This is a genomic window from Novosphingobium sp. (assembly GCF_041905565.1).
Classification (GTDB): Bacteria; Pseudomonadota; Alphaproteobacteria; order Sphingomonadales; family Sphingomonadaceae; genus Novosphingobium.
Window position 1 is genome coordinate 1 of record NZ_JAYRKX010000021.1, and the last position, 47,390, is coordinate 47,390.

A 47,390-nucleotide genomic window follows, 5' to 3' on the forward strand; every position below is an offset into this window, starting at 1 on the left:
CCGGGGGGTCCCGCCCACCCGGCCTGCCCTTCCAACACCAGCCCGCTCCCCCGGCCCAACCACCCACAGGGTACCTTGAACGGGTGGTTGGGCCGGGGGAGCGGGCTGGTGTTGCAAGCCCTTCGCGGAGGCGAAGGGTGCACCTAACCAAAACAACCCAACCCACAAACAAAGGGCCGTTACGCCAAGGCGTAACGGCCCTTTGCTGGTTTGGGAGGTGCTGCCCCTGGCCCCACGGGCCGGGCCGCCGGGCTCAGGCGAGCGCGGCGGTGAACATCAGGCCGCTGATCCCAGCGGCGGCGATGATCGGCAGCATGATCGAGACGATGTTGCTGCGCATGTTTGTTCTCCAAGTGCGATTCGCGAAACGTTGTTCGCAGTTGCAACATAACTATTCCGGTAGAGATTACGAGTGCAAAGGATTTCACAACCGTTGCGCTTTTCGCAACTGCAGCATGAGCGGCCAGTCAAGCGCGCGACACAGCATGGGCTGGACAGGGGGCCTGTCGATCCGCAAGGATAGCCGCAAACAAACCAACCGCATTCTTGAGAGGAACGATCCATCCATGTCCGGCGATCCATCGGCCCTGCTTGACCAGCCCTTCGGTTCCTTTTCCGCGCTGGTTTCGGCCTGGGGCGAATGCAATGGCGATCAGCCGGCGCTCTATGATGGCCAGACTACCCTGTCGTGGCGCGACACGGCCGACCGGGTGGAACGGATCGCGGCGCGGCTTCAGGCTGACGGGTTGCAGCGCGGCCAGGCCGTGGCGATCCTCGGCACGTCCAGCGTCAACTATGCGCTGGTCTATATGGCGGCGATCCGCGCCGGTGGCTGCGCCGCGCCGCTGACCACCAGCGCCAGCCCCGACCAGCTGCGCGGCATGGCGGCGGATTCGGGCGCAATCCACCTGTTCATCGATCGTGCGAAGCTGACCGAACTGGGCGATTTCAAGTTGCCGATCAGCGGCCAGATCGTGCTGGACGAGGAACTGGACGCGTTCATGGCCGCCCCCGGCACCAAGGCGGCGGCGTTCGAGCCGGACGACAAGGACCCGTTCAACATCATCTATTCGTCGGGCACTACCGGCATTCCCAAGGGCATCGTTCACAGCCACGGGATGCGCTGGCGCCAGGTCACGTTCCGCGCCGCGCAGAATTATGGCCAGTCCAGCCGCGCGCTGCTGTCGACGCCGCTCTATTCCAACACCACTCTGGTTACGTTCCTGCCGACGATGTTCTCGGGCGGCTATGTCTCGATCATGGGCAAGTTCGACGCGCAGAAGTGGCTGGAGCGCGCACAGGCGGAACGGATCACCCATACCATGCTGGTCCCGGTGCAATACCGCCGCCTGATGCAGTTCCCGCAGTTCGATGACTATGACCTGTCATCGCTGCGCTACAAATTCTGTACCTCCGCCCCGTTCCCGGCGGACCTGAAGGCCGAAGTGCTGGCGCGGATGCCGGGCGGGCTGGTCGAATACTATGGCATGACCGAAGGCGGCGTTTCCTGCATCCTGATGGCGCACGAGCACCCTGACAAGCTCCACACCGTGGGCCAGCCGGCCCCCGGCCACGGGCTGAAAGTGATCGACGAAAACCTGAACGAGGTCGCGCCCGGCGTGGCGGGCGAACTGGTCGGGCGCAGCAACGTGATGATGCTGGGTTACAAGAACCAGCCCGAAAAGACCCGCGAGGGCTACTGGACCGATCCCACCGATGGCTCGATCTGGCAGCGCATGGGCGATGTCGGGCGGATCGACGCCGAAGGTTTCGTCGAACTGGTCGGGCGGACCAAGGACGTGATCATTTCGGGCGGCTTCAACATCTTCCCGATCGACCTTGAAACCGAGTTGGCCAAGGATGACCGCGTGGTCGAAGCCGCCGTGGTCGGCATTCCCAGCGATCAGTGGGGCGAAACCCCGGTCGGCTTCGTCGTGCTGAAGCCGGGCGTGGGCGAGGACGCGCTGGACGACATCCGCGCCGTTGCCAACAGCCGCCTGGGCAAGACCCAGCGCGTTTCCGCGCTCTACGCGATCGACGAGATGCCGCGCAGCCACATCGGCAAGCTGCTCAAGACCGACCTCAGGGAGATTGCACAGGCGAAATAGCGCGCAATCTTGCCAGTTCGGCCTGTCGCCCCTATCGGCCAGACATGACGATCCAGCCCTCCGATTCCATCCTCATTGTCGATTTCGGCAGCCAGGTCACCCAGCTGATTGCGCGCCGCGTGCGCGAAGCCGGGGTCTATTCCGAAATCGCCCCCTTCAGCAGCGCCGCCGCGGCCTTTGCCCGGATGCAGCCCAAGGGCATCATCCTGTCGGGCGGCCCGGCCTCGGTGCTGGATGAAGGCGGCCCGCGCATTCCGCAGGAAATCCTGGAAAGCGGGCTGCCGATCATGGCGATCTGCTATGGCCAGCAGGCGCTGATGCACCAGCTGGGCGGGCAGGTGCAGCCGGGCGAAAGCGGCGAATTCGGCCGCGCCTTCATCGAGATTTCCGACAGCTGCGTGCTGTTCGATGGTCTCTGGGCCGAAGGCGAAAAGCACCAGGTGTGGATGAGCCACGGCGACAAGGTGACCGCGCTGGCCCCCGGGTTCCGCCCGGTCGCATCCAGCCCGGGCGCGCCCTATGCGGTGATCGCCAACGATGAAAAGCGCATCTACGCGATGCAGTTCCACCCCGAAGTGGTCCACACGCCGGACGGCGGCAAGCTCTACAAGAACTTCGTGCGCCATGTCTGCGGCCTGGCCGGTGACTGGACCATGGCCGAATTCCGCAAGACCAAGATCGAGGAAATCCGCGCCCAGGTCGGCTCGGGCAAGGTGATCTGCGGTCTGTCGGGCGGGGTCGATTCGGCGGTGGCCGCCGTGCTGATCCACGAAGCGATCGGCGATCAGCTGACCTGCGTCTTCGTTGACCATGGCCTGATGCGGCTGGGCGAGGCGGAACAGGTCGTTTCGCTGTTCCGCGGCCACTACAACATCCCGCTGGTCCACAAGGACGTCAGCGCGCTGTTCCTCGGCGGCCTGGCCGGGGTGACCGACCCCGAAGCCAAGCGCAAGTTCATCGGCAAGACCTTCATCGACGTGTTCGAGGAAGAGGCCAAGCAGGTCGGCGGGGCGGACTTCCTGGCACAGGGCACGCTTTACCCGGACGTGATCGAAAGCGTTTCGTTCACCGGCGGGCCGAGCGTGACGATCAAGAGCCACCACAATGTCGGCGGCCTGCCCGAACGCATGAACATGCAGCTGGTCGAACCGCTGCGCGAACTGTTCAAGGACGAAGTGCGCGAACTCGGCCGTGAACTCGGCCTGCCCGAAGTGTTCGTTGGCCGCCACCCGTTCCCCGGGCCGGGCCTTGCCATCCGCATCCCCGGCGAAGTCACGCGCGAGCGCTGCGACATCCTGCGCAAGGCCGACGCGATCTATCTCGAGGAAATCCGCAACGCCGGCCTGTACGACGCGATCTGGCAGGCCTTCGCCGTGCTGCTCCCGGTCAAGACCGTGGGCGTGATGGGCGATGGCCGCACCTATGACAGCGTCTGCGCCCTGCGCGCGGTGACCAGCACTGATGGCATGACCGCGGATATCTACCCCTTCGACGCCGCCTTCCTGAGCCGCGTCGCGACCCGCATCATCAACGAGGTCAAGGGCATCAACCGCGTCGTCTACGACTACACCTCGAAGCCCCCGGGCACGATCGAGTGGGAGTAGAGTCCGTTTCTAAACAACTGATTTTAATGAGTTGTTTAGTTACGTAAAACTTCCGCGACGCAGGAAAACCGTTTATTTCCAGTAGCAGCGCTCTTGCTGTTGCACGCTGGCTTACACATTCGCGTCACTACTCCAAGACGTAGGCGACGGTGATGATTGGCGTCGCTTGGCTGGGAATGGCATTTGTCGCACCGTGCGAAGGACAGCCGTCTCGACCGTTGCCGCCAGCGGCCAAGAGGATCGCGGGGGGCACGAATGAGCGATTAGCTCACTGTCGCCAAACCGCCGTCGTCATGCGAGATTTTGTCGCGTTTACCATGCGAAGCGCCCGTGGGGACGTGATGAGAAATGGGCCAAATAAACTTTAAGCCTATAGGCAAAGATCGGGCATCAGCTATTTTTGCGTGTCTTTTTGTTGGGCAAAGAAATGCGCAACGTAAAGTTAATGCTGGCTGCGGGTTTGGCGTCGCTGGCGATTCATGGTTCGGCCCATGCGCAAACGACCTTTGATTTCAGTGTGACAGCTGGTGCTGGCGGGGGAACGCTTTTCAGCGGTACGCTTGCCAACTCGGATGCTGATGCAACTACGGAAGGCACGCATACCTTTACGGGCGTGTCTGGCCTCAGCGCCTTCAGTCCGAATGGATCTTCGCTCGGCACCTGGGGGTCGGGCACCACGAATTTGGACGGAACGTATACGGTCAGCTATACGGTGTCTGGCGGGGCCGTGACGTTTAACAATATCTCGTTCAATTTCGGAAGCTCGGGCGTATTCAATTACAGCTCCAGCACTGGCAAGGTTTACATCGCTGAAGATACGCTGCCTGGATCCTGGGCTTGCGACGTCGGCGCGGGATGTAAGTTCGCGGGAATTACAACGTCTGATTTTAGCACGGTTACCGCGTCAAATACGACGTTCACGCAGTCGATCAGTCCTGTGCCTGAAATTGATGGCTCGAAGCTGCCCATCGCCGGGTTCATTGTCGGGTCGTTCATGCTTTGGCTTGGGGTGAAGCGTCGGCGCAGTGATGCGCAGAATGAAGGCTTTGCGAATGCGGCCTTTGCATAACGCAGATCAGCTTCTGGAAGCATGATCTGATATAAGCTGGTTCCCATACAGCGCTTTGAGCATCTGATAAGCGCTGTATGGGTGATCGGCCTGAATCGTGACACGCATGAATGCGCCGAAATCGGCATTCACCAGTGCTCACTATGTCACACGATTGCACTTGGATCGCGTTCACAGCATTCGCCATCTGATTGCCGCGGATTTCGACATACAAAGCCGTAGGTTGAATTGAGCTGTGGCCGAGCAGGCGCGGTATCGTGCGCATCCCGATCCCCTTTGCTCTTTGCGCGCTCGCAAACTTGCGGTTTCCCGCATGACTTGATGTGTTGATCCCAGCGGCCAGATAGATCGCCTTGAGCCGCACGCTCAGCAACTAGCGCAGATCGTCACTGACGAACTTTCCCGCCGCGCGGTCTTTCCGCACTTTCAGGCCGTCGAACACTTCGCCGCTCATCGCGATGTAGACGCCGGGCGCGGCGACCTGGGCGCATGCGAAGGCCATGCCGAGGTTGAAGGGGGCGTCGGTTTCGGCAAAGCGGGCGGGCGATAGCGCGCCGGTCAGGACCACGGTCTTGCCGGGGACGGCCGCAGCCAGCACTTTTGCGGTGTCGGTCATCGTGTCGGTGCCGTGAGTGACGACGATGCGGCTTTCCGGCGCCTCGCGCGCGGCGGCGGCGATCAGCTCGCGGTCGGCGTCGGTCAAGTCCAGGCTGTCCTTGCGCATCAGTTCCACCACCCGGAACGGCAGCGCGACGCGCGCTTCCCTCAACAGCGCGGGGATGCCGCTTTCGACGATCTGGTATTCGCTCAGCGCGTCGAAATAGGACTTGTCGATGGTGCCGCCGGTGGTCAGCACAAGGATCGGTTGCTGCGTCATGCGCGCCCCATAGCGCGCCGTGGGGGCATCGTGCTAGCCTGCGGGCAGGCAACGGGGGAGAACGGGCATGGCGACTGTGGTGGAAGGGCCGCGCGCATCGGGGACGCGGCTGGCCTGGGTGGTCGGGCTGCTGGGGCTGTCGGTTCTGCTCAACTATGTCGATCGCGGCGCGATCGGGGTGGCCGCGCCCTTGATGAAGCAGGATCTGAACCTGACCGCTACCGGCTTTGGCACGGCGGTTTCGGCGTTCTTCTGGGTCTATGCCCCGCTCTGCGCATTCGTCGGCTGGCTGTGCGACCGATTCTGCGTTTACCGCATGTTCGCGCTGGGCATTGCGCTGTGGGCGCTGGCGACGCTGCTGACCGGCTGGGTCGGAGGCATCGCCTCGCTGATCGTGCTGCGCTTGGTGCTGGGGCTGGGCGAAAGCATTGCCTTTCCCGGCAGTTCCAAGATCTTTGCCGCCGAAGTGCCGGCCGCGCATCGCGGCACGGCCAATGCGGTGGTGGCCGCCGCGCTGGCGTTCGGCCCGGCGGTGGGCACGCTGACCGGGGGGATGATCCTGCAGGCGGCGGGGTGGCGGCCGATCTTCTGGATCTTTGGCGCAATCACCCTGCTGTGGCTGCTGCCCTGGCAGGTCACCAGCGCCCCCTTGCGCGCGAGGAACGTGGCGACCCCCGTGACCGCGCCGGTCAACTTTGCCGCGCTGCTGAAAGTGCCGGCGCTGTGGCAGATGGGCGCGGCCCATTTCATGTCGAACTATGGCTTCTACTTCCTGCTGACCTGGCTGCCGCTGTACCTGGTCAAGACCGTGGGCTGGTCGATCCCGCAGATGACCTTGCTGACCACGCTGGGCTTTGCCGTGCAGGGCGTGACCGCACTGGTCAGCGGCCGCTGGTCCGACCGCGCGGTGGCCGCCGGGGCGGACGAAGGGGCGCTGCGCCGCCGCGCGATGATCTGGGCCCAGGCGCTGAGCGGCGGGGCAATTGCGGCGCTGTGGTTTGCCGATGGGCTGCTCCAGGTCGGCCTGTGCCTGGTGGTTGCCGGGATCGGCTCGGGTTTGCTCGCGACCAACCTCTATGCCGTCGGCCAGATGTTTTCTGGCCCGCGCGCGGCGGGCAGCTGGATCGGGGTGCAGAACGCCTGCGGCAACTGCGCCGGGATCATCGGCCCGGTGGTGACCGGGGTGATCGTCGACCGGCTGGGCAGTTATGGCTGGGCCTTTGCCCTGGCGGCGGGGGTTTCGCTGCTGGGGACAGTGTGGTGGTGGAAGGCCGTGCCGGCGATCCGGCAGGCGGAGATCTGATCAGGCGGCCAGCGCGGCGTCCTCGATCGCGTCGATCGCGCTGTGCAGGCGGGCGGCGGCATCGCCGGTCAGGGCATGTTCGAACAGGGTCAGGTGGCGGCGCAGGGTGCGGCGGACCGTGCCCGATCCTTCGCCGGTCGGCTCGCCCAGCTCGCGGTAGTGTTCCAGGCCATAGCGCAGGATGATCGTGGCGTTGATCGCCAGGTCGCGCAGCCGCTGGCGCGGCCAGTCGAGCAGGCCGGCATCGACCAGCGCGGCGAGGTGCGCCTCGAGCTGGATGAAAGTGCGCTGCAGCCATTCCGGTGCGCGCTGGCCGACAACGTCGGCATGTTCGCCGTAACCGGCCTGATCGCGGTAGAGGAAACGGAAGCGACGAAATTCCGCCATCATCGCGCGCAGCAGGTCAACGTACGAGGCCAGCGGATCGGTGCCCGGGCGCATGTCCAGCCGATAGTCGATCGCGGCGGCAAAGCGTTCGCCCAGCACTTCCAGCAAGGCGCGCTTGGTCTTGAAATGATACCACAGGTTGCCTTCCGCCATGCCGAGGTGCGCGGCGAGCGCGGCGGTGGTGACCGCGCCATAGCCCTGTTCGTTGAACAGCAGCCGCGCGCCTTCGACAATGCGGTCCCGGGTTTTCATCAGTAGTGTGACAGTTCAACCATGACCCGCTTGTAGCCGTGGACGAAGCAGGTGGCGACCCGTTCCGGTTCCTCGACCACGTTGGCGCGCAGGCGGCGTTTCGCCATTTCCTCCAGCAGGGTGGTCAATTGCAGTTCGGCTACCCGCGCGCCGACGCAGCGGTGGATGCCATAGCCGAACGAGAGGTGGCGGCGGGCGTTCTCGCGGTCGATGATCACTTCGTCGGGGCGGTCGAACACGGTCTCGTCGCGGTTGGCGCTGATGTACCACAGCGCCACCTTGTCGCCCTTCTTCATCTGCGCCCCATCCAGTTCGGTGTCTTCCATCACCGTGCGGCGCATGTGCGCCAGCGGGGTCTGCCAGCGGATCAGTTCCTGCACCGCGTTGGGGATCAGCGCCGGGTCGGCTTCCAGCTTGGCGCGTTCCTGCGGGAACTGGTGCAGCCCCCAGGCAAAGGCCGACATCGAATTGCGGGTGGTGTCGTTGCCGCCGACGATCAGCAGGATCAGGTTGCCGATGAATTCTTCCTGGCTCATGTGGCTCATCGCATCGCTGCGCAGCATGACCGAGATCAGGTCCTTGCCCGGATTGGCGGCCTTGTGCTGCCACAGTTCGGCAAAGGCGGCGCCCATTTCGAACAGCGCGGCGTTGCGCCGGGCCATGCCGTCCGGATCCTTCATCAGCTCGACGTTGCCGCCCATGTCCGACCAGTAGGTCAGCTTGTGGCGCTGCTCCCAAGGGAAGTCGAACAGCTTGGCCAGCATCCCCGTGGTCAACTCGATCGAAACCCGGTCGGTCCAGTTGAAGGCTTCGCCGATCGGCAGGCTATCCAGCACTTCGGCGGTGCGCTGCTGCACTTCGCGCTTCATCGCCGCGACTTCGCTGGGGCCGAAGCTCGGCGCGATAGTGCGGCGCTGCGCGGTGTGCTGCGGCGGGTCCATCGCGATGAACATCGGGGTGCGCAGCTCGTTTTCCATCGGTTCGCCCACCGAACCGGGCAGCGCAATCCCGCCGTGTTCCCAGCTGGACGAGAAGATCCTGGGCAGCGCTTCGATATGGACGATCGGCTTGTGGGTGGTGACCGACCAATAGGGCCCGAAGGCGCTGTCGGGCACGTACTGGATCGGGCACTGCGCGCGCAGCTGGCGGAAGGGTTCCTGCCAGCCTTCGCCTTCGTACAATTCCGGGCGGCTGACATCGATCGGGGCCAGGGCGGCACCGGGCATGGCGGCGGCAATGTTCATGGGCTCTCTCTCCCTTCGCGCTTCGGCGATTCCCGTTCTAGGGTATATACCCTAGATCAGCCAATGCGCGGGAAGAGTCAAGCGCGCGGCGCCACAAACGCAAACCGCCGCCGGGACGCTGGGTCCGGGCGGCGGCCACTCGCTGTTCGGGTGGGGGCGGGGCGGGTCAGTTGCCCTTGGCGACCTTCTTGTACGGCACGAAATCGCCCAGGTTGATGAACCCGGTGGTGATCCCGCTGGTGCGGCTGACCGTGTGCATGATGTCCAGCCTGCACAGCTGGCTGCCGGTGGTGTGGGTGACCAGGATGTCGTCGTCGTCGAGCCGGCTGGCGTTGTCCGGGCGGTTGACCCACAGGGTCGAGCCGCTGCGGAAGACCAGCGCGGTCTTGTCCAGCACGGTCATGTCGCGGCTGTCCCAGCTGTTGATGCAGCTGGTCGGCTTCCCGGCCTCGCGCCCTTCGAGCATCTTGGCGAGACGTTGTTCGGGGGTCAGCCTGGGCTTGGCCTGGGCCGAAGTGCCCGCCAGCAGCATGGCCGCGGCGGCAAGTGCGGTGGCGATCCTGCGCATGGATGTTCTCCTTCTCTGCTGACCGGCCAAGGCTAGCACAGCTTCCTGAACCTAGGCTGTCCCGCCGACGGTCAAGCCTTCGACCAGCAGGGTCGGCTGGCCGACCCCGGCGGGCACGCTCTGCCCGCCCTTGCCGCATACGCCGACGCCTTCGTCAAGCGCCATGTCGTTGCCGATGCCGGTCACCCGGGTCAGCACGGTCGGGCCATCGCCGATCAGCGTCGCGCCCTTGATCGGCGCGCCCAGCTTGCCGTTCTCGATCTTGTAGGCCTCGGTGCAGGAAAACACGAACTTGCCCGACACGATGTCGACCTGCCCGCCGCCAAAGCTCTTAGCGAAGATGCCGTTCTTCACCCGGCTCAGCAGTTCGGCGGGATCGTCATTGCCGCCCTTCATGAAAGTGTTGGTCATGCGCGGCATCGGCGCATGGGCATAGCTTTCGCGCCGGCCGTTGCCGGTGGGGGCGACGCCCATCAGCCGGGCGTTGAGCCGGTCCTGCATGTAGCCCTTCAGGATCCCGTCCTCGATCAGCACGGTTTCGCTGGTGGGGGTGCCTTCATCGTCGATCGACAGCGACCCGCGCCGCCCGGCGATCGAGCCATCGTCCACCACCGTCACGCCCGGCGCGCCCACGCGCTCGCCGATGCGGCCGGAAAAGGCGCTGGTGCCCTTGCGGTTGAAATCGCCTTCGAGGCCGTGGCCGACCGCTTCGTGCAGCAGCACGCCGGGCCAGCCGGGACCAAGCAGCACGGTCATCTCGCCCGCCGGGGCGTCCTGGCTGTCAAGGTTGGTCAGCGCCTGGGCCAGCGCCTCGTCGATCGCGCGGTTCCAGCTCTCGGGCTTGAGCAGGTCGTCGTAAAGCCAGCGTCCGCCCATGCCGAAGCTGCCGGTTTCGCGCCGCCCGTTCGCTTCGGCCACGATCGAGACGTTGAGCCGCACCAGGGGGCGCACGTCAGTCGCCAGGAAGCCATCGGCGCGGACCACTTCGACCACCGACCACGATCCGGACAGGCTGGCCGAAACCTGCGCCACGCGCGGATCGCGGGCGCGGGCGGCCTGGTTGATCTCCTCCAGCAGCTTCACCTTGGTGGCAAACGGCACCAGGTCGAGCGGGGACTGGTCGGTATAGAGGTGGCGGTTGTTCTGGCGCGGGGGCGGGGCGGGCTGGCCCTTGGCCGGATCGAGCAGTTGCAGCGTTTCGCCGGCACGGCGGATCGCCGCTTCGCTGATCTCGTTGGCATGGGCAAAGCCGGTCATCTCGCCGGACACGCCGCGCAGGCCAAACCCGGCATCGCGCGAATAGTCGGCCGTTTTCAGGCGGCCATCATCGAACACGAAGCTTTCGCTGGCGATGAACTGCAGGAACAGTTCGCCATCGTCGCAGCGGGCCAGGGTGTCACGGGTGACGGCCAGCGCGGCTTCGGGGGTCAGCTGGCGATAGAGCAGCGAGCGGGGATCGGCAGTGGTCATGCCACCGGATATAAGCGCTCTGGCCGCGATGGCTAGAGCGGCAGGCGCGGGATCAGGCCGCCGCCTTGTCCGCCGGGCCGTCCTTCAGCACGAAGCGCTTGTCGCAATAGCCGCAGTCGACAAAGCCGCGCTCGTCGATTTCCAGGTAGACGCGCGGGTGGCCCAGCGCCGCGCCGCCACGAATGTCGCTGGCGCCGTCGCAGGATACGCGGGTGGAGGTGACGATCTGGGTTTCGGGCTGCGTGTTCATGGACAGCGCCCTTAGCAGCAGCGCGCCGCCATTTCCAGTCTACTGGTATTGCACCGTGATGCTGATCGAGCCGGTGTAGACCCCCGGTGCCTGGTTGGCGTTCACGTTGAGCCGTCCGCCGACGTAGAGCGAATAGATCCCGCTGTTCGTCGTGATGGAATAGCGCGCGCCATTGCCGCCTTTGGTCAGGCCTACGCCTTTGCCATTGGCATTGCTATTGCCCGTCAGGCTGATGGTCGAATTGGGGCCCAGGATCACGTTGTCGAGCACCATGGTCTGCCCCGGCCCGGTCAAGTCGACCACGCTGGTCAGGCTGATCCGGGCGTTCATGTTCTTGGTGCCCATACCGTCGAACCGGGCGAGGCGGCAGGTGCCCACCTGCATGATCGCCCCGGTCACCACGCAGCCGCCGGTGACCGTGTCGACGGTAACAGTGCCCGCCGTGGGGCGCGGCACGATCCGGCCGAAGTCGAGGTCCTGGACCTTGACGACCGACAGCGGGGACACGACCACGGCCTGGGTCTGGCCGGTCACGGTGACCCGTTCGGCCCGGGCCATGCCGGGCAGGGCGATACAGGCCAGCGCCGCCAGCAGCGCGCCCACGGCGCGGCTGGCACGGCGCGGGTCAGCCCCGCGGCAAGATAACCCCCAAGTCATCCTGCCCGATCTAGCGTGTTGCCCATGAAGGCATGCTGCAGGGATATGGTTAACAAGCGATTAGGCAGCGCTGGCCGCCGTACGGCTTGCGAGGGGCTTTACGCCGCGCGCTTCCTGCCGCAAAGCAGGCGGCATGAGCACCACCGAGTTGCCCCCCGCGATCCGCATCCGCGACCTGGTCAAGCGCTATGCCCCGGCGGGCAAGGCCCCGGCCAAGGAGGCGCTGAAAGGCGTCAGTTTCGATGTGCCCCAGGGGCAGATCTTCGGCCTGCTGGGCCCCAACGGCGCGGGCAAGTCGACCCTGATCAACATCCTGGCCGGGCTGGTCAACAAGACCGGCGGCAGCGCAGAAATCTGGGGTTTCGACATTGACGCCGATCCCCGCAACGCCAAGCGTTCGATCGGGATCGTGCCGCAGGAAATCGTGTTCGACCCGTTCTTCACCCCATTCGAGGTGCTGGAAAACCAGGCCGGTTTGTACGGCGTGCCGAAGGCGGCGCGGCGCAGCCTGGAACTGCTCGGCCAGGTCCACCTGGCGGACAAGGCCAACGCCTATGCCCGCACGCTGTCAGGGGGCATGAAGCGCCGCCTGTTGATCGCCAAGGCGATGGTCCATACGCCCCCGGTGCTGGTGCTGGATGAGCCGACCGCCGGGGTCGACGTGGAACTGCGCCGCCAGCTGTGGGAACTGGTCAGCGAGCTGAACCATCACGGGGTCACGGTGGTCCTGACCACCCATTACCTCGAGGAAGCCGAACAGCTGTGCAACCGCATCGCGATCATCAACCACGGTGAACTGATCGCCAACAAGCCGACCCGCGAACTGGTCGAAATGGCGCGCGAGAAGATCGTCGTCCTGACGCTCGACCGCGAAGTGACCGAGCTGCCCAGCCATCCCGCCTTCCTCAAATGCGCGAAGGTTGGCGATCACGGCCTGGAGGTGACCTTCGACAAGGACCGCACCAACGCGGGCGAGATCCTCTCGCAGATCCAGGGCCAGGGTTTCGGCATCGTCGACGTGACCACGCGCGAGGCGGACCTGGAGGACGTGTTCGTCCATCTCACCAGCAGTGCGGCGGCCTGACGCCAGGGAGGGCGCATGACCCACGACGTGATCATCGTCGGCTCCGGTGCGGCCGGGCTTACCGCGGCGCTGGCACTGGCCGAGCGGCTCAAGGTGCTGGTCCTGGCCAAGGGCGATCTCACCGGCGGATCGACCGCCTGGGCGCAGGGCGGGATTGCCGCCGTGCTGGATACCGGCGACACGTTCGAGGAACACATCCGCGACACAATGATCGCGGGCGGCGGCCTCAACCGGATCGAGACGGTCGAATTCGTGATCGAGCGCGCGCCCCATGCGATCGACCGGCTGGTCCAGTTGGGCGTGCCGTTCAACACCGAGGGCGAGCACCTGCACCTCACCCGCGAGGGCGGGCATTCGCACCGCCGCATCGTCCATGTGAACGACGCCACCGGCTGGGCGGTACAATCGGCGCTGCTGAAAGCCGCGCAGGATCATCCCAACATCACCCTGCTGCCGGGCCGCGCCTGCATCGACCTGATCACCGGGCGGCACGAGGCGGAACGCTATTCCGGCTCGGGCCGGGTCTGGGGCGTCTATGCGCTGGACGAGGCGAGCGGCACGGTCGAGGCGCACACGGCGCGCGCCACGATCCTTGCCACCGGCGGGGCGGGGCGCGTCTACCAGTTCTCCACCGCGCCGCGCGGCGCGACCGGGGACGGCATCGCGATGGCCTGGCGCGCGGGCGCGCGGGTTTCCAACATGGAAATGATGCAGTTCCACCCAACCTGCCTCTACAACCTCGACGTCAAGAACTTCCTGATCACCGAGGCGGTGCGCGGCGAAGGCGGTCACCTGCTCAACCCCAAGACCGGGCACCGCTACATGCCCGATTACGACGAGCGCGCCGAACTGGCGCCCCGCGACGTGGTCGCCCGCGCCAACGACAGCGAGATCAAACGCGACGGGCTCGATTACGTCCACCTCGACATCAGCCATCAGCCCGCCGACTTCGTGAAGCAGCACTTCCCGACGATTTACGAAAAGCTGCTGGGCCTGGGCATCGACATGACGAAGCAGCCGATCCCGGTGGTTCCGGCGCAGCATTACACCTGCGGCGGGATCCTGATAGACCTGGCCGGGCGGACCGACCTGCCCGGGCTTTATGCGGCGGGCGAATGCACTGAAAGCGGGCTGCACGGGGCCAACCGCCTGGCCAGCAATTCCCTGCTCGAATGCTTCGTGTTCGGCGATGCGGCGGCGGCCGACATCCTGGCGCGGTGGGACAGCTTCGATGCGCCGCCCGCCGTGCGCCCGTGGGATGAAAGCCGCGTCACCGACAGCGACGAGGAAGTCATCATCAAGCAGAACTGGACGGAAATCCGCCGGTTCATGTGGAACTATGTCGGCATCGTGCGGACCACCAAGCGGCTCGAACGCGCCATGCACCGCATCCAGATGCTGTCGGGCGAGGTCGAGGAATACTATGCCCACTTCCGCGTTTCGACCGACCTGATCGAACTGCGCAACCTCCTGCAATGCGCCGAACTGATCGTGCGTTCGGCGCTGGCCCGGCACGAAAGCCGCGGGCTGCACTTCACGCTCGACTATCCCAAGACGCTCAAGGTGGCGCGCGACACGGTGCTGGTGCCCTAGGGGCAGGACCCTGCGTTGCATTTCGCGCAACAGCGCGTGCAGCCTTCCCGTTTGACGCAGACCCGCCTTTGGCGGGACACTCCGGTCAATTCCCAGAGTCGGCTCCGCCCCGGTTTTCCGGGCTGCGGCGCTTACCAATCGGGAATGTTTACCTGCCATGATGGCGTAATGGCCGGGTGCGGTGCGCCCGGCGCGAATGGAGTGACTGCATGACTGCCAAGCGACCCGCCCGGACCCCTGCCGCCGCCAAGCCCGGCCTGCCGCCAGTGGTCGAGGAAAGCCTGGCCGACGAACGCGCCGAAGCCGCTTTCGAGGCCGAGGAAGCCGCGCTGGATGTGATCGCGGCAACCAGCGGCAGCGACGGGATCGAGGCGATCATTGCCGGGGCATCGCCCGATGATGCCGCGCGGATGCGCGAGCACCTGGGTCTGCCCAAGCCCCCGGGCAAGCCGCGCCGCACCCGCGACGACCTGGCCGATGATTGGCGCAAGGGCGGCTACCCCTACAAGTTCAAGATGCTGCGCAAGGATTACGAGCGCGAGAAGTTCATCCTCCAGACCGAGCTGCTCAAGCTGCAGCAATGGGCCAAGGATACCGGCCAGCGCGTGGTGATCCTGTTCGAAGGGCGCGATGCGGCCGGCAAGGGCGGGGCGATCAAGCGCTTCATGGAACACCTCAACCCGCGCGGCGCGCGCGTGGTCGCGCTCGAAAAGCCGAGCGAGGTGGAGCGCGGCCAGTGGTATTTCCAGCGCTATGTTGAACACCTGCCGACCAAGGGTGAAATCGTGCTGTTCGACCGTTCGTGGTACAACCGCGCCGGGGTGGAACGGGTGATGGGGTTCTGCAGCGACGATGAATACAAGGAATTCCTGCGCCAGGCCCCGGAATTCGAACGCAACCTGGTGCGGTCGGGCATCCACCTGATCAAGTTCTGGTTTTCGGTCAGCCAGGCCGAACAGCGCCGCCGCTTCAAGGAACGCAAGGTCCACCCATTGAAGCAGTGGAAGCTTTCGCCGGTCGATCTCGCCAGCCTCGACAAGTGGGACGATTACACCCGCGCCAAGGAAGCGATGTTCTTTGCCACCGACACCGCCGACAGTCCGTGGACCGTGATCAAGAGCGACGACAAGAAGCGCGCCCGGATCAATGCCATGCGCTATGTCCTCCATTCGTTGCCCTACCAGGACAAGGACGTGAAGCGGATCGGCCTGGTCGATGACCTGATCGTGGGCCGCGCCAACATCATCCACGAACGCGGCGAACACGGCTGGCGCAGCGGCAAGGACGATTGAGCGGGGCGCGGGGCGGGCAAGGCTTGCGCCGCCCCGCGCCTTGGCTATCCTCCCGGGCAAATCACAAACCCCGGGAGGACCCATGCCGCAGATCCAGGCCAACGGAATCGCCATCGAATACGAAGCCTATGGCGATCCCGCCCATCCCACCGTGCTCTTGGTGATGGGGCTGGGCGCGCAGCTGACCTTGTGGCCGATCGAACTGGTCGATGCGCTGGTGGCGCGCGGCTTTCACGTGGTGCGGCACGATAACCGCGACATCGGCCTGTCGCAGAAGTTCGAGGCGGGCGGCTCGCCCGACATGGCTGCCGTGGTCATGGCGGTGATGTCCGGGCAGGAACCGCCGATTGCCTATCGCCTGGCCGACATGGCCGCCGATGCCGCCGCCCTGCTGGACGCGCTGGGGATCGAGCGGGCCCACGTGGTCGGTGCCTCGATGGGCGGGATGATCGCCCAACTGATGGCGGTGCATCACGCCGACAAGCTGCACACCATGACCTCGATCATGTCGACCACCGGCAATCCCGCGCTGCCGCCCGCCCGGCCCGAGGCGATGGCCGTGCTGTTGGAGCGCCCCCCGGCCGATGCCACCCTCGATCAGGTCAAGGAGCTGGGCGTGCGCGTGGCGCGCGGGATCGGCAGCCCGGCCTATCCCGCCCCGGTCGAGCGGCTGCACCAGCGGATCGAGCGTGACTATGCCCGCAGTTTCTACCCTGCCGGCGCGCCGCGCCAGTTCGCCGCGATCGTCGCCGATGGCGACCGGCGCGAACGGCTGCAGGGCGTGACCACGCCGACGCTGGTGATCCACGGGGTCGACGACCCGCTGGTCCCGGTGGAAGGCGGACGCGACACCGCCGCCAGCATTCCCGGCGCCGCGCTGCTGGAAGTGCCCGGCATGGGCCACGATGTGCCGGTGGAACTGGTCGACCTGATTGCCGATGCCATCGCCGGGCATGCCCGCTGAGCGCAGTCGCGAATCGCCAAGACAGACCGCCCGAACCGCGCCAGATTGCCGCCCGGCCAGACCGGGTGGCCGGATGTGGGAGATTGCGGGAATGAAGATCGTTCGCCTGGTGCCGCTGGTCGGCCTGCCCCTCGTGCTTGGCGCGGCTGCCCCCGCGCCGACTCCGCCCGATGCCCAGCTGGTGCAGGTGCAGAAGCAGTACCAGACCTTTGTCCTGGCGCGCGACCAGATGCTGGCCTGCGGGCGCGATGCCCCGGGGATTGCCATGGGGCTGGTCGCGGCGCGTTGGGAAATCGGCGATCTGGTCAAGGCGCGGTACGGGCAGGCGCAGATGGACGCCTTGGGCAAGCTGCCCAAGCTGGCCGCCGTGCCCTGCGGCAGCGCGGATGACAATGCGCTGAAACTGGTCAGCCACGAACAGGCGCTGCAATACCAGTTCCGCCTGCTCGATACCTGGCAGGCCGGGCGGACGGCGGACTGGCATCGCTGGCTGGCTGACCTGCCTTTCCCGCCGGCTGGCCTGGCCAACCTGCAGCGGGAAATCTCGGCCAGCCTGGTCGCGGTGCGCGGCCAGGCGATGATCGGTGAAATGATGCTGAGCCTGCAGCAGCAGACCGAGCTGGACCTGACCATGGCGTGCGAGGCGCGCAAGACGGTGCGCAGCAGCGTGCCGCGCGCCTGCCCGGCGCTGAAGCCCGAACACGTGCCGCATCGCGCCATCGGCCTGGCGCGGGTCGAAACGGTCGAAGCGCTGGGCAAGTGGCTGGCCGACAATGGCGACAGTCCGTTCGGTCCCGCCTTTGCCTATCGCAGCGCCGCCGCCAATCCGGCGGCCTGGGCATCGCGCAGTATGGTGCCGTGCAGCGGTGCGGACCGGGCGGTGCATCCGGCCGATCCGCTGGCCCGCGTGGAAGGCGATGCGATGGTGCTGCCGGTCCGCTCGCTCAAGGATGGCGCAAGGGTGGGTGAATTCCGCGTCAAGCGCTCGGTCCTGGCCGGCTATCCCACGGCCATTCCCGCATCCGCCGCCGGAACCGAGGAATTCGCCCGCTGCCCGAACAAGACCGGGTGGTAGGGCCTGCGGTGCGGCCAAGGGGTCGCGGGTTCTAGATGTGCCAGCCCAGATGCCGCCCGGCATAGATCAGCGCCATCGCGCCCAGCACCGATGCCAGGCACCCGGCGCGGCTGACGCCGTCACCCTGGCCGCGCGTGGTCAGCAGGCTGGCGAGCAGCGAGCCGCCGACCCCCAGCAGGATCGTCATGCCCCAGCCCAGCGGCACGTCGCCCGGGTAGAGGAACCGGGCGAGCACCCCGACGAACAGGCCCGAGAACAGCGCACCGATCAGGTTGAGCATTGCCGGCAATCTCCACGCAGGTTGGGACGGGCAAGGTAAGGGGTGATTCCCGCCAGGCAAGACCTACCACCGGTGGTGTATGCCTGGCCTGCCACACCCCAAGCCGTTGCGCTTTCGGGGGCGGTTTGCGCAACAAGATTGCCGGCTCCGATTCTAACCTTGTCAACGCCCCGGAGCACCTGTCCCCGGGCAAAAATTTTTTCACAGATTCACTTTGACTCTTGCGCCGATGACGAAGCGCCGGATTTCCACGCGTCGCTGCAACGCGGCATCGGCTGGGCGGCGGTTCGGGGCCGCCAGGTGTGGTTATCCGGAGATTTACCCTCTTGCGCCGGACTCGGGTTCGGGCACTATGGATAGTGGTCCGGCATACGGGGGGACCTCTAGACCTAGTTAGACGCCAATTGCGCGGTTTGCGCCGCGGCGGCGGATTCGGTCCGGATGCAAGCCCCCCAAAGTGACTGACCGGGGGATGGAATGGGGATAAGTTTTTCTCCTTTCGTTCCCCCCGTTTGCTAGGATGGGCGCTTGCCCGCCGATTCGAACGGAAGTGGAACATTTGGCGCCACGCGCCGACTTGCGGAACGCTGCGGAATATTGGGGGCTGACAGGTGGATTTCAGGAACGGAGACGAGCCGACGATGGCCGAGCTGGATATTGCGGCGAGTGATGCGGCGGCGGATGGTGCGGCTGGAAAGGGCCCGGCAGTGAGCATGAATGACAAGACCGACGCGGGCTCTGCGGGGCTGGTCGAGCAGCTGGGCGCCGATGCGCTGGCCGGCGCGCTGGGCGAAGTGGCCAAGGCCGCTGCCGCGCCCATGACGGATTCCAAGGCGATCGCCGAGCGGCGCTTCACCATCGTCACCGATCCGTCGCGCGATGCGCTGCTGACCGATTTCGGCAAGGACACGCTGGACGACCGCTACCTGCTGCCCGGCGAAAAGTACCAGGACCTGTTCGCCCGCGTGGCCGATGCCTATTCGGACGATCAGGATCACGCCCAGCGGATCTACGACTACATCTCGAAGCTGTGGTTCATGCCGGCCACGCCGGTGCTGTCGAACGGCGGCACGGGGCGCGGCCTGCCGATCAGCTGCTACCTCAACTCGGTCGATGACAGCCTCGAAGGGATCGTCAACACCTGGAACGAGAACGTCTGGCTGGCTTCGCGCGGCGGCGGGATCGGCACCTACTGGGGCAACGTGCGCGGGATTGGCGAGCCGGTTGGCCTGAACGGCAAGACCAGCGGGATCATCCCCTTCGTCCGCGTGATGGACAGCCTGACCCTGGCGATTTCGCAAGGCTCGCTGCGGCGCGGTTCGGCCGCCTGCTATCTCGACGTGTCGCACCCGGAAATCGAGGAGTTCCTCGAAATCCGGAAACCCTCGGGCGATTTCAACCGCAAGGCGCTCAACCTGCACCACGGCGTGCTGCTGACCGACGAATTCATGGAAGCGGTGCGCGACGGCGCCGAATTCAACCTGCGCAGCCCCAAGGACGGATCGGTGCGCGGCACGGTCAATGCCCGCGCGCTGTTCCAGAAGCTGGTCGAAAACCGGCTGGCCACGGGCGAACCTTACATCGTCTTCTCGGACACGGTGAACCGGATGATGCCCAAGCATCACCGCGACCTCGGGCTCAAGGTCTCGACCTCGAACCTGTGCTCGGAAATCACCCTGCCCACGGGCCGCGACCACCTCGGCAACGATCGCACCGCGGTGTGCTGCCTGTCCTCGCTCAACCTCGAAACCTGGGACGAGTGGAACAAGGACAAGCTGTTCATCGAAGATGTGCTGCGCTTCCTCGACAACGTCCTGCAGGACTATATCGACCGCGCGCCGGACGAGATGGCCCGCGCCAAGTATTCCGCCGCGCGCGAACGCTCGGTCGGGATGGGCGTGATGGGCTTCCACTCCTACCTGCAGCAAAAGGGCATCGCCTTTGAAAGCGCGATGGCCAAGGCGATCAACCTCAAGATGTTCAAGCACGTCGCCGCCAAGGCGGACGAGGCGTCGATCCTGCTCGCGCAGGAACGCGGCGCCTGCCCCGATGCGGCGGACATGGGCGTGATGCAGCGCTTTTCGTGCAAGATGGCGATCGCGCCGACCGCGTCGATCAGCATCATCTGCGGCGGCACCAGCGCCTGCATCGAACCGATCCCGGCCAACATCTACACCCACAAGACCCTGTCGGGCAGCTTCGTGGTCAAGAACCCCTACCTGCAGAAGCTGCTGGCGGAAAAGAGCAAGGATTCGACCAACGTCTGGAACTCGATCCTCGAGCAGGGCGGTTCGGTCCAGCACCTCGACTTCCTCTCGCCTGAGGAAAAGGCGGTCTACAAGACCAGCTTCGAGATCGACCAGCGCTGGCTGCTCGAATTCGCGGCCGATCGCACCCCCTATATCGACCAGGCCCAGTCGCTGAACCTCTACATCCCGGCCGACGTGGAAAAGTGGGACCTGATGATGCTGCACTTCCAGGCCTGGGAGAAGGGCATCAAGAGCCTCTATTACCTGCGCTCCAAGTCGGTCCAGCGCGCCGGGTTCGCCGGCGGGGTGGAGGCCGATAACACGGCCAATGCCCCGGTCATGGAACTCGCCGCCGGCGGCCAGACCGACTACGAGGAATGCCTCGCCTGCCAGTAAGGCGGCGCGGCAGCAATGGCGGCGGAACGGCGCACATGCAAACGGGTGTTACATTTGGCGACCAAATGCGGCTTGCCGCAGGCGCGCACCAGGCCCTTGGGAGGGGCTCCATCCTCATCTCCCAGGGAGTAATCTGTTATGCGTAAATGGCACCGTTGGCTTTCCGTCCTGTTCGGCGTGTTCCTGCTGTGGATCGCGGTGACCGGCGTGCTCAGCCATGTCGCCGCGCTGTGGCCCGCCGATGCGCCCCGCGCGCAGCCGCCAGCCGGCTTCGTCTGCCCGGACACCATGGTCTGCCGGCCCAAGCCGACCGATACCGGGATCAAGTCGCTGACCGGCTGGTTCCACCACCTCCATTCGGGTGAGGAATTCGGCCCCGTCGGCACCGCCATCGCCTTCCTTTCGGGTCTGGCCATGGTGTTCTTCAGCTTTTCCGGCCTGTGGCTCTATGTCGCCATGTGGTCGAACCGCAAGAACCGCGGGGTCGGCCCCAAGTGGTTCTGGAAATGAGCGCCGCGCGCGCCAAGCCTTCCCGTGTGTCCCGCGCCATCACCGCGCGGGACGCCGCCCTTTAGATTAAACGCTGTCCGCCAGGAGTCCGTCCGATGCCCCTTCTCGAAGCCCGCAAGACCTACAAGCCCTTCGAATATCCCTGGGCCTATGACTTCTGGAAGCGCCAGCAGCAGGTCCACTGGATGCCCGAGGAAGTTCCCCTGGGCGAGGACTGCCGCGACTGGATGCAGAAGATCAGCGAAAGCGAACGCAACCTGCTGACGCAGATCTTCCGCTTCTTCACCCAGGCCGACGTGGAAGTGCAGGACTGCTACCACGAAAAGTACGGCCGCGTGTTCAAGCCGACCGAAGTGAAGATGATGCTGGCCGCCTTCTCCAACATGGAGACGATCCACATCGCGGCCTACAGCCACCTGCTTGACACCATCGGCATGCCCGAAACCGAATACTCGATGTTCCTCGAGTATGACGAAATGCGCGCCAAGCACGATTACCTGCAGCAGTTCGGCGTGGACAGCGACGAGGATATCGCCCGCACGCTCGCCATGTTCGGCGGCTTCACCGAAGGGCTGCAGCTGTTCGCCAGCTTCGCCATGCTGATGAACTTCCCGCGCTTCAACAAGATGAAGGGCATGGGCCAGATCGTCACCTGGTCGATCCGCGACGAATCGCTGCACTGCGAAGGGATCACCCGCCTGTTCCACGCCTTCGTGGCCGAACGCGGCTGCCTGACCAAGGCGGTCAAGGAAGACATCATCGACTGCTGCCAGAAGACCGTGCGGCTCGAAGACGCCTTCATCGACCTCGCCTTCGAACAGGGCCCGGTGCCGGGGATGAGCGCGAAGGAAATCAAGCGCTACATCCGCTACATCGCCGACTGGCGCCTGTCGCAGCTGGGCCTGCCCGCGATCTACATGATCGAGGACCACCCGCTGCCCTGGCTCGCCCCGCTGCTCAACGGCGTCGAACACGCCAACTTCTTCGAAACCCGCGCCACCGAATATTCGAAGGGCGCGACCAAGGGCAGCTGGCAGGACGTCTGGTCCAGCTTCGACAGCCGCCGCAAGCCCAAGGGCGAAGTCGCCGCCGCCAACGAAGCCGGCGACGCGGCAAGCGAGCCGGACATGTTCGGGGCGGCTGGGGTGGCTGCGGAGTAACCAATACGCAATCTTTGGTTGACATATATGTCACCGGCACTACTTGATGCGTTAGCTCGAAAGCAACTGGAAGCAATTCCGGTGGTGTTAGGGCCGCGCGACCAAAGGAACCGATCGGTCTTTTGGACCGTCGGTCTGCGCAATGCGTGTGAGGATCTGATTGGAGGTACTGTTCGGCACAGAAGTATCCTCAGTTACGCTGAGCAGCTCAACCAAATGGTAGTCGACTTTGTTTCAGGTCGACCACTTGCTGGCGGTTTGACTCGGTGTGATCCGCCGAAAGGTGAGGGCATTTGGAAGATTCACACCCCTGATTTACGCTTGTTTGGTTGGTGTGATTGTCCTCAAGTTTTGGTTCTCGCCGAGGTTGAGTTGAAAGCTAACCTAGCGAGGCCAGGAAGCCCCACATATCCTGAACTCGCTCGACGCGCGGCAGCGACAAGACGGCGCCTTGGATTTGGAGATTGGCATGTTGGAGACATTCGAACGGCCTTCCCAGCCTCTTGTTAGTCAGAGGCAGGCTGCATTTGGTCGGCTAGTGGCAAGTGTTGTTTCCACTCTCAATTTTGCCATTGAGGCTAGAAAGTCCGAAGGCCAGACTTCAAAAGAAATAGCCGAGAAAATAGGCTGTCATAAGTCAGCGCTTTCCCGAGTGTTGAATGGAACTACGCGAAACATCACCCTCAAGACGATATCAGATATTTTGTGGGCTACGGACTTTGAGCCCATTCCCTTCTCTGCGGAGAGACTGGAGGATATTTGTCCTAATAGTCCAACTTTCGAATCTGCTCGTGATATTAATGATATTTCGTCCGGAAATTTCGTAAATATGTACAGGGTAAGGACTAATTTGGACCCAGATATCCAAACCGTTAAGCCTTCGATTACGATTTTCAAGATTTCAGAGATGGTTAGTCATGGTGAATAACGCCTATGGGGTCACTATATTTTGTGACGATCTTAGAACTGAGAGCACCGGAAAGCACATCTATATCGGCGTATACGAAGATGGAATGGTTGTAGAGGAAAATTTTCCTATTACATTGCCTACATTTATTTTCGCAATTAGGCTTCTTGAGCCAATAAAAGAAAAAGGGCGTTCAGTAAATATAAAGGTGATCTTCGATAAGGACGGGGATGAATCCGTAATCATAGACTCAGACTTGCCAGATGATCGTTGGAATGTCCTTGACCGCCCGGATTTTGATAAAGGTTCCGAATTTATTGGTTCGGTTTTTATCGTGAAGGTTTCGCCACTGGTTATTGATTCTGAGGGTTATTTAAGGGTTAGAGCCTTCCGGGGTGATCAAGTGGTTAAGCTTGGAAGCATGAGCATAAAGAGCAGAAGTCGCCTAGGATTTACTGAGGCAAGGGCGTAGCTCGCTAAAGTCCCTTCGCGCCATGCTCCGCTATATTTTTACCTGAGGGCGGCAAGAAGTCAGGCGCCCCAGCGCTAATGGTCCATCCCTTAACGCCCCACATGCTCCCCCTCACCGACCACCTGATCGAAGCGCTCTGCGCCATCAACTTCGCGGCCTTTGCCGCCTTCGGGATCGACAAGGCGCGCGCCGAAAACGGCGGGTGGCGGATACGGGAATCGACCTTGTTGTGGCTCGCGTTCCTGGGCGGTTCGCCCGGGGCCTGGGCGGGGCGCGGGGTGTTTCGGCACAAGACGCGCAAGCAGCCGTTCAATGGCTGGCTGCTGGGCGTGACCGCGGCGCAGCTTGCCGCGCTGGGGCTGTGGCTGGGCTGGAGCCTGGGCTAGGGCGGGGGCTGACGGAAACAGGGCCGGGCCGGAACCGGGGCTGGGCCGAAAGCGGTGCGCGACTTGATCCAGGTCAGTGCGTGCGCGGGTGGGCGGGGCATGATACCTTGCGTTGCTACCCCCGTGAAAGGAGCCATGCCATGATCCGTTCCCGCCGTCCCGCCGCCGCTGCGCTGCTGGGTCTTGCCGTGCTGGCGCTGGGCGCCTGTTCGGGCGAAAAGGCCGAACAGCAGACCGCCGCTGCCGAACCGAGTGCCGCGTCGAGCGAATGGGTGGCCGAAAATCCGACCGAACCCGCCGTGCCGGTCGACCTGCCCAAGACGCCGATGACCAGCGCTCCGGTGGCCCCGGCCGCGTCCCCCAGCCCGGCGGCGCAATAAGGGTCAAACCCCGGCTCGGCGGGCCGGGCCGGGGCTGGTCCGGGCGATGACGGCGCCCCGCGGCGCGCTGCTGGACAGCGCCGCCGCCTTGCGCCAGACAGGGCGCGGACGCGCTGCCCGATCAACCGACCAAGGACCCATCGTCATGAATCTGCGCCTGTTTTCGCTCCGCCGCGCTGCTCCGCTTGCCTTGGCCGTGGTGCTGGGCGGCTGCTGGGAATCGACCACGCCGCTGATGCCCGCCTCGGTCCAGGACCCGTCGCCAATCAGGGGCAAGTACGCCTCGGTCCCCAGCGATCCGGCCAAGCCCGCCAGCTGGTACCGCGCCGATGTGCAGGGCAAGTCGGTCAAGCTCTATTCGCGCCTGTCCAAGGATGGCGAACCGGAGAACTGGAGCTTTGACCGGACGATGACCTTCGATGCCATCGCCAAGGACGTCTACCTGGTCCAGTCGGTCCCCAGGGACGAGAAGACGATCAATTACCTGCTGATGCGCGTGCGCGACAAGGGCCGCGAACTGGTGGTGGTGACCCCGTCGTGCAACGAGGCGCAGGCCCGCGCCTATGGGGCGACGCTGCGTTCGAACAATTGCGTGTTCGGCAAATACGATACCGTGGCCAAGGCCGCGCGCCGCGCCTATGCCACGGTTGAAGGCGGCGATGCGGCATCGGTGTCCTATGCCACCGATACCTACACCCAGGCGAAATAGCGCGGGAGGTCAGCCCGGCGCGTGCCGCCCCAGCAGCACGCGCCGCAGATCGCCTTTCTCAAGGTGCAGCAGCACCAGCAGGTAGGCCATCAGGAAGGCGCCGCCGAGGAAGAAGGCGCAGACCGCCAGCGCCCAGCCCGCCGCGTTCCAGCCATTGCGCCAGCCCGTCCACAGCGCGGACAGGGCCAGCATTGTCAGGAAATCGGCGTTGAACTGGCCCGGCCAGTGCCCATCGGCGATGGCGCCGAAGAACACCGGCAGCAGGTTCAGCCCGTCACGCCCGATGACGAAGGCGGTAAACGCGATCAGGGCCGTCCAGGCCAGGATCAGGTAGATGCGCAGCGCGGTCATGCCGTTACAGCTTGTCCGCCAGCAGGAATTCCGGCGCGTCAGCAAAGCCCATGAACTGGCCCATGATCCCCTGCACCGTATCGCCGGGCATGTCGGTGCCGGTGAAAGCGCCCAGATCGGCAATGTCGAACAGTTCGACATAGTCCGCCGTCGGCGCCCCTTCGCCCAGCAGCAGCCCGGTGACGCGGTAGGTATCGAAGGCCGCCACGCTCTTCAGCCCGCGCATGACCGGCTGGTCGGTGGTCTTGACCCAGGCTTCGAAATCCTCGCGGGTGACGCCGGGCTTCAACTTGTACTTGAGGATGATGGTGGCCATTGCAGCAGGTCCCTCCAGGGCGCGCGCCCATGGCGAGACTGCCGGGAAAGCCGCCCCTTGGCAAGAACGGCGCTATTTGCCCGCGAACAGGAAGCCCACTGCCGCCATGATGCAGGCAAAGGCGGCCAGGTGCCGCCAGGTCAGCGCCTCGCCCAGCACCACGACCATGAAGATGCCGAACACCACCAGCGCAATGGCTTCCTGCGCGATCTTGAGCTGGCCCGCGCTCCACCCGCTGGCATAGCCGATGCGGTTGGCCGGCACGGCCAGGCAGTATTCGATCAGCGCCAGCCCCCAGCTGACCGCGATCACCATGGCCAGCGGTCGCGCTTCGGCCACTTTCGGCCCGCCTTGCAGGTGCCAGTACCACGCCGTGGTCATGAACAGGTTGGACAGGATCAGCAGGACCAGCGTTTGCATGGCCCGCGCCCTAGCGCTTCAACCGGGCGGGAGCCAGTCCATCTGCTTGGCCACCAGCAGGCCCAGCATGGCGATCAGGACGGCGTAGACAAACGCCCACAGCCACGGGCGCGGCACCCGCGCCAGATCGGGGCGGCCATGGGGATAGGCCAGCTGCACCCAACTGCCGACCGGCGGGTGCGGCGCGCCGGAATAGACCTGGTCGATCACCTCGTGCGTGCCGTCTTCGGCGGTAAAGCGATAGATCGGCGCATAGGAGCGCGTGCTGTCATGCAGCGAGCAGCGGTGGCCGATCACCTGGCCGGGCACATTGCGCGTCATTCCGCGCAGGCGCGCCAGATCGCCGCGCGCGACCAGCCACAGGCACAGCGCGATGAACCCCGTTGCCACCCGCAGGATCGCGGTTTCCATCGGCGCCGCGCCGTCAGCTGGCGAGTTGCAGCTTGCCCGCGCCGCGCTGGTCTCCCTTGGGCTGGTCCAGCCAGATCCCGCGCGTGTCATAGACCACGTGGCGCAGCCGTTCGGCCAGCGGCACGGCCTTGAACTGGTCGTGATCGACCAGCACGATCAGCAGCTGGGTCTGTTCCAGCGCGGTGTCGATGTCGATCAACTCGGCCTGGGTGCCGGCGAACTCCTTCGGCAGCTCGGCGGCATAGGGTTCGACTACCTTGATCCGGGCGCCATACTTGCGCGCCAGGGTGACCGCGACCAGCCGCGCCGGGCTTTCGCGGAAATCGTCGATGTTGGCCTTGAACGCCAGGCCCAGGCAGGCGACCTGCGCCTGCGGATTGGCTTCGATCAGGGCTTCGGCGTGCTGGATCACGTGGTGGATCTTGCCGTCGTTGACCCCGCGCGCGGTGCGGATCAGCGGGGTGTGTTCGGGCGCGCCGTGGACGATGAACCACGGGTCGACCGCGATGCAGTGCCCGCCCACGCCCGGCCCGGGGGTGAGGATGTTGACGCGCGGGTGGCGGTTGGCCAGCCGGATCACTTCCCACACGTCCAGCCCCATCTGGTCGGCGACGATGCTGAGTTCGTTGGCAAAGGCGATGTTGACATCGCGGTAGGCGTTTTCGACCAGCTTGGTCATTTCCGCGCTGCGGCTGTCGGTGACCACGCAGGTCCCGCGCACGAACAGCTTGTAGAAGGTCAGCGCCTTGCGCGCGCAGCGCGGCGTGATCCCGCCGATCGAGCGGTCGTTGTTGGTCAGTTCTTCCAGGATCTTGCCGGGCAGCACGCGTTCCGGGCAATAGGCGATCGACAGGTCAGGCGTCTCGCTGGTCAGGCCGGGGCACTTCAGGTCCGGGCGCAGGTGGGCAATCAGATCGCGCAGCTGTTCGGTGGTGCCGACCGGCGACGTCGATTCCAGGATCACCGTGTCGCCGCTTTTCAGCCCCTTGGCCACGGCTTCGCCAGCGGCGAGGACATAGGAAATATCGGGCGCGTGATTGGCGTCGAACGGGGTCGGCACCGCGATCACGAAGACGTCGCTGGGGGCAACCTCGGTCGATGCCTTCAGCAGCCCGCGCGACACGACGCCCTGGACCAGGCCGTCAAGGTCCACTTCCTCGATGTGGATTTCGCCGCGATTGATCGTGTCGACCACGTGGGACGAAACGTCCACCCCGTGCACCTTACAGCCCGAGCGCGCGACGATCGCCGCGGTGGGCAGGCCGATATAGCCCAGGCCGACAACACAAACAGAGGGCTTAACGTCCGATTTCATTCCCAAGTCGCTCCACGATGCGGCGCGCAGCGTGCCCGTCCCCAAAGGGATTGTGCGCCTGCGCCATGCTGGCGTAGGCGGCCTTATCGTCGAGCAAGGTGAAGATTTCGGTAACGATAGTAGCGGTTTCGGTGCCGACCAGCCTGGCCGTGCCGGCACTCACGCCTTCGGGGCGTTCGGTGGTTTCGCGCATCACCAGCACCGGCTTGCCCAGCGCCGGGGCCTCTTCCTGCACCCCGCCGCTGTCGGTCAGCATGATCTCCGCAATGGACAGCAGGCGGGCGAAGTGCGGGTAATCGAGCGGCTCGATCAGCGCGACATTGTCCAGCCCGGCCAGCGCCGTGTTCATCACGGCGCGGACGTTGGGGTTAAGGTGGACCGGGAAGATCACCGCCACGTCGGGCCGCGCGGCGATCTGGCGGATCGCTTCGGCAATCGCTTCCATCCCGCCGCCGAAGTTTTCGCGGCGGTGACTGGTGACGCCGATGATCCGCTTGCCCTCGAACCGCGCTTCCAGCTCGGCCAGGCCGCCGGCCAGCGCGGGGTCGGCCTTGATCCGGTCCGTGACCCAGTGCAGCGCGTCGATCACGGTATTGCCGGTAACCAGCACGCGCTCGGCCGGCACGTTCTCGCGCAGCAGGGCCGCTTCGCTCACTTCGGTGGGGGCGAAGTGCAGGCTGGCGATTGCACCGATGATCTTGCGGTTCACCTCCTCGGGCCAGGGGTGATAGATGTTGCCGCTGCGCAGGCCCGCTTCGACATGGTCGACCGGCACCTTGCGGTAATAGGCGGCCAGCGCCCCGGCCATGGCGGTGGCGGTATCGCCCTGGACCATCACGCGGTCGGGCTGGACCGCGTCCATCACTTTGCCCAGTTCGGTCAGCAGCGCGGCGGTCAGTCCGTCGAGCGTCTGGTCGGGCTTCATCAGGTCAAGGTCGTGGTCAGGCACCAGCCCGGCGATGGCCAGCACCTGGTCGAGCATCTGGCGGTGCTGCGCGGAGACGCAGACCACCGGGGTAAAGCGCGGGTCGGCCTGGAGCGCGGCGACCACGGGAAACAGCTTGATCGCTTCGGGCCGGGTGCCGAACACGACCATGATTTTCTGGGGCTTGTCCATGGGAAAAGGCGCTACCAGCCATGGGTTAACCATGAGATAAGAGCCGCGAGGTATCGCACGGTGCGATCACAGGAGTTTCCATGCGCATTCTGGTTACCGGCGTTGCCGGGTTCATCGGTTCCACCCTGTCGCACCGCCTGCTGGAACGCGGCGATGAAGTGGTGGGGATCGACAATCTCAACGATTATTACCAGGTCAGCCTGAAGCAGGACCGGCTGGACCGGCTGGTCGCGGCGCATGGCGGGCGGTTTGCCTTTCACCAGGTCGATTTCGCCGATCTCGCCGCGCTGAACCGCGCGCTGGAGGCTGAGCGGATCGACCGCGTCGTCCACCTGGGGGCCCAGGCCGGGGTGCGCTATTCGATCGAAAACCCGCACGCCTATGTCCAGTCCAACCTGGTCGGCCACGTCAACCTGCTCGAACTGGCGCGGCACCGGGGGCTCGATCACATGGTCTATGCCAGCTCAAGCTCGGTCTATGGCGGCAACACCAAGCTGCCCTTCGCGGTCGAGGACCGCTGCGACCACCCCGTCTCGCTCTATGCCGCGACCAAGAAGGCGGACGAGCTGATGAGCGAGACCTACGCCCATCTCTATCGCCTGCCGCTGACGGGGCTGCGCTTCTTCACGGTCTATGGCCCGTGGGGGCGGCCCGACATGATGATGTGGATCTTCACCAAGGCGATCCTGGCGGGAAAGCCCATCCCGGCGTTCAACAACGGCGAGATGTTCCGCGACTTCACCTATATCGACGATATCGTCGCTGGTGTGATCGCCTGCCTCGACAACCCGCCGCCCGACGATGGGCAGGCGAAGGCCGGCGGCTCGGTCAAGCCGCACCGGCTCTACAACATCGGCAACAACTGCAGCGAACACCTGATGAAGGTCGTCGGCCTGCTGGAAGAAGCCTGCGGGCGCAAGGCCGAGATCGACTTTCAGCCGATCCAGCCGGGCGACGTGCCCGCGACCTATGCCGATATCACCGCGATCCAGTCGGACCTGGGCTATGCCCCCACCACCAGCATCGACGTGGGTGTCCCCAACTTTGTGCGCTGGTACAAGGACTATCACGGCCACTGACCCTTGCCGCGCGGGGCGGCATGGGCAATCAACCGCTCATGCCGATTCTTTCCGACAAGTGGATCCGTAACGAAGCCCGCCATTCGGGCATGATCGAACCCTTCGTGGAGCGCCAGCAGGCGGACGGGTGCATCAGCTATGGCCTGTCCAGCTATGGCTATGACGCGCGCGTGGCGGACGAGTTCAAGATCTTCACCAACGTCCATTCGGCGGTGGTCGATCCCAAGAACTTCGATGCCAACAGCTTCGTCGACATCAAGAGCGACGTCTGCGTCATCCCGCCCAACAGTTTCGTGCTGGCCCGGACGGTCGAATATTTCCGCATTCCGCGCGATGTGCTGGTGATCTGCCTGGGCAAGAGCACCTATGCCCGCTGCGGGATCATCGTCAACGTGACGCCGCTGGAACCCGAATGGGAAGGCCACGTCACGCTGGAATTCTCCAACACCACCCCGCTGCCCGCCAAGATCTATGCGGGCGAGGGCGCCTGCCAGTTTCTGTTCCTGCAAGGGAACGAGCCGTGCGAAGTCAGCTATGGCGACCGCAGCGGCAAGTACATGGGCCAGCGCGGGGTGACCCTGCCGAAGCTTTAGTTGGTCCCACACCAGCTTCGTCACCCCGGGCTTGACCCGGGGTCCAGCTGCCTTGTCCGCGCTTGCGGCAATCCGCGACCTGGTTGAAGATAAGCTGGACCCCGGGTCAAGTCCGGCGTGACGGTATATTGATGGCCGGGGCAAACCCTGCCGCAAGCGAGAGGATGATCGCCGATGGAAGCTCCCCTGTTCGACCAATGGCGCGCGCGTTCGCCCTTCTATGACGAAAGCCACGAGGCGGTGTGCGACACGGTGCGCCGCTTCGTCGCCCAGGAAATCACCCCGCACGTCGATGCCTGGGAAGCCGCCGGCGAGCTGCCGCGCGAGTTGCATCGCAAGGCGGCGCAGGCCGGCGTGCTGGCGCTCAACTACCCCGAGGAATTCGGCGGCACCGGCACGGCGTTCAACCTGCTGCACGGCCTGGTCCAGACCGAGGAACTGGCGCGCCCCGGCGCGGGCGGGATCTGCGCCTCGCTGATGACCCACGGGATCGGCCTGCCGCCGATCCTGGCGATGGGCAGCGAGGAAATGAAGCGCCGGATCGCGCCGGCTGTGCTGGCGGGCGAAAAGATCATCTGCCTTGGCATCACCGAACCCGGCGGCGGATCGGACGTTGCCCAGCTCAAGACCCGGGCAGAGCGCAAGGGCGCCAGCTACGTGGTCAACGGCGCGAAGACGCTGATCACTTCGGGCGTGCGGGCGGATTACATCACGCTGGCGGTGCGCACCGGCGGGCCGGGCTTTGGCGGCATCTCGCTGCTGCTGGTGGATCTGGGTAGTCCCGGCGTGTCGCGCACGCCGCTGGCCAAGATGGGCTGGCACGCCAGCGATACCGCGACGATCCATTTCGACGATGTCGAAGTGCCGGCGGACAACCTGATCGGGCCGGAAAACGGCGGCTTTGCCGGGATCATGCGCAATTTCAACGGCGAGCGGCTGGGAATGAGCCAGCAGGCCGCCGCCTTTGCCCGGATCTGCTTCGAGGATGCGCTCGATTGGGCGCGGCACCGCGAAACCTTTGGCCAGCCGCTGATCCGCAACCAGGTGATCCGCCACAAGCTGGCCGACATGCTGCGCCGGATCAACGCGACCCAGGCCTGGATCGACCAGGCCGCCTGGGCCGTGCTGAACGACAAGGCCTTCCCCGGCGACTTCGCGCTGCTCAAGGTGCAGGCCACCCAGACCATGGAATTCTGCGCCCGCGAAGCCTGCCAGATCCTGGGCGGGGCGAGCTTCGTGCGCGGCAGCCGGATCGAGCGGATCTACCGCGAAGTGCGGGTCATGGCGATCGGCGGCGGCAGCGAGGAAATCATGTTCGACCTGGCCAGCCGGCAATACCGGTTCTGATCGCCCAGCCTGCCGTAACGTCAACCAAAACCCGTTCGACATTGCCACCGATCTGTGCAGTTCTTCGCGCAATCGCACCCGGGATTCGGGGCAATGGAGAGCATGCATGACCGCCAAGGCTGATCGTCCGTTCGATATCGTCGTCTATGGCGCCACCGGCTATACCGGGCGGCTGGTGGCCGAATACCTGGCCCATCACTACCAGGGCAAAGGCCCGAAATGGGCCATGGCCGGGCGCAGCGCGGCCAAGCTGGCGCAGGTGCGCGATCTGATCGGCGCGCCGGCCGATACGCCGCTGGCGGTGGCCAATTCCGATGATCCGGCGAGCATGCGGGCGCTGGCCGAAAGCACCCGCGTGGTGGTGACCACGGTGGGCCCGTACCAGCTTTACGGCGAACCGCTGCTGGCGGCCTGCGTCGCGGCCGGAACCGACTATGCCGACCTGTGCGGCGAGCCGGTGTGGATGCGCCAGATGGCCGACAAGTATCACGCCGCCGCCCAGGCCAGCGGCGCGCGGATCGCCTTTTCCAGCGGGTTCGATTCGATCCCGTTCGACCTGGGCGTGCTGATGCTGCAACAGGAAGCCAAGGCCCGCTTCGGCGCTCCCGCGCCGCGCGTGAAAGGCCGCGTGCGGGCGATGCAGGGCAAGTTCTCGGGCGGGACGGCAGCCAGCCTGACCGCCACCATGACCGCGCTGGGCAAGGATCCCTCGCTCGTCCCGATCATGGTCAGCGCCTTCGGCCTGACCCCGGGTTTCGAAGGCCCCGCGCAGCCGCGCGGCGATGCCCCGGAATATGACGAGGCGCTGGGATCGTGGTGCGCGCCGTTCATCATGGCGGTGATCAACACCAAGAACGTCCACCGCACCAACCTGCTGCTGGGCCATCCTTACGGCGCGGACTTCGTCTATGACGAAATGGTCCTGACCGGGCCGGGCGAACAGGGCGAGGCGATTGCCAAACATGTCGCCGCCACCCCGATGATCGGGACCGAGAACGACCCCAAGCCGGGCGAAGGCCCGACCAAGGAAGAACGCGATACCGGCCATTACGACGTGCTGTTCCTGGGCGAATATCCCGATGGCCGCACGATCCGTTACGGGGTCAAGGGCCGCTACGATCCGGGCTATGGCTCGACCAGCCGGATGCTGGCTGAAACTGGTATCGCGCTGCTGGCCTGCCCGGCGGGCGGGGCGATTGCCACGCCGGGCGCGCTGCTCGGCCAAGCGCTGGTCCAGCGCCTGCGCGATCATGCCGAGATCACCTTCGCGGTGGAGGACTGAGCCATGGCCGATCCGGCAGACGTGGTGCGCCAGTTCATCGCCGCCTGGTCGCGGCTGGACGTGGAAGAACTGGTCGGCTGGTTCACCGAGGACGGGATCTATCACAACATGCCGATTGCCCCGGTGCAGGGCCACGCCGCGCTGCGGCAGTTCATCGCCGGCTTTGCGGGCGGCTGGGCGACCACGCAGTGGGACGTGGTGAACCTCGCCGTCAGCGGCAACACGGTCTTTGCCGAACGGGTCGATCGCACCACCACCAGGGACGGCAAGCAGGTCGATCTGCCCTGCTGCGGCGTGTTCGAAGTGCGGGACGGACGGATTGCCGTCTGGCGCGACTATTTCGACATGAACGCCTATATGGCGGGATTGGCGGGCTGACCCGATGAACCGCCAGGCGCCCGCGCTGACGGGCGAATTTCGCGATGGCTGGCGGATCGTGCTGGGCTGCTCGGTCGCGGTGGCAACGGGCGTGGTGCTGCTGTTCTTCACCTTCAGCATGTTCCTGCTGCCGCTGGCGGCGGACCTGGGGGTGACGCGCGGCGAACTGGGCGCGATCCAGGCGCTGATCGTTACTGCCGCGATCGGTTCGCCCGTGGTCGGGCGGCTAAGCGACGTGTTCGGTTTCCGCCCGGTCTATTTTGCCTGCCTTGCCATGGTCGTGCTGATCGAGGTCATGGTGGCGCTGTTCGCTTCCTCCCTGACGCATCTGGCCGTCGCGATTGCCGCAATCGGCTTTTTCGGCGTGGGCTCGACCGCCGTGGTGCTGACCCGGCCGGTCAACGCCCATTTCCGCGAACATCGCGGCACGGCGCTGGGGCTGGTCGCGGTCGGCGCATCGATCACCACCATGATGGTGCCGCCGCTGCTGCAGGCGGTGATGGATCTGCATGGCTGGCGCGGCGGGTTCCTGACGCTGGCGGGGATTTCCGCTTTCGTCGGCGCGCCGGCGGTGGCGCTGCTGCTGCCCGGCGGCGGGCGCGCCGGCAGCGGGATTGGCCGCAAGGCCGCCGCGGCGCAGGCGAGCGACTGGACCTTCCTGCGCGAGCGCGATTTCTGGCTGCTGACCCTGGCGCTGATCACCATGAGCCTGGCGACCGCCGGGGCGATCAGCCAGCTTTCGCCGATGATCCAGGAAGAAGGCGTTGGCCCGGCCACCGGGGCGCTGGCGCTGTCGCTGTTCGCCATGGGGCAGTTTGTTGGCCGGTTGGGCGGAGGCTGGCTGCTTGACCGGTTCGAACCGCGCCGCGTGGCGTTCCTGCTCACGCTGCTGCCCGCAGTGGGCTTTCTGATCCTGTTCGCCACGGCGGGCGCGGTGCCCGCCGCGCTGCTGGCAGCGGCGATCATCGGGCTGCAACAGGGCGCGGAGCTGGACATCTTCGCCTATTTCGTCGCCCGGCGGTTCGATGTGGCGCGCTATGGCACGATCTATGGTGCGCTGGTCGGGCTTGGCTGGATCGGCAATGCCGGCGGGATCGTCGGGATCGGCATGCTGCACGATGCGACGGGCAGCTATACCACGGCCCAGGCGCTGGGCGTCGCCGCGCTGGCGCTGTCGGCGCTGCTGGTGCTGCCGGTGCGCTTGCCGCCGGTGGCCGGGGCGGACCCGGCATGACCGCGCCCGCTGCCGCGGCGTCGCAAAGCGAATGGACCATCGGCTGGCGGATCGTGCTGGCCTGCGCGGTGGCCAACGGCACCGGCATATCGCTGCTGTTCTACTGCTTTTCGATGTTCCTGATCCCGATGTCGGCGGAACTCGGCCTGTCGCGGGCCGATACCGGCTGGGTCCAGTCGCTGATCATTACTGCCGTGCTGGGCGCGCCGCTGATCGGGCGGCTGACCGACCGGCTGGGGTTCCGCCCGGTGTTCACCGCCTGCACTCTGATCCTGGGCGCGGTGGGCCTTGCGCAGGGGCTGTGGGTCAGCGGGCTGGTCTCGCTGGCGCTGACCGTGGCGCTCAGCGGGTTCCTGGGCAGCGGCAGTTCCTCGATCACGCTGACCCAGCCGATCAATGCGCATTTCCGCCACTATCGCGGCCGTGCGCTGGGGCTGGTCGGGATCGGCGTGTCGCTGACCACGATCCTGGTGCCGCCGCCGCTGCAGGCGCTGATTGCCGAACATGGCTGGCGTTCGGGCTTCATCGCTCTCGCCGGGCTGGGCGTGCTGATCGGCCTGCCGGCGGTGCTGCTGCTGATGCCGCGTCTGCCCGCGCGGCCCCGGGTGACGCGCGGTCCCGTCGGGCTGGCGGGTGACTGGTCGTTCCTGAAGGAACGGGATTTCTGGCTGCTGTCGCTCGCCAACATGGCCGCCGCGATCGCCACCAACGGCGCGATCAGCCAGCTGGCGCCGATGATCGTCGAACACGGCCTGTCGCCCGCCACGGCGGCACTGGGGCTGTCCTCGTTCGCGGCGGGGCAGTTCATCGGCAAGCTGGGCGGGGGCTGGCTGCTCGACCGGTTCGAACCGCGCCGGGTGGCGGTGTTGATGACGCTGATTCCGGGCTGCGGGTTCCTGCTGCTGTGGCAGGCCCATGCGGGCCTCGCCGCCGGGGTGCTGATCGCCTCGGGCATGATCGGCGCGCTGAGCGGCGCGGACATCGACATCTACGCCTATTTCACCGCGCGGCGCTTTGGCCTGGCGCGCTATGGCACGGTGTTCGGCGCGCTGCATGGGCTGGGCTGGCTGGGCACGGCAAGCGGGATCGTGCTGTTCAGCGCGATTGCCCATGCCACCGGCAGCTATGGCCCGGCGCAGCTGTTGTCCTGCGGCCTGCTGGTGGTGGCGGCGCTGTTCCTGCTGCCGGTCCGCCTGCCCCCGCTAGGCGAGGAGGCTGGCAGCGGCCCAGGCGGCGGCGCTGCGGGCGCGCTCGTCGGGCACGCCCAGCCCGGCGAGGCCTAGGACCAGCAGGTCCTCGAGCCGGGGGGCGAGCGTGGCCGCGCTCGGCCGCCGCTCCAGCACGTCAAGCATCGCCACCTGGCACAGCCCGAGCCAATAGCGCACCCCGCTCCGCCCCGCTTGCTCGCGCGCCAGGCCGGCGGCGATGATCCCGGCAATGTCGGCGCGGATCCCGGCGTTCAGCGCATGGTCCGCCCCGGTCGACGCTTCCAGCCCGCGCAGCATGACGATTGCGTGGCTGCGTTCGTCCAGCGCAAAGCGCACCGCCTCGCGCATGCCCCCGGCCAGCCGCAGCACCGGGTCGGTGACGTCGGCATTGGCTGCGCCGACCCGCTCCTCCAGCCGCAGCCGCACCGCCTCGCCCAGCGCCTTGGCGAAGCCCGGCTTGTCGGTGAAGTGGTTGAAGAAGCTGCCCTTGGCCACTCCGGCGCGGGCGACGATGTCGTCGATCGCGATGGCGTCGATCGGGCGCTCGGCCAGCAGCTCGAACCCGGCCGCCAGCAGTGCGGCGCGGGTGCGCGCGGCGCGGGGACTGGTCGGGGCGGGCAGGCTGGCCATGGCCTCTCAATAGCGCACTTGACTATTTGGTCAACTGGGGTAACTTGACCAAATAGTCAAATTCGAATCGGCCGGTACAGGTCGAAGCGGGAGAGCATTGGGATGAGCGTGATCTGCGTCGAGGATATCGCCCATGTGCGCTACTCAGCGCCTGATCTGCCCGCGATGTGCAGCTTTCTGCACGACTTCGGCCTTGCTTGCTTCGAACAGGACGGACGGCTCTATGCCAAGGGCACCGATGGCCGCCCCTTCATTCATGTGACCGAGCCGGGACCGGCCAAGTTCCTCGCTTTGGGCCTGCGCGCCGAAACGCTGGCCGACCTCGAAAAGCTTGCCGCGCATGAGGGGGTGGCGGTCGAAGATCTCAATGAACCCGGCGGCGGCGAGATCGTCCGCCTGACCGATCCCGACGGCTACAGCGTCGAAGTGGTCGCGGGACAGTCCAAGGGCGAAACGGCGCTGCCCCCGGCCGATCCGCCCCGCAACACCGTGGCGGCCAAGCCCCGCCAGCGCGCCACCGTGCGGCTCGATCCCGCCCCGGCCCAGGTCCGGCGGATCGGCCACGCGGTGCTCAAAGTGCGCGATTTCCGCCGCTCCGAGCAGTGGTACAAGGAGCGCTTCGGCTTCCTCACCTCGGACGAGGTCGAGGCCGCGCCGGACGTCCCGCTCGGCGCCTTCATGCGCTGCAACCGGGGCGACAAGCTGGCCGATCACCACACCTTGTTCCTGGCCCAGTTGCCCGGCGAACTGGGCATCCTCCACGCCGCTTTCGAAGTCGCCAACCTCGATGACCTGATGCTCGGCCACCAGCACCTCAAGGCGCAAAAGCGCCAGCCCGCCTGGGGTGTGGGCCGTCACATCATGGGCAGCCAGGTGTTCGATTACTGGAAGGACCCGTTCGGCAACGAGCTGGAACACTGGACCGATGGCGACCTGTTCACCGCCGCCGATCCGCCGCAGAAAATGCCGCTCAGCGCGCTGCTCGCCGTGCAATGGGGCGCCCCCAACCCGATGTTCGCGGGCAAGCTGCCGCCGGCGCAGGGCCTCGTCTCGTTCTTCCTCGCTCTCAACCTGCGCATCAAGCGGCTGCTGCGCCGCAATCCCAAGGAGTCCGCCGCATGAAGCTTTGCACCTATACCCTGGATGGCCAGACCCGCACCGGCATCGTCGTCGACGGCCAGGTGATCGACAGCGGCGTGACCGGCACAATGATCGACCTCATTTCCGACTGGGGGGCGCTGAAGCCCCAGCTTGAAGCCCGCGCCGCGGCCGGGGGCGGCGTGCCGCTCGCCTCGGTCAAGCTGGAAGCGCCAGTGATGCGCCCCGGCAAGATCTTCGCGATCGGGCTCAACTACGCCGACCATATCGAGGAATCGAAGATGGGCACGCCCGAACGGCAGGTGTGGTTCACCAAGGCGCAGACCAGCGTCAACGGCCCCTACGATCCGATCCTGATCGCCAAGGGCACCATGACCAACGACTACGAGGCCGAAATGGTCGCCGTGATCGGCAAACGCGCCAAGCATGTCAGCGCGGCCGATGCGCCCGGCTACGTTGCGGGTTACTGCGTCGGCAACGATGCCACCGAACGCCTGACCCAGCACGCCACGCCGCAGTGGTCGCTGGGCAAGAGCTTCGATACCCACGCCCCGATGGGCCCTTGGCTGACCACTGCGGACGAGATCGGCGATCCGCACCGCCTGGGTATCCGCTGCTTCGTCAATGGCGAGAAGCGGCAGGATTCGAACACGAAACACCTGGTGTTCAACCTGTGGCAGCAGATCGAGCACCTCTCGGCCGCGATGACGCTGGAACCTGGTGACGTGATCTTCACCGGCACCCCGGGCGGGATCGGCGCGGCGATGGACCCGCGCCGGTTCCTCCAGCCCGGCGATGTCGTGCGGATCGAGATCGACGAGCTCGGCCATATCGAAGGCACCATGCAGGCCGAGGCGTGAGCCATGCGGGAGCATGACTGCGACGTCCTGATCGTTGGCGGCGGTCCGACCGGCATAACCCTGGCGCTGCTCCTGGCTCGGCGCGGGGTACGGGTGATCGTGGCGGAAAAGGAAGCGGACATCTATCCGCTGCCCCGCGCCGCCCACCTCGATCACGAAATCATCCGCATCCTGCAGGAATGCGGCGTCGCGGACGAAGTGATGGCGACCAGCCGCCACACCGCGCGCTATGATTTCCTGACCGCCGATGGCCAGATCCTGCTGCGCTTCGAAGGCACCGACCGGATCGGACCGGGCGGCTGGCCGAGCGCCAACATGATCCACCAGCCCAGCGTCGAAGCCGCCCTGCGCCGCGAGCTGGCAAGCTTTGCCAATGCGCAGCTGCTTAGCGCCTGCGAATGCCTCTCGTTCAGCGAGGATGCGGAAGGAATAACCGCGCGCCTGGCGGCACCGGACGGCGAGCGCACCATCCGCGCCCGCTATCTCGTCGGCGCCGACGGCGCGCGCAGCCCGGTGCGGCATGCCGCCGGCATCGCAATGGACGATCTCGGCTTCGAGGAGCCATGGCTGGTGATCGACACCCAAGTGCTCGATTACGCCCGCCTGCCCGATTGCAACCTGCAAATCTGCGATCCGGCACGGCCGACCACCTGCGTGCTGATGGGCGAAGGCCGGCACCGCTGGGAATTCATGATCCTGCCGGGCGAGGATGCCGATCAGCTCGCCTGCGACGATTCGATCGCCCGGCTGCTGGAGCCGTGGGACGTCGCCGGCGCGGTCACGCTTGAGCGCAAGGCCGTCTACACCTTCCGCGCCCGCATTGCCCACCAGTGGCGCAAGGGCCGGGTGCTGCTGGCCGGCGATGCCGCGCACCAGACCCCGCCCTTCGCCGGGCAGGGCATGGGCTCGGGCCTGCGCGATGCGGCGAACATCGCCTGGAAACTGGACGCCGTGCTGCGGCACGGTGCGGGCGATGCGCTGCTCGACACCTACCAGAGCGAGCGCGAGCCGAACCTGCGGGCGATGATCCAGATGGCCGTGATGATGGGCCAGACGGTCTGCATCACCGATCCCGCCGCCGCCGCCGCCCGCGACGTCCAGATGCTGGCCGCCCGCGCCGCCGGCCACTCACCAGACGGCGCGGTCGAATATCCGCCGATTTCGAGCGGGACGATCCTGGCCGGCAGCGCGGGCGCGGGCAGCTACTTCCCCCAACCCGTGACAGCCGCCGCGCGGCTGGATGACGTGCTGGGCAGCGGCCACTGGCTGATCACCCGAGCATCGCTTGACCAACCGAACCTTGCCCCGTTCCGCCCGGCGCTGGAGCAATGGCTGGACGCCCACCACGCCCCCGCCGTGCTGGTCCGCCCCGACCGCTATGTGTTCGGCACGGGCCAGCCTGATGAACTCGAAGCGGCGTGGGTGAAGGGAAGCGAGAAAACAGGGCATTGCTCTGATATATAATGGTTGTTTTAATGCCTGGGCCTTGGCGTAGACCCCAGTATAGCCCCCTGCGGCGTTAGATGCCTGTCGAAATCCTGGGATTCACCGAGACAATTCCAGGCAACATTGTCCGGCAAGTCGGACAGACCGGAGCGGCGACTTAAGGGCCACTAAATCGGTTGGCGGCCATTTAGACAAGTCAGCGCTAACGGTGGCTGTCGACCAACTCACGCCGTTTCGCAGCAGGCGCTTGAAAGTCCGCCCTCGCCGAAACCTGTCGTTGGCACATGTCTGAGCATGTGGGCAGAAGCGCTAACAACGCCGGCATTCGCCCTATTCGCGACGCGGTCGAAAGCGGCCTTTCTACCGACGGCTCCCAGGTCGAGCACAATGGAGCCGGAAGGCAATCATGTGCGCTGCCGAGCGCCTCAGCCTGATTCGTGATGCAGCTGAACTGCCGGCTGACCCTTGCGGGCCTGCTGGGGGCAATCTGATGGGGTGCCTTTCGCACGCAACACAGCCCATAACTTGATCCAGATCAAAGATGCTAATGAGAAGGAATTGCAATAAGACGGAGTTTCTGCGAATGGCTTGCGGGTAAGTTGCGATTGATTCGCAAAATGCTGAAAGGGGTTTTCGGGTGATCGGCAAGATGCGGATAATTGGGCTTCTCACCGGTTGTGGTATCGCAGTTTGCCTGCCGGCAAGTGCCATGGCGCAAGCGCCTGCCGTTCCAGCGAACCTGTCGGTCGGCGGGATGTTCATGGCGGCCGACTGGATCGTGAAGCTGGTCATGATCGGCCTGCTGATCGCCTCGTTCGTCACCTGGACCGTGTTTGTCGCCAAGGTTCTGGAGCTACGCAAGGCGACGGCGAACCAGCGGGCCGTTCATGATGGCGTGACTGCCTTGCGCTCGCTGGGCGATGTCGGGGCCAATCCCGCAGTTGCCGGCTCCCCTCTGGTCCGCGAGGCGATCGAGGAGTTGAACCTCTCGGCAGACGCGCTCAGCGATGCCGATGGTATCAAGGAGCGGGTGGTCTCCCGCTTTGAACGGCATGAGGCCGCCGAAGCCCGGCGCATGACGCGCGGCGTGAATGTGCTCGCCACTATCGGCGCGACCGCACCTTTCGTTGGCCTATTCGGCACGGTCTGGGGGATCATGAACAGCTTCATCGGCATTGCCGAGAAGCAGACCACCAACCTTGCAGTCGTCGCGCCCGGCATCGCCGAAGCCTTGCTCGCGACCGCGCTGGGGCTGGTCGCTGCTATCCCATCGGTGGTCATCTACAACCATTTCAGCCGGCAGATCGCCGCCCACCGGGCGCTGGTCTCCGATACGGCAGCGGCCATCCTGCGCCTTGTTTCGCGCGATCTCAGCCGCGGCACGACCAGCATCGGCAGGAACTGAGACAATGGCGATCCAGCTTCGCGACAGCAGCGACGACCTGCCGGTCAACCATGAGATCAACGTCACACCGTTCATCGACGTAATGCTGGTGCTGCTGATCATCTTCATGGTCGCCGCTCCGCTTGCGACAGTCGATGTGAAGGTCGATCTGCCGGTGTCCACCGCGCAGCCCGCGCCCAAGCCGGACAAGCCGGTGTTCCTGTCGATCCAGGCAGACGGACGCATGCTGGTGGGCGAACGCGAAGTGACAGCGGCAACTCTGGGCCAGGCGGTCGAGGCAGCAACTGCCGGAAACCGTGAACAGCGGGTGTTCCTGCGGGCCGACAAGGCAATCACCTATGACACGATCATGCAAGCCATGAACGGCCTGCGCGCGTCGGGATACCTGCACGTCGCACTGGTCGGGGCAGAGGGCGCCGGTCAATGAGCGCGATGGCGATCAACGCCCCGGACCAGCGGAACTGGACGATCGCCGGGCTGGTGGCGTTTGCCGCCCATGTCGGGGTGGCGGGCCTGGTACTGGCATGGTCCCGCCCAGCCGTGCCGCCTGTGCCCGAGCCTGTCGTTCTCGTTGAACTTCCACCTCAGGCCGCTGCAGCGCCGGCAGCCGTGGCGGAGCAAGCGGTGGAGCAGACCCAGCCCGAGATCACACCGCAAAAGCCGGAAACACCGCCGATCGACATTCCGCCGGTGCGTGCGCCCTTGCCAAGTAACCCGGTAACTTTGCCGCCGCCTCCGACACCTCAGCCCGTGCGGGCCACGGCGCCGTCGGCTGCGGTTGCCCCAGCCAATCCGGTTGCTATCGCTCCCGCTGGTACGGGAACCGGAGTAAGCGCCACACCGGGGAACAATCCGCGTGCTAAGCGTCAGGAGGCGGATTATTTCGCGCTGGTCAGCGCTCATCTCAATCGCCGCAAGGTCTATCCGGCACAGGCACGCCAGGCCCGACAACAGGGCGTCGTGACGGTCCGTTTCACCGTGGATCGCAACGGCAACGTATCAGGCGTTTCTATCAAGCGCAGCAGCGGTCACGAGTTGCTCGAGAGCGCCACGCTGGAGCTTTTGCAGCGGGTCGCTCCGCTCCCGCGCATGCCAGGCTCCATGCAGCGCGACAACGTCACCCTGTCACTTCCCATCGATTACTCGCTTCGAACCAGTTGAAAGAAAGGTAGTTTCCCATGAGGAATAGCAAGAGCGCAATTCTGCGCCCTGTCAGTCTGCGTCAGAAGCGCGCTGGCCTGGCCCTCGGCATGAGCGCGGCGCTTCTGGCTGGTCCGGCGCTGGCCCAGTCGGCAGAACCGGAAGAGGTCGAACTCGAAACCCTGCGGATCGAGGACAAGGCGGCGGATATCAATCCCTACACCCAGAAGGGCGCGCCCTATAAGGCCCGCGTGTCCGGCGACCCGCGCCGGGTGAAGCCGCTGGCTGAAACGCCCGCCACCATCCAGGTGCTGACCGCTACCCAGATCGAGGAATCCGGCGAAGCGGACCTGCGCGACGTGCTCGACGGGGTGCCGGGCGTCACGGTCGGCACCGGTGAAAACGGCAATGCCTTTGGCGATCGCTATATCATCCGCGGGCAGGAAGTGCGCTCGGACGTGTTTGTCGATGGCCTGCGCGATCCCGGCATGACTACGCGTGAAAGCTTCGCGGTCGAGCAGATCGAAGTGACGAAGGGACCAAGTTCCAGCTTTGGCGGGCGCGGCACCACCGGCGGTGCGGTCAACTCGATCACCAAGCAGGCCAGCACCGACTACAATTTCAACCGCGTCGACCTTGGCGTCGGCACCGACAACTACTGGCGCGGCACGCTCGATTCCAACTGGCGGATTTCCGATGACGTCGCGGTCCGGGCCAACCTGCTCTACACCTCGGAAGACGTGCCAAACCGCCAGCCGTCTGATCGTGAGCGCTGGGGCGGCGCACTGTCGGCTTCGCTGCGCCTGAGCGACAGCGTGCGCGTGCTGCTCGACTACTATCACCTTACGGCCACCGACATGCCAGACCTTGGCGGCTATGTCCCGGCACCGACCGGCACGGCGGGCAATGTCACCATACATGGCCCGTGGAACGACGTACCCGCCTATGCCCAGAAGGGCGATTTTCTGAAATCCGAAGTCGATACCTTCACCGCGCGGGTGTTCATCGAACCGTTCGAAGGCTTCCGGATCATCAACTCTACCCGCTATGGCATGACGAGCAACGGCTATGTTGTCACCGGCCTGCGCGGCGGCGCCTATGATGCCGGGACCGGATCTTATGCTCCGCTCACGCTCAGCAGCCACCAAGGCTGGCAGGACGTCGATTACTTCGTCAACCAGCTCAACGTGTTTGGCGAGTTAAACACCGGCTCGGTCAAGCATTCGCTGATTGCCGGTGCCGAATACTCCGACCTCAAGGTGGTGAACGGGGTTTACCAGCTCACCAACAACGGTGCGTTCAACTGTCGCGCGTCCGGCACCGGCGTGTTCAACGCCTATTGCCTGACCGTTGCCGGCGCGGACCGGACGCTGGTTTCCGGCGACATCAACGATATCCTGGGGCGGTCCATTACCAAGGGCAATTGGGACAGCGACTGGCGGGTGAAGACTATGTCGCTCTACCTGATGGACACGATCGATATCACCCCATGGCTGACGCTGCATGGCGGAGTGCGCATGGATTCCTTCACCTACAGCAACGTCATCCAGAACGCGGCCACGCTGGTCCAGACGCCCTACCGCTACAGCGACAAGCTGTGGAATGGCCATGCCGGCCTTGTCCTCAAGCCGCACGAGGAAGGCATCGTCTATGCCACCTGGGGCACATCGAAGGAAATCAACGGCGGCGAATCCGACCTTGGCAGCAACTGCGGCTATGGCGGCATCTGCATCGTCAATGGCGTGGCCGATGTGGGCGATGGCGCGCCGGAAAGCGCCACGAACGTTGAAATCGGCACGAAGTGGGACCTGTTCGATGATCGCCTGCTGGTTCAGGCTGCCGTATTCCAGTTGACCAAGGACGATGTCTTCGAATCCGGTTCGGCTGGCAGCTATTCCACGTTCGGCTCGCTCAACACCGGCAAGCACCGCATCCGGGGGATCGAACTTGGGCTGGTCGGCAACATCACCGAAAAGCTGAGCGGGCAGATCGCGGCGACCTTCATGGAATCCGAAATCCTCAAGACCAATCAGCAGCCTCCGGCGAGTGCCCCGGTCGGATCGACCCTGGTCGGCAAGCGCCTGTCCAATTTCGCCAACACTGCCTTCTCGGCACAGTTGCGTTACCAGGCTACCGAAGCCTTCAGTTTCGGCGGCACCGCGACTTACAAGAGCGCGATGTACACTGGCCAGCCGGACAGCCCGGCCGCCTATGACTTCACGCTCGATGTGAACCGCTACAAGGTCCCGTCCTACTGGGTGTTCGATGCCTTCGTGAACTACAAGTTCAACGAGAGCATCTCGGCCCGACTGAACGTCAACAACGTCGGCAACAAGGACTATTACCTTGCCGGTTATCAGAGCGGTCATTTCCTTTACAAGGGCGATGAGCGCCGGGCAACGCTGACCCTGACGGGACGGTTCTGATGCCAGGCCGGGGGGCGGCCACCGCCCCCCGACTTACAGCCAACCCTTGCGGAAAGTCCCATGCTGACAGTTATCGAGAATGTCCTCAGTGCCGAGGAAGTGCGCCAGTTCCGGGAAAAGCTGGCCGGAGCCGATTGGCATGATGGGGCCACAACGGCGGGCACGCGCTCGGTCGCGGTCAAGCAGAACCTGCAGCTTGATCGCCGCGATCCGCTGGCGGTCGATCTGGGCAACACGATCCTGCGCAAGCTGGGGCATAACCCGCTGTTCGTCTCGGCCGCGCTGGCCGAGAAGATCTGGCCGCCAGTGTTCAATTGCTATCAGGATGGCGGGCATTACGGCACCCATTCCGACGCCGCGCTGATGCGCCTGCCGGAGGCCAACCTGACCATTCGCAGCGATCTTTCGGCCACTGTCTTTCTGTCCGATCCGGAGGACTACGACGGCGGCGAACTGGTCATCGAGGAGCAGTTCGGCAGCCAGGCGGTCAAGCTCGCCGCCGGGGACATGGTGCTCTATCCCTCCTCGAGCCTGCACCAGGTTACCCCGGTGACGCGGGGGCAACGCATCTGTGCGATCATGTGGATGCAGAGCGCGGTCGCCGAGACATCGGCGCGCGCCCTGCTGTTCGATCTCGACCAGTCGATCCAGTCGCTGTCGGCCGGGCGGGCGAAGGACGATGAAGACATCGACCGGCTGATCCATGTCTATCACAACCTGCTGCGGCGCTGGGCGCAGCCGTGACCGGGCGCTTCACCCGGCCGTTATTCTGGTTTGCGCTGGCCTTGCCGGCACTGCTGATCATCGCGGATTTCGCCCGCGGCGCGGTGCTGGCGATGGACCTGCTGCACCCCACAGGCGAACTGTCCGTGCGGCTGATGATCGCCGCCATGCTGGCGGGGCCGCTTGCCGGCGTGTTCGGTCCCAACCGCTTTTTCCGGGGTTGGCTGGCGATCCGTCGCAACCTCGGGGTGGCCGCCTTCGGCTATGGCCTGCTGCACCTCGTATTCTATCTTGTCGACATGGGGATGGTGGCGGCCATCGTCGGCGAACTTGCCCTGCCTTCCATCTGGACTGGCTGGCTGGCGCTGGCGCTCATGGCCGTGCCTGCGGCAATCAGCTTCGACGGCGCGATGCGAACGATGGGCCGCTACAAATGGAAGACGGCACAGCGCCTGGTTTATCCCTGTCTGCTGCTGGCCCTGGCACACTGGCTGCTGCTCGACTGGAAGTGGCAGCCCGCACTGGTTCACCTCGCCCCTTTGATTTTTGCCTGGCTTGCCCTGCTTGTCATCCGCCGCAGGAACCCGGTCCCCGAAAGGAACTAAGGCTCATGAAAAAATCTCGTGCCGCGCTCCTGGCAGTACTGCCATTGCTTTCCTTCCTTGCCGCGCCCGCTGCCCATGCCGATGGTAACGTGCGCTGCAATGCCGGCCCGCGCGAAGCCTGGAAGCCTATCTCAGACTTGCGCAAGAAGGCCTGGATGGAAGGTTGGACGGTGCAGAAGACGCAGATCGAAGGCGACTGCTACGAAGTCTATGCCCGCACCGAAAGCGGGCAGGCGATCGAGGCTTTCTTCCACCCGGTCACCCTGCAGAAGCTGGTCGTCTATCGTCGGGGTCGTGAGATATACCGGGCCCCAGGGTTCAGCCCGCGGTGATGGGGCTCGCAGTGCTCATGTACAACCGTTTTCCCGCGCAGCTTGCGCAACAGCAAGGACCTGCCGTTCGGACACCGGCATTACACCTATGATATGATCGATAGAGCGCCTGCGGCGCGCGGGGCTCAGAAGTTTCCCCGTTTGGTCAAAGCCACGGGATGCCTGCCTCTCCGGGGGTATAAACCCCCAAGCGTGGGGGCATCGACTTAGCCGGTTTGCATAAACCCCCAATCATACCCCCAGAGGCTGGTGGTTGAATGCAAACGCGGGTGAACGCTTGCGGCCTGATAACCGCTAAACATGGTCTGAGCCCGTGGATTTCCTCCAGGTTTGAGTAGAGTCCGGCCCGTGAAGGAGTTGGATGGATATGAAGCGGAGCAGGTTCAGCGAGGAGCAGATCATCGCGGTGTTGAAGGAGCAGGAGGCCG

49 protein-coding genes are annotated in these 47,390 nt (G+C 65.2%); 34 read left to right on the forward strand and 15 right to left on the reverse strand.

Going from position 1 to position 47,390, the window contains the following annotated elements; translation table 11 throughout:
• The first annotated feature begins 566 nt into the window (after window positions 1-566).
• From ACE3N9_RS14545 to ACE3N9_RS14555, 3 genes are all read left to right on the forward strand, one after another.
• Window positions 567-2,108, forward strand: coding sequence for a class I adenylate-forming enzyme family protein (locus ACE3N9_RS14545; RefSeq protein WP_374284809.1), 1,542 nt, complete (start codon window positions 567-569; stop codon window positions 2,106-2,108).
• Window positions 2,109-2,152: 44 nt separating this feature from the next.
• A complete protein-coding gene (gene guaA, locus ACE3N9_RS14550; protein ID WP_374284811.1) occupies window positions 2,153-3,712 on the forward strand; it encodes a glutamine-hydrolyzing GMP synthase in 1,560 nt (519 codons plus the stop codon).
• A 415-nt stretch (window positions 3,713-4,127) separates the two neighbouring features.
• Window positions 4,128-4,781, forward strand: a complete 654-nt coding sequence (locus ACE3N9_RS14555; protein ID WP_374284813.1) for a hypothetical protein — start codon at window positions 4,128-4,130, stop codon at window positions 4,779-4,781.
• A 373-nt stretch (window positions 4,782-5,154) separates the two neighbouring features.
• On the opposite strand, the gene ACE3N9_RS14560 is transcribed toward ACE3N9_RS14555, so the two are convergent.
• Window positions 5,155-5,658 carry an asparaginase domain-containing protein gene (locus ACE3N9_RS14560; protein ID WP_374284815.1) on the reverse strand — a complete coding sequence of 168 codons (504 nt, stop codon included), beginning with the start codon at window positions 5,656-5,658 and terminating at the stop codon, window positions 5,155-5,157.
• Window positions 5,659-5,725: 67 nt separating this feature from the next.
• Between ACE3N9_RS14560 and ACE3N9_RS14565 the strand changes: the two genes are divergently transcribed.
• A complete protein-coding gene (locus tag ACE3N9_RS14565; protein ID WP_374284817.1) occupies window positions 5,726-6,961 on the forward strand; it encodes an MFS transporter in 1,236 nt (411 codons plus the stop codon).
• Here ACE3N9_RS14565 and ACE3N9_RS14570 read toward each other — a convergent pair whose 3' ends face one another.
• The 6 genes from ACE3N9_RS14570 to ACE3N9_RS14595 form a co-directional block, all read right to left on the reverse strand.
• A complete protein-coding gene (locus ACE3N9_RS14570; protein WP_374284819.1) occupies window positions 6,962-7,600 on the reverse strand; it encodes a TetR/AcrR family transcriptional regulator in 639 nt (212 codons plus the stop codon).
• A complete protein-coding gene (locus tag ACE3N9_RS14575) occupies window positions 7,600-8,844 on the reverse strand; it encodes a cytochrome P450 (protein ID WP_374284821.1) in 1,245 nt (414 codons plus the stop codon). Before ACE3N9_RS14575 ends, ACE3N9_RS14570 begins: the two co-directional genes overlap by 1 nt.
• Window positions 8,845-9,010: 166 nt before the next feature.
• Window positions 9,011-9,412, reverse strand: a complete 402-nt coding sequence (locus ACE3N9_RS14580; RefSeq protein WP_374284823.1) for a hypothetical protein — start codon at window positions 9,410-9,412, stop codon at window positions 9,011-9,013.
• A 51-nt stretch (window positions 9,413-9,463) separates the two neighbouring features.
• The gene (tldD, locus tag ACE3N9_RS14585; RefSeq protein ID WP_374284825.1) at window positions 9,464-10,882 is read right to left on the reverse strand and encodes a metalloprotease TldD; all 1,419 of its coding nucleotides are present in this window, start codon (window positions 10,880-10,882) and stop codon (window positions 9,464-9,466) included.
• A 52-nt stretch (window positions 10,883-10,934) separates the two neighbouring features.
• Window positions 10,935-11,132: a zinc-finger domain-containing protein gene (locus ACE3N9_RS14590; RefSeq protein ID WP_374284827.1), complete on the reverse strand. Its 198-nt coding sequence runs from the start codon at window positions 11,130-11,132 to the stop codon at window positions 10,935-10,937.
• Window positions 11,133-11,171: 39 nt separating this feature from the next.
• Window positions 11,172-11,735: a DUF4402 domain-containing protein gene (locus ACE3N9_RS14595; protein ID WP_374284829.1), complete on the reverse strand. Its 564-nt coding sequence runs from the start codon at window positions 11,733-11,735 to the stop codon at window positions 11,172-11,174.
• Between the two features lie 187 nt (window positions 11,736-11,922).
• On the opposite strand from ACE3N9_RS14595, the gene ACE3N9_RS14600 reads away from it, so the two are divergent.
• The 5 genes from ACE3N9_RS14600 to ACE3N9_RS14620 all read left to right on the forward strand — a co-directional run bounded on the left by ACE3N9_RS14600 (window position 11,923) and on the right by ACE3N9_RS14620 (window position 17,797).
• A complete protein-coding gene (locus ACE3N9_RS14600; RefSeq protein ID WP_374284830.1) occupies window positions 11,923-12,873 on the forward strand; it encodes an ABC transporter ATP-binding protein in 951 nt (316 codons plus the stop codon).
• 15 nt (window positions 12,874-12,888) lie between these two features.
• Window positions 12,889-14,466, forward strand: a complete 1,578-nt coding sequence (nadB, locus tag ACE3N9_RS14605) for an L-aspartate oxidase (RefSeq protein ID WP_374284832.1) — start codon at window positions 12,889-12,891, stop codon at window positions 14,464-14,466.
• Window positions 14,467-14,675: 209 nt separating this feature from the next.
• Window positions 14,676-15,758, forward strand: coding sequence for a polyphosphate kinase 2 (ppk2, locus tag ACE3N9_RS14610; RefSeq protein ID WP_374284834.1), 1,083 nt, complete (start codon window positions 14,676-14,678; stop codon window positions 15,756-15,758).
• A gap of 82 nt (window positions 15,759-15,840) precedes the next feature.
• The gene (locus ACE3N9_RS14615; protein WP_374284836.1) at window positions 15,841-16,722 is read left to right on the forward strand and encodes an alpha/beta fold hydrolase; all 882 of its coding nucleotides are present in this window, start codon (window positions 15,841-15,843) and stop codon (window positions 16,720-16,722) included.
• A gap of 91 nt (window positions 16,723-16,813) precedes the next feature.
• On the forward strand, window positions 16,814-17,797 hold the full coding sequence (locus ACE3N9_RS14620) for a hypothetical protein (protein WP_374284838.1): 984 nt from the start codon (window positions 16,814-16,816) through the stop codon (window positions 17,795-17,797).
• Window positions 17,798-17,828: 31 nt separating this feature from the next.
• Here the strand turns inward: ACE3N9_RS14620 and ACE3N9_RS14625 are convergent, their stop codons facing one another.
• On the reverse strand, window positions 17,829-18,077 hold the full coding sequence (locus ACE3N9_RS14625) for a GlsB/YeaQ/YmgE family stress response membrane protein (protein WP_374284840.1): 249 nt from the start codon (window positions 18,075-18,077) through the stop codon (window positions 17,829-17,831).
• 641 nt (window positions 18,078-18,718) lie between these two features.
• Between ACE3N9_RS14625 and ACE3N9_RS14630 the strand changes: the two genes are divergently transcribed.
• The 8 genes from ACE3N9_RS14630 (at window position 18,719) to ACE3N9_RS14665 (ending at window position 25,246) form a co-directional block, all read left to right on the forward strand.
• On the forward strand, window positions 18,719-20,722 hold the full coding sequence (locus ACE3N9_RS14630; RefSeq protein WP_374284842.1) for a ribonucleoside-diphosphate reductase subunit alpha: 2,004 nt from the start codon (window positions 18,719-18,721) through the stop codon (window positions 20,720-20,722).
• A gap of 138 nt (window positions 20,723-20,860) precedes the next feature.
• Window positions 20,861-21,232 carry a PepSY domain-containing protein gene (locus ACE3N9_RS14635; RefSeq protein WP_374284845.1) on the forward strand — a complete coding sequence of 124 codons (372 nt, stop codon included), beginning with the start codon at window positions 20,861-20,863 and terminating at the stop codon, window positions 21,230-21,232.
• A 95-nt stretch (window positions 21,233-21,327) separates the two neighbouring features.
• The gene (locus tag ACE3N9_RS14640) at window positions 21,328-22,392 is read left to right on the forward strand and encodes a ribonucleotide-diphosphate reductase subunit beta (protein ID WP_374284848.1); all 1,065 of its coding nucleotides are present in this window, start codon (window positions 21,328-21,330) and stop codon (window positions 22,390-22,392) included.
• A 469-nt stretch (window positions 22,393-22,861) separates the two neighbouring features.
• Window positions 22,862-23,320 (forward strand): helix-turn-helix domain-containing protein, encoded by a 459-nt coding sequence (locus ACE3N9_RS14645; RefSeq protein ID WP_374284850.1) that lies wholly within the window; start codon window positions 22,862-22,864, stop codon window positions 23,318-23,320.
• On the forward strand, window positions 23,310-23,771 hold the full coding sequence (locus tag ACE3N9_RS14650) for a hypothetical protein (protein ID WP_374284852.1): 462 nt from the start codon (window positions 23,310-23,312) through the stop codon (window positions 23,769-23,771). Before ACE3N9_RS14645 ends, ACE3N9_RS14650 begins: the two co-directional genes overlap by 11 nt.
• A gap of 101 nt (window positions 23,772-23,872) precedes the next feature.
• Entirely contained in the window at window positions 23,873-24,157 is a 285-nt protein-coding gene (locus ACE3N9_RS14655) for a DUF1294 domain-containing protein (RefSeq protein WP_374284854.1), read from the forward strand.
• A gap of 140 nt (window positions 24,158-24,297) precedes the next feature.
• Window positions 24,298-24,537: a hypothetical protein gene (locus tag ACE3N9_RS14660; RefSeq protein WP_374284856.1), complete on the forward strand. Its 240-nt coding sequence runs from the start codon at window positions 24,298-24,300 to the stop codon at window positions 24,535-24,537.
• Window positions 24,538-24,682: 145 nt separating this feature from the next.
• Window positions 24,683-25,246: a hypothetical protein gene (locus ACE3N9_RS14665; RefSeq protein ID WP_374284858.1), complete on the forward strand. Its 564-nt coding sequence runs from the start codon at window positions 24,683-24,685 to the stop codon at window positions 25,244-25,246.
• 9 nt (window positions 25,247-25,255) lie between these two features.
• Here the strand turns inward: ACE3N9_RS14665 and ACE3N9_RS14670 are convergent, their stop codons facing one another.
• The 6 genes from ACE3N9_RS14670 to wecB all read right to left on the reverse strand — a co-directional run bounded on the left by ACE3N9_RS14670 (window position 25,256) and on the right by wecB (window position 29,176).
• Window positions 25,256-25,597 carry a hypothetical protein gene (locus ACE3N9_RS14670; protein ID WP_374284860.1) on the reverse strand — a complete coding sequence of 114 codons (342 nt, stop codon included), beginning with the start codon at window positions 25,595-25,597 and terminating at the stop codon, window positions 25,256-25,258.
• 4 nt (window positions 25,598-25,601) lie between these two features.
• Window positions 25,602-25,913, reverse strand: a complete 312-nt coding sequence (locus ACE3N9_RS14675) for an REDY-like protein HapK (protein WP_374284862.1) — start codon at window positions 25,911-25,913, stop codon at window positions 25,602-25,604.
• A 72-nt stretch (window positions 25,914-25,985) separates the two neighbouring features.
• Entirely contained in the window at window positions 25,986-26,333 is a 348-nt protein-coding gene (locus tag ACE3N9_RS14680; protein WP_374284864.1) for a DMT family protein, read from the reverse strand.
• 18 nt (window positions 26,334-26,351) lie between these two features.
• Window positions 26,352-26,744 carry a DUF3592 domain-containing protein gene (locus tag ACE3N9_RS14685; RefSeq protein ID WP_374284866.1) on the reverse strand — a complete coding sequence of 131 codons (393 nt, stop codon included), beginning with the start codon at window positions 26,742-26,744 and terminating at the stop codon, window positions 26,352-26,354.
• A 13-nt stretch (window positions 26,745-26,757) separates the two neighbouring features.
• Entirely contained in the window at window positions 26,758-28,059 is a 1,302-nt protein-coding gene (wecC, locus tag ACE3N9_RS14690; RefSeq protein WP_374284868.1) for a UDP-N-acetyl-D-mannosamine dehydrogenase, read from the reverse strand.
• A complete protein-coding gene (gene wecB, locus ACE3N9_RS14695; RefSeq protein WP_374284870.1) occupies window positions 28,043-29,176 on the reverse strand; it encodes a non-hydrolyzing UDP-N-acetylglucosamine 2-epimerase in 1,134 nt (377 codons plus the stop codon). The genes wecC and wecB overlap by 17 nt, the downstream gene beginning before the upstream one ends.
• A gap of 80 nt (window positions 29,177-29,256) precedes the next feature.
• Here wecB and ACE3N9_RS14700 point away from each other — a divergent pair, with 80 nt between their 5' ends.
• The 7 genes from ACE3N9_RS14700 to ACE3N9_RS14730 all read left to right on the forward strand — a co-directional run bounded on the left by ACE3N9_RS14700 (window position 29,257) and on the right by ACE3N9_RS14730 (window position 36,372).
• Window positions 29,257-30,255 (forward strand): GDP-mannose 4,6-dehydratase, encoded by a 999-nt coding sequence (locus ACE3N9_RS14700; protein WP_374284872.1) that lies wholly within the window; start codon window positions 29,257-29,259, stop codon window positions 30,253-30,255.
• Window positions 30,256-30,293: 38 nt separating this feature from the next.
• Entirely contained in the window at window positions 30,294-30,848 is a 555-nt protein-coding gene (gene dcd, locus ACE3N9_RS14705) for a dCTP deaminase (RefSeq protein ID WP_374284874.1), read from the forward strand.
• Window positions 30,849-31,022: 174 nt separating this feature from the next.
• Entirely contained in the window at window positions 31,023-32,195 is a 1,173-nt protein-coding gene (locus tag ACE3N9_RS14710) for an acyl-CoA dehydrogenase family protein (protein ID WP_374284875.1), read from the forward strand.
• Window positions 32,196-32,301: 106 nt separating this feature from the next.
• Window positions 32,302-33,477, forward strand: coding sequence for a trans-acting enoyl reductase family protein (locus ACE3N9_RS14715; protein WP_374284877.1), 1,176 nt, complete (start codon window positions 32,302-32,304; stop codon window positions 33,475-33,477).
• A 3-nt stretch (window positions 33,478-33,480) separates the two neighbouring features.
• Entirely contained in the window at window positions 33,481-33,855 is a 375-nt protein-coding gene (locus ACE3N9_RS14720) for a nuclear transport factor 2 family protein (RefSeq protein ID WP_374284879.1), read from the forward strand.
• A gap of 4 nt (window positions 33,856-33,859) precedes the next feature.
• On the forward strand, window positions 33,860-35,089 hold the full coding sequence (locus tag ACE3N9_RS14725) for an MFS transporter (protein ID WP_374284881.1): 1,230 nt from the start codon (window positions 33,860-33,862) through the stop codon (window positions 35,087-35,089).
• Complete coding sequence (locus ACE3N9_RS14730; protein WP_374284883.1) at window positions 35,086-36,372, forward strand: MFS transporter; 1,287 nt, start codon at window positions 35,086-35,088, stop codon at window positions 36,370-36,372. The genes ACE3N9_RS14725 and ACE3N9_RS14730 overlap by 4 nt, the downstream gene beginning before the upstream one ends.
• On the opposite strand, the gene ACE3N9_RS14735 is transcribed toward ACE3N9_RS14730, so the two are convergent.
• Window positions 36,292-36,927, reverse strand: coding sequence for a TetR/AcrR family transcriptional regulator (locus ACE3N9_RS14735; RefSeq protein WP_374284885.1), 636 nt, complete (start codon window positions 36,925-36,927; stop codon window positions 36,292-36,294). The two genes, ACE3N9_RS14730 and ACE3N9_RS14735, sit on opposite strands and share 81 nt — an antisense overlap.
• A gap of 102 nt (window positions 36,928-37,029) precedes the next feature.
• Here ACE3N9_RS14735 and ACE3N9_RS14740 point away from each other — a divergent pair, with 102 nt between their 5' ends.
• The 10 genes from ACE3N9_RS14740 to ACE3N9_RS14785 all read left to right on the forward strand — a co-directional run bounded on the left by ACE3N9_RS14740 (window position 37,030) and on the right by ACE3N9_RS14785 (window position 46,962).
• Entirely contained in the window at window positions 37,030-38,049 is a 1,020-nt protein-coding gene (locus ACE3N9_RS14740; RefSeq protein ID WP_374284887.1) for a VOC family protein, read from the forward strand.
• Complete coding sequence (locus ACE3N9_RS14745) at window positions 38,046-38,885, forward strand: fumarylacetoacetate hydrolase family protein (RefSeq protein WP_374284890.1); 840 nt, start codon at window positions 38,046-38,048, stop codon at window positions 38,883-38,885. Before ACE3N9_RS14740 ends, ACE3N9_RS14745 begins: the two co-directional genes overlap by 4 nt.
• 3 nt (window positions 38,886-38,888) lie before the next feature.
• Entirely contained in the window at window positions 38,889-40,349 is a 1,461-nt protein-coding gene (locus ACE3N9_RS14750; RefSeq protein WP_374284892.1) for a bifunctional 3-(3-hydroxy-phenyl)propionate/3-hydroxycinnamic acid hydroxylase, read from the forward strand.
• A 619-nt stretch (window positions 40,350-40,968) separates the two neighbouring features.
• Window positions 40,969-41,736, forward strand: coding sequence for a tonB-system energizer ExbB (gene exbB / locus ACE3N9_RS14755; RefSeq protein WP_374284894.1), 768 nt, complete (start codon window positions 40,969-40,971; stop codon window positions 41,734-41,736).
• Window positions 41,737-41,740: 4 nt separating this feature from the next.
• Entirely contained in the window at window positions 41,741-42,163 is a 423-nt protein-coding gene (exbD, locus tag ACE3N9_RS14760) for a TonB system transport protein ExbD (RefSeq protein WP_374284896.1), read from the forward strand.
• The gene (locus tag ACE3N9_RS14765) at window positions 42,160-42,897 is read left to right on the forward strand and encodes an energy transducer TonB (RefSeq protein WP_374284898.1); all 738 of its coding nucleotides are present in this window, start codon (window positions 42,160-42,162) and stop codon (window positions 42,895-42,897) included. The genes exbD and ACE3N9_RS14765 overlap by 4 nt, the downstream gene beginning before the upstream one ends.
• Window positions 42,898-42,986: 89 nt before the next feature.
• Window positions 42,987-45,302 carry a TonB-dependent receptor gene (locus ACE3N9_RS14770; protein ID WP_374284900.1) on the forward strand — a complete coding sequence of 772 codons (2,316 nt, stop codon included), beginning with the start codon at window positions 42,987-42,989 and terminating at the stop codon, window positions 45,300-45,302.
• A 60-nt stretch (window positions 45,303-45,362) separates the two neighbouring features.
• Window positions 45,363-46,046: a Fe2+-dependent dioxygenase gene (locus tag ACE3N9_RS14775; RefSeq protein WP_374284902.1), complete on the forward strand. Its 684-nt coding sequence runs from the start codon at window positions 45,363-45,365 to the stop codon at window positions 46,044-46,046.
• Window positions 46,043-46,630, forward strand: a complete 588-nt coding sequence (locus ACE3N9_RS14780) for a ferric reductase-like transmembrane domain-containing protein (RefSeq protein WP_374284904.1) — start codon at window positions 46,043-46,045, stop codon at window positions 46,628-46,630. The genes ACE3N9_RS14775 and ACE3N9_RS14780 overlap by 4 nt, the downstream gene beginning before the upstream one ends.
• Before the next feature lie 5 nt (window positions 46,631-46,635).
• Window positions 46,636-46,962 carry a PepSY domain-containing protein gene (locus tag ACE3N9_RS14785; RefSeq protein ID WP_374284906.1) on the forward strand — a complete coding sequence of 109 codons (327 nt, stop codon included), beginning with the start codon at window positions 46,636-46,638 and terminating at the stop codon, window positions 46,960-46,962.
• The last annotated feature ends 428 nt before the right edge of the window (window positions 46,963-47,390 follow it).

What these genes read in the sequence shown, in the direction of transcription:
- exbD (WP_374284896.1), top strand. Translation starts at nt 41,741, where the DNA reads ATGGCGATCCAGCTTCGCGACAGCAGCGACGACCTGCCGGTCAACCAT.
- wecC (WP_374284868.1), bottom strand. Translation starts at nt 28,059, where the DNA reads ATGAAATCGGACGTTAAGCCCTCTGTTTGTGTTGTCGGCCTGGGCTAT.
- ACE3N9_RS14725 (WP_374284881.1), top strand. Translation starts at nt 33,860, where the DNA reads ATGAACCGCCAGGCGCCCGCGCTGACGGGCGAATTTCGCGATGGCTGG.
- ACE3N9_RS14735 (WP_374284885.1), bottom strand. Translation starts at nt 36,927, where the DNA reads ATGGCCAGCCTGCCCGCCCCGACCAGTCCCCGCGCCGCGCGCACCCGC.
- ACE3N9_RS14590 (WP_374284827.1), bottom strand. Translation starts at nt 11,132, where the DNA reads ATGAACACGCAGCCCGAAACCCAGATCGTCACCTCCACCCGCGTATCC.
- ACE3N9_RS14635 (WP_374284845.1), top strand. Translation starts at nt 20,861, where the DNA reads ATGCGTAAATGGCACCGTTGGCTTTCCGTCCTGTTCGGCGTGTTCCTG.
- ACE3N9_RS14750 (WP_374284892.1), top strand. Translation starts at nt 38,889, where the DNA reads ATGCGGGAGCATGACTGCGACGTCCTGATCGTTGGCGGCGGTCCGACC.
- ACE3N9_RS14620 (WP_374284838.1), top strand. Translation starts at nt 16,814, where the DNA reads ATGAAGATCGTTCGCCTGGTGCCGCTGGTCGGCCTGCCCCTCGTGCTT.
- ACE3N9_RS14720 (WP_374284879.1), top strand. Translation starts at nt 33,481, where the DNA reads ATGGCCGATCCGGCAGACGTGGTGCGCCAGTTCATCGCCGCCTGGTCG.
- ACE3N9_RS14560 (WP_374284815.1), bottom strand. Translation starts at nt 5,658, where the DNA reads ATGACGCAGCAACCGATCCTTGTGCTGACCACCGGCGGCACCATCGAC.
- ACE3N9_RS14730 (WP_374284883.1), top strand. Translation starts at nt 35,086, where the DNA reads ATGACCGCGCCCGCTGCCGCGGCGTCGCAAAGCGAATGGACCATCGGC.
- ACE3N9_RS14785 (WP_374284906.1), top strand. Translation starts at nt 46,636, where the DNA reads ATGAAAAAATCTCGTGCCGCGCTCCTGGCAGTACTGCCATTGCTTTCC.
- ACE3N9_RS14765 (WP_374284898.1), top strand. Translation starts at nt 42,160, where the DNA reads ATGAGCGCGATGGCGATCAACGCCCCGGACCAGCGGAACTGGACGATC.
- ACE3N9_RS14710 (WP_374284875.1), top strand. Translation starts at nt 31,023, where the DNA reads ATGGAAGCTCCCCTGTTCGACCAATGGCGCGCGCGTTCGCCCTTCTAT.
- ACE3N9_RS14715 (WP_374284877.1), top strand. Translation starts at nt 32,302, where the DNA reads ATGACCGCCAAGGCTGATCGTCCGTTCGATATCGTCGTCTATGGCGCC.
- ACE3N9_RS14700 (WP_374284872.1), top strand. Translation starts at nt 29,257, where the DNA reads ATGCGCATTCTGGTTACCGGCGTTGCCGGGTTCATCGGTTCCACCCTG.
- ACE3N9_RS14685 (WP_374284866.1), bottom strand. Translation starts at nt 26,744, where the DNA reads ATGGAAACCGCGATCCTGCGGGTGGCAACGGGGTTCATCGCGCTGTGC.
- ACE3N9_RS14630 (WP_374284842.1), top strand. Translation starts at nt 18,719, where the DNA reads ATGGCCGAGCTGGATATTGCGGCGAGTGATGCGGCGGCGGATGGTGCG.
- guaA (WP_374284811.1), top strand. Translation starts at nt 2,153, where the DNA reads ATGACGATCCAGCCCTCCGATTCCATCCTCATTGTCGATTTCGGCAGC.
- ACE3N9_RS14665 (WP_374284858.1), top strand. Translation starts at nt 24,683, where the DNA reads ATGAATCTGCGCCTGTTTTCGCTCCGCCGCGCTGCTCCGCTTGCCTTG.
- ACE3N9_RS14615 (WP_374284836.1), top strand. Translation starts at nt 15,841, where the DNA reads ATGCCGCAGATCCAGGCCAACGGAATCGCCATCGAATACGAAGCCTAT.
- ACE3N9_RS14565 (WP_374284817.1), top strand. Translation starts at nt 5,726, where the DNA reads ATGGCGACTGTGGTGGAAGGGCCGCGCGCATCGGGGACGCGGCTGGCC.
- ppk2 (WP_374284834.1), top strand. Translation starts at nt 14,676, where the DNA reads ATGACTGCCAAGCGACCCGCCCGGACCCCTGCCGCCGCCAAGCCCGGC.
- tldD (WP_374284825.1), bottom strand. Translation starts at nt 10,882, where the DNA reads ATGACCACTGCCGATCCCCGCTCGCTGCTCTATCGCCAGCTGACCCCC.
- ACE3N9_RS14655 (WP_374284854.1), top strand. Translation starts at nt 23,873, where the DNA reads ATGCTCCCCCTCACCGACCACCTGATCGAAGCGCTCTGCGCCATCAAC.
- ACE3N9_RS14745 (WP_374284890.1), top strand. Translation starts at nt 38,046, where the DNA reads ATGAAGCTTTGCACCTATACCCTGGATGGCCAGACCCGCACCGGCATC.
- ACE3N9_RS14645 (WP_374284850.1), top strand. Translation starts at nt 22,862, where the DNA reads ATGTTGGAGACATTCGAACGGCCTTCCCAGCCTCTTGTTAGTCAGAGG.
- ACE3N9_RS14660 (WP_374284856.1), top strand. Translation starts at nt 24,298, where the DNA reads ATGATCCGTTCCCGCCGTCCCGCCGCCGCTGCGCTGCTGGGTCTTGCC.
- ACE3N9_RS14545 (WP_374284809.1), top strand. Translation starts at nt 567, where the DNA reads ATGTCCGGCGATCCATCGGCCCTGCTTGACCAGCCCTTCGGTTCCTTT.
- ACE3N9_RS14675 (WP_374284862.1), bottom strand. Translation starts at nt 25,913, where the DNA reads ATGGCCACCATCATCCTCAAGTACAAGTTGAAGCCCGGCGTCACCCGC.
- ACE3N9_RS14625 (WP_374284840.1), bottom strand. Translation starts at nt 18,077, where the DNA reads ATGCTCAACCTGATCGGTGCGCTGTTCTCGGGCCTGTTCGTCGGGGTG.
- ACE3N9_RS14600 (WP_374284830.1), top strand. Translation starts at nt 11,923, where the DNA reads ATGAGCACCACCGAGTTGCCCCCCGCGATCCGCATCCGCGACCTGGTC.
- nadB (WP_374284832.1), top strand. Translation starts at nt 12,889, where the DNA reads ATGACCCACGACGTGATCATCGTCGGCTCCGGTGCGGCCGGGCTTACC.
- ACE3N9_RS14770 (WP_374284900.1), top strand. Translation starts at nt 42,987, where the DNA reads ATGAGCGCGGCGCTTCTGGCTGGTCCGGCGCTGGCCCAGTCGGCAGAA.
- ACE3N9_RS14650 (WP_374284852.1), top strand. Translation starts at nt 23,310, where the DNA reads ATGGTGAATAACGCCTATGGGGTCACTATATTTTGTGACGATCTTAGA.
- wecB (WP_374284870.1), bottom strand. Translation starts at nt 29,176, where the DNA reads ATGGACAAGCCCCAGAAAATCATGGTCGTGTTCGGCACCCGGCCCGAA.
- dcd (WP_374284874.1), top strand. Translation starts at nt 30,294, where the DNA reads ATGCCGATTCTTTCCGACAAGTGGATCCGTAACGAAGCCCGCCATTCG.
- ACE3N9_RS14740 (WP_374284887.1), top strand. Translation starts at nt 37,030, where the DNA reads ATGAGCGTGATCTGCGTCGAGGATATCGCCCATGTGCGCTACTCAGCG.
- ACE3N9_RS14775 (WP_374284902.1), top strand. Translation starts at nt 45,363, where the DNA reads ATGCTGACAGTTATCGAGAATGTCCTCAGTGCCGAGGAAGTGCGCCAG.
- ACE3N9_RS14580 (WP_374284823.1), bottom strand. Translation starts at nt 9,412, where the DNA reads ATGCGCAGGATCGCCACCGCACTTGCCGCCGCGGCCATGCTGCTGGCG.
- ACE3N9_RS14570 (WP_374284819.1), bottom strand. Translation starts at nt 7,600, where the DNA reads ATGAAAACCCGGGACCGCATTGTCGAAGGCGCGCGGCTGCTGTTCAAC.
- ACE3N9_RS14575 (WP_374284821.1), bottom strand. Translation starts at nt 8,844, where the DNA reads ATGAACATTGCCGCCGCCATGCCCGGTGCCGCCCTGGCCCCGATCGAT.
- ACE3N9_RS14670 (WP_374284860.1), bottom strand. Translation starts at nt 25,597, where the DNA reads ATGACCGCGCTGCGCATCTACCTGATCCTGGCCTGGACGGCCCTGATC.
- ACE3N9_RS14640 (WP_374284848.1), top strand. Translation starts at nt 21,328, where the DNA reads ATGCCCCTTCTCGAAGCCCGCAAGACCTACAAGCCCTTCGAATATCCC.
- ACE3N9_RS14680 (WP_374284864.1), bottom strand. Translation starts at nt 26,333, where the DNA reads ATGCAAACGCTGGTCCTGCTGATCCTGTCCAACCTGTTCATGACCACG.